The following is a 57,671-nucleotide window of genomic DNA, read 5'->3' on the forward strand; positions in this document are numbered from 1 at the left end:
TCTGGTGCACAGTTTGCGCATTTTGAATAAAAACCGTATATTTGCACGCAATAAATTTTAAACGCATAGCCCTATGTCATTTATTGCTGATAAGATTGTAATGGACGGATTGACTTACGACGACGTTTTGTTAATCCCTGCTTACTCTGAGGTACTTCCTAAAACAGTCGAACTCTCGACTAAGTTTTCACGCAACATTGAGTTAAAAATTCCGTTTGTAACAGCCGCTATGGATACTGTTACCGAAGCGAAAATGGCTATTGCCATTGCTCGTGAAGGCGGTATTGGTGTGATTCATAAGAATATGTCTATTGAAGAGCAGGCTCGTCAGGTCGCTATCGTAAAACGTGCCGAAAACGGTATGATTTATGATCCGGTGACTATCAAGAGAGGTTCTTCGGTTGCGGATGCTCTGGATTTGATGTCCGAGTATAAAATCGGTGGTATTCCGGTAGTGGATGATGAAGGATATTTGGTAGGAATTGTTACCAATCGCGACCTTCGTTTCGAGAAAGACCGTAGCAAGCGTATCGATGAGGTAATGACGAAAAAGAATATCGTTACCACCAATCAGACGACAGACTTGGAAGCTGCCGCTCAAATTTTGCAGGAATATAAGATAGAAAAACTGCCGGTAGTCGATAAAGACAATAAACTGGTAGGCTTGATTACTTATAAAGACATCACCAAGGCTAAAGATAAACCGATGGCTTGCAAGGATAGCAAGGGCCGCCTTCGCGTAGCTGCGGGTGTAGGTGTGACAGCCGATACCTTGGAACGTATGCAGGCATTGGTTGATGCCGGAGCGGACGCTATCGTAATCGATACGGCTCATGGACATTCCAAAGGGGTTATTGAAAAATTGAAAGAAGCTAAGGCGCATTTTCCTCATATCGATATTGTTGTCGGTAATATTGCTACCGGTGAAGCTGCCAAGGCATTGGTTGAGGCCGGTGCTGACGGAGTGAAAGTAGGTATAGGTCCGGGTTCCATTTGTACCACTCGTGTCGTTGCAGGTGTGGGTGTTCCCCAGTTGTCTGCCGTTTATGATGTGGCAAAGGCACTGAAGGGCACAGGTGTTCCTCTGATTGCCGATGGCGGTTTGCGCTATTCGGGTGATGTGGTGAAGGCTTTGGCGGCCGGCGGTTACTCTGTGATGATCGGTTCACTGGTTGCCGGAACGGAAGAATCTCCGGGCGATACGATTATTTTCAACGGTCGTAAATTTAAATCCTATCGGGGTATGGGCTCTTTGGAAGCTATGGAAAATGGCTCTAAAGACCGTTATTTCCAGAGCGGGACGAACGATGTGAAGAAACTCGTACCGGAAGGTATCGCGGCCCGTGTTCCTTATAAGGGAACTTTGTATGAGGTGATTTATCAGCTGACCGGCGGTTTGCGTGCAGGTATGGGATATTGCGGCGCCGCCAATATCGAAAAGCTGCATGATGCCAAATTCACTCGCATTACTAATGCCGGTGTGTTGGAAAGCCATCCGCATGATGTCGCGATTACCAGCGAGGCTCCGAATTATAGCCGTCCTGAATAAAGAATATTCATCCATGAAGATATATGCCCGGAGAGTAATTTATACTTTTCGGGCATTATTTGTTTATGAAATTGTATCTTTGTGATATTACCTGTTGTTTGGTTTTGCTTATTTTAGATAGATGATTATGATAAGAAGTTGTTTGATGATGGTTTTTCTCGGGCTGGGTTGGAGTGTTTTCTCTCAACAAGACCCGGTGTTGATGCGCATCGGCGGGAAAGATGTATTGCGTTCTGAATTCGAGTATAACTATAACAGGGATAAAGCGTCACTTGCTCCTAAGTATGCCGCGCCGGAGAAGTATGCAGAGCGGTTTGTGAACTTTAAGCTGAAAGTCGCTGCCGCCGAGGCGGCCGGGTTGGACACGGCTCTTGCTTTCCGTGAAAGAGTGGAAGATTACCGCAGCCGGTTGATAAAATCGTACCTGACCGATACGGTTGTAACCGAAAAAGCTGCCCGCAGGTTGTACGACAAAATGAAATCCGGCCATCGTGCAGGGCAAGTACGTGTAAGCCATATTTTTAAATACCTTCCTCAGAATGTATCCGGTGCCGCATTGCGTGATGCGGTTGCCCGGATGGACTCCATTTATGAGTATCTTCAAAGAAATCCGGATAGCGAGGCTTTTGATTCCTGCGTAGAGCGTTTCTCCGATGAGAAACAGGCATTCCGGGTGAGTTGGCTGCAGATGCCGGTAGAGTTTGAAGATGTGGTCTTCGGCCTGTCGGCGGGAGAAATGTCTCAGCCCTTTTTTACTCCGCAAGGTATTCATATTGTAAAAGTTCTTGAACGATTGGAGATGCCTTCTTTTGAGAGTGTGAAAGAGGAGCTGATGGCTCGCCGGGCACATCGTCACGGAGTGGATTCGGGTGCAGAGGCACAGGTGGAGAAATTAAAGAAAGAATATCGGTATACCCCCGACAAAACAGGTGTGGACGAGCTGATAAATACAGGGAGAACAAACCGTACTTTGTTTACACTGGCGGGAAAAAACTATACAGGACACGATTTTGCCCGTTTTGCGGCGGTATATCCGGCCGGTGTGCGCAGGCAGTTGGATGCTTTCATAATGAAAACCGTGCTCGATTATGAAAATACGCGTTTAGAGCAGAAACATCCGGATTTACGTTGTTTGGTACGGGACTACGGGAATCGGTTGCTGGCGGATAAGATTACGGAACAAGAAATCCGTAAACGGGCTGCGACGGATGAAGCCGGACTGCAAGCTTACTTCGAAAAGCACCGTTCCGATTATCAGTGGAAAGAGCCGCGATACAAAGGCATTGTACTGCATGGAGTGAGCAAACGTATTGCCAAACAGGCCCGTAAGTTTTTGAAGAGCCTGCCGGAGGCGGAATGGAAGGATGCGATTCGTCTGACGTTTAATGCCGGTGCGCAGCCTCAGATTTTTGCGGAACAGGGATTGTTCGCTCCCGGTGACAATGCGTATGTTGATGATTTAGTGTTCAAAGGTAAGGATGCCGCTCCGATGGTGTCATTCCCTTTTACTGCTGTGTTAGGTGAAAAGGTAAAAGGTCCGGACGACTATCGGGAGGTAAAAGACCGGTTGGTCGCGGATTATCAGAACTATTTGGATAATCAGTGGACAGCCCGTTTACGAGCCTCGGCTAAGGTTGAAATTAACCAAGAGGTTTTAAAAACCGTTAATAATCACTGATGCAACCGATTAAAGCCGTATCTTCGTACCTTAAAATATAGTAAATATCAGTTGATAATGCGAACAACCTGTCTGGGGCTTTTAATTCTTCTTTTCTGCGGATCATGCAAGGAGCGGCACGATCACGGAGGACGAACGCCGCTGGTGGAATTAGATGGCAACTTCCTTTACCATGAGGACTTGCAATCGGTGCTTCCCGCGGATTTGTCGAAGGATGACAGTCTGTTGTTTGCCGAACATTATATCCGTAACTGGGCGGAAGATGTATTGTTGTACGAGAAAGCTCAAAGCAATATTCCCAACAGCGATGAAATAGACAAGTTGGTGGAGAATTATCGGAAAGCGCTGATTATGCACACTTATCAGCAGGAATTGATAAATCAAACTCTTTCCGAAGAAATCTCGGAAGCGGAACTGACCGGTTACTATGAGAAACATCAGGAACTTTTTAAGGTGGAGCGTCCTTTGATGAAAGGATTGTTCATAAAAGTCCCTCTTACGGCTCCTCAGTTGGGCAGTGTCCGCCGTTGGTACAAGACGGAAACCCGCGAAGCTGTGGAACATCTGGAAAAATACAGTTTGCAGAATGCGGTGAAGTACGAGTATTTTTACGACAAGTGGGTGCCGATAACCGAGGTGATGGATTTGATGCCGCTGAAAGTGCCCGATGCCGGAGAATATCTGAATAAGAACCGTCACGTGGAATTGAAAGACACGGCCTTTCATTATTTCCTGAATGTGAGTGATTATCGTGCCGTGGGAGAACAGGAACCGTATGAGTTCGCCCGTACCCAAGTAAAAGATATGATGCTCAATATGAAGCAGGTGGAGTTTATGAAGCAAGTGAAAGAAGACTTGTATCGACGTGCGGAGAAAAGAGACAAAATTAAATATTATTAGTATAAGACACCAAGAATGAAGAAGTGTATGAACTTTAAGTTTGTAGTTTTATTTGCCTTGACGCTGTTAGCCGGTTCTACCGTTTATGGACAAGACAATGTGATTGACGAGGTTGTGTGGGTAGTAGGCGACGAGGCTATATTAAAGTCCGAAGTGGAAGAGGCGCGTATGAGCGCTTTGTACGAAGGGCGTAAGTTCGACCGAGACCCTTACTGTGTGATACCGGAAGAAATTGCCGTACAAAAGTTGTTTCTGCATCAGGCCGCACTCGACAGTATTGAAGTTTCCGAAGCTGAAGTTATCCAGCGTGTGGACTATATGACGAATATGTACATCACCAACATCGGTTCCCGCGAAAAAATGGAGGAGTATTTCAATAAGACCTCCAGCCAGATTCGTGAAACCTTGCGTGACAATGCGCGTGAGGGTTTGAAAGTACAGAAAATGCAGCAGAAACTGGTCGGTGAAATCAAGATAACGCCTGCCGAGGTGCGCCGTTACTTCAAAGACCTTCCGCAAGACAGTATTCCTTATATTCCGACCCAGGTAGAGGTACAGATAATCACTCAGCAGCCGAAAGTTCCTTTGGAAGAAATAGAGAACGTAAAGAAACGTTTGCGCGACTTTACCGATCGTATTACGAAGGGCGAAACCAGCTTTTCCACGTTGGCGCGTATGTATTCGGAAGACCGCGGAACGGCTATCAACGGCGGCGAAATGCCGTTTACGGGACGCGGATATCTGGACCCTGCTTTCGCAAACGTGGCGTTCAATCTGCAAGACCCCAATAAAGTATCTAAGATTGTAGAGTCTGAGTTCGGTTTCCACATTATCCAGTTGATGGAGAAGCGGGGCGACCGTATTAAAGTGCGTCATATTTTGCTGAAGCCGCATATACCCGAAGAAGCGTTAGTTTCAGGTATGGCGCGTCTGGATTCCATTGCCGATGATATCCGTAACGGAAAATTCTCTTTTGAGGAAGCGGCATCGGTACTTTCGCAAGACAAGGATACGCGCAACAATCATGGTTTGCTGCCTAATCCCAATACCAACACTTCCAAATTCGAGATGCAGGAATTGCCGCCCGAAATCGCCAAAGTGGTAGACAAAATGAAAGTAGGGGAAATCTCCGAAGCCTTCACCATGATTCCGCAGAAAACAGGTAAGGAGGAATGTGTTATCGTGAAACTGAAAAGCCGTACAAACGGTCATAAGGCAACCGTTGCCGACGATTATCAGAACTTGAAGGAAATCGTATTGGAGAAACGTCGTGATGAAATGCTGGACAAGTGGATTCGTGAAAAACAGAAACACACTTACGTTCGCATCAACGAAAATTGGAGAAACTGTACATTCAAGTATCCGGGATGGATAAAAGACTGATAATTGGTTTGATATGCCTGTTCGGCGTTTGTTTGTTGAGCGCCCAGGACAGGAAAAGTGAGCCTGACAAGAAAAAGAAACGTGTGGATTTGCTTTATGCCGATGAGGCGCAGGCGGATAAACAGTTGCGCCCCGATGTGCAGGTGTTGATTGGTTCTGTCCGGATGAAGCATGACAGTATGTACATGTTTTGCGACAGCGCTCTGATTTACGAAAAAATCAATTCCGTAGAAGCGTTCGGCAATGTCCGCATGGAGCAGGGAGACACCTTATTTATATACGGCGACTACCTGTATTATGACGGGATGTCGCAGCTTGCCATGTTGCGTGAGAATGTCCGCATGATTAATCGTAATACGGAACTGACGACGGATAGCCTGAATTACGACCGTCTTTACAATTTAGGATATTACTTTGACGGCGGTACGCTGACCGATGAGGAAAATGTCCTTACTTCCGAATGGGGAGAGTACAGTCCGGCAACCAAACTGGCGGTGTTCAACCATGAGGTGAAACTGGTAAATCCCAAATTTGTCCTTACTTCCGACACGCTGAAATACAGTACGGAGTCCAAAATAGCCACTATTCTGGGGCCTTCCGATATTGTCAGCGATAAGAATCATATCTATTCGGAGCGCGGAGAGTATAACACCGTTTCCGAGCAAGCGGAATTATTAGACCGTTCCGTATTGACTAATGAAGGCAAGAAACTTACCGGCGACAGTCTTTTTTACGATCGCAAATTGGGATATGGCGAAGCCTTCGATAATGTACAGATGAATGATACGGTAAACAAGAATATGCTTACCGGTAATTACTGTTTCTACAATGAACTGACCGGCAATGCCATCGCCACCCGGCGCGCGGTTGCCATAGACTATTCCCAGGGCGACAGCCTTTTCATGCATGGCGACACCTTGCGATTGGTAACTTACCATATGAATACCGATTCCGCTTATCGTGAAATGCGTGTTTATCATAAAGTACGTGCCTATCGGACGGATGTGCAGGCGGTGTGCGACTCTTTGGTCTACAACTCCAAAGATTCCTGCATGACAATGTACACAGACCCCATCCTGTGGCATGGTGCGCAGCAATTGCTCGGTGAGGAGATAAAGGTCTACATGAATGACAGCACCATCGATTGGGCGCATATCATCAACCAGGCATTGGCTGTCGAACAAAAAGATTCTGTCCATTATAACCAGGTGACGGGCAAGGAGATGAAAGCCTTTTTCCAAAATGGAGATATGCGCCGTGTGGATGTGAACGGTAATGTTCTGATTATCTTCTATCCGGAGGAGAAAGACAGTACGATGATCGGAATGAATTATGCCGAAGGCAGTTTCCTTCGTATCTATCTCAAAGACCGCAAAATGGAAGAAGCCGCTTTAATAGGCAAGTCCAATGGTATATTGTATCCCATGGACCAGATACCGGCGGACAAGATGAAACTGCCGTCCTTCGTGTGGTTTGATTACATCCGTCCGTTGGATAAGTATGACATCTTTGAGTGGCGAGGTAAAAAAGCGGGTGAAACATTGCAAAAAAGTGACCGGAAACCTTTAACTTCGCCAAGAGATATGCATATAAAACGAACTAAAAAATAACGCTATGGGAATGTTTACAATGCGTAAGCCGCGAGGTTTTCACCATTCATATATCTATGTGGATGAACGGAAAGAGAAGCTGGCTAAAATGGAAGAAGATGCCAAGCGCGAATTAGGCATGTTGCCGGAAAAAGAGTTTTCACCCGAAGATATCCGGGGAAAGTTCGTTGAGGGTACCACCCATCTGAAGCGTCGCAAGGAAAGCGGGCGTAAACCCGTTCATCTGGGAGTACTGCTGCTTATCATAGCCTTGCTGATATACCTATGGTACGCTATAACCAACGGTATCATCTGAATTTTTCCGTACCTTTATATTTCATACTTTATACTTACTACTTATCATGAGCGATATCATTCATTTGCTGCCCGATTCGGTTGCGAACCAGATTGCTGCCGGAGAGGTGATTCAGCGTCCGGCATCTGTCATCAAAGAATTGGTAGAAAATGCGATTGATGCGGAAGCCGGAGAAATACATGTTTTGATAACGGATGCCGGAAAAACCTGCATTCAGGTTATCGACGACGGAAAGGGAATGTCCGAAACGGATGCCCGTCTGTCCTTTGAACGCCATGCCACCTCTAAGATACGTGAAGCGTCCGATTTGTTCGCTTTGCGTACGATGGGTTTCCGCGGCGAGGCATTGGCTTCTATTGCCGCGGTGGCAGAGGTGGAACTGAAAACCCGTCCGGCTGATGAAGAGCTCGGTACGCGGCTTGTGATTGCCGGTTCCAAAGTCGAAAGCCAGGAAGCCGTATCTTGTCCTAAGGGCAGTAACTTTTCCGTAAAAAACCTGTTCTTCAATATTCCCGCCCGCCGTAAATTCCTGAAAGCGAATTCAACGGAGCTGAGCAATATCCTGACCGAGTTTGAGCGTATCGCTTTGGTGCATCCCGATGTCGCTTTCTATCTGTACAGCAATGATACGGAGCTGTTCAATCTGCCCGTCATGCCGTTGCGCCAACGTATTCTTGCCGTATTCGGTAAGAAACTGAACCAGCAACTGCTCTCGGTGGATGTAGATACAACGATGATAAAAGTTTCCGGTTTTGTGGCGAAGCCGGAGACATCCCGCAAGAAAGGCGCGCATCAGTACTTTTTCGTGAACGGACGCTACATGCGCCATCCGTATTTCCATAAAGCGGTTATGGATGCCTATGAGCAACTGATTCCCGCAGGGGAGCAAATATCCTATTTCATCTATTTCGAAGTCGACCCTGCCAACATAGATGTGAATATACATCCTACGAAGACGGAAATCAAGTTCGAGAATGAACAGGCTATTTGGCAGATACTTTCGGCCGCCGTTAAAGAATCGCTTGGCAAGTTCAACGCCGTACCGTCCATCGACTTTGACACCGAGGGTATGCCCGATATTCCGGCATTTGAGCAAAGCCGCCCTATCGAACCGCCTAAAGTGCATTATAATGCGGACTTCAATCCTTTCAAAACTTCATCTGCCTCTTCCTACGGTGGCGGAGGTAATTATTCCCGTCAGAGCGTGGAATGGGAGGGTTTGTACTCCGGCTTGGAGAAAGCGAGCAAGATGAACGAGCCTGTTATGGCGGAAGAGCCTTTTGATTTCGGGGAAACGGCTTCTGCCGTGGCAGAACCGGTTGCGGCATCTTCCCAATCGTCTTTGTTGCACTCCGGTGAGCCTTCTTCGATGGAGAAGGGAGCGCAGCATTTGCAATTCAAGGGACGCTTTATTCTTACCTCCGTAAAATCCGGTTTGATGCTGATAGACCAGCATCGTGCGCATATACGTGTGTTGTTCGACCGGTATATGAATCAGATTCGCCAGAAACAAGGGGTATCTCAGGGAGTACTGTTTCCGGAAATGATTCAATTGCCGGCTTCCGAGGCGGCGGTACTGGAAAGCCTGTCGGATGATTTGGCGGCGGTAGGCTTCGACCTCAGTCCTTTGGGCGGAGGCAGTTACGCCATCAACGGTATTCCTTCCGGTATCGAAGGACTGAATCCCGTGGAGCTGGTGCGCAATATGGTGCATACCGCTATGGAGAAAGGCAATGACGTTAAAGAAGAAGTCCGGACTATCCTTGCGCTGACACTGGCGCGTGCGGCAGCCATTGTCTACGGACAAGTGCTGAGCAATGATGAGATGTCCAATCTGGTGGACAGCCTGTTTGCTTGTTCCACTCCCAACTATACGCCTGACGGGCGTACGGTTCTTGCCACTATCAAGGAAGAGGACATTGAAAAGCTGTTCCTGAAATGACGATTTGCGTACTTTTCCCTTTATAAAGCATAGAGGGTCGGTATAAATTCCGGGCACGGATTATATGGAACTTCACAGGTGACGATAAATAAATCCCTGATTTTCCGTATAATCCGTGCCTGCCTTTTATATTATTTGTCCACAACTATTAAAAAAAATCTTTTTTTCAGAACCTTTTAGTCTTGCCGGCGTTAATTAATCAGTTTGAATGATAAAGAATTTAATTAACCAACTTAACTATTTAAGGTATATGAAAAAGATTCTAATGTTGCTGGCTTTGGCCGGCGTATCTTCTGCCGCTATGGCGCAGCAAAAACCTGTTGTTGTAGAACAGGTAGACATTATTCAGGTACAGGATAAGTACCAAGTAATCACAAATCCGTTCTGGAGCAACTGGTTCTTCTCTATCGGTGGCGGTGCATCGGTAATGTATGGAGACAACGATCAGGAGTTGGGCGACTTCGGTAAGCGTATCAGCCCTACGATGAATATCTCTGTCGGTAAATGGTTCACTCCGGGGCTCGGATTGCGTTTGCAGTATAGCGGCCTTCAGGCAAAAGGTTTCACGACAGACCCGTTAGCCGATTATGTAAAGGGTACCCAACGTGAAAACGGTTCGTACAAGCAACGCTTTGACTATATGAACTTCCACGGTGACGTAATGTTCAACCTGAATGCCCTGTTTGGCGGATACAACCAGGACCGTGTATACGAAATCATCCCGTACCTGGGAGCCGGTATTACTCATAACTATACAAAGCCTCACCGTCAGGCGCTGTCGGTAAACGCAGGTATTATCAACCGCTTCCGTATCTCGAATGCGATAGACATTAATCTGGAGCTCAGTGCGATGGGTGTTGAGGATAAATTCGACGGAACAGTTGCCGGCAAAGGTTATGACGGCGTATTCAGTGCTACGCTCGGTTTGACTTACCACTTCCCGAAACGTGGTTTCAACCGTCCGATGCCACAGTTGATTTCCGCTCTCGAATTGTCTGCCATGCAGCAACAGATGGCTGAAATGGCTGCCGCCAACCAACAGTTGGAGTCAGCTCTGACCGCAGCGCAGAACAGACCGGTAGAAGTTACCGAAACCGAAGTTGTCGTTACCGATCCGAACATCGCGCCGCGTACCGTATTCTTCAAGATAGGTTCTGCCGAATTGTCTCCGCGTGAGGTTATGAACATCTCTTACCTGGCAAAACAGATGCAAGAGTTCCCGAATGCAACTTATACGGTAAACGGTTACGCCGACTCTGCAACAGGTACTCCTGAGTTCAACAAAGAGTTGAGTTTGAAACGTGCGCAGGCCGTGGTAGATGTTTTGGTAAAGGATTACGGTATTCCTGCCAACCGCTTGAAAGTTTCCGCCGACGGTGGCGTCGACAAGTTCGGACAACCGATTCTGAACCGTGTGGTATTAGTAAAATCTGCCAACTAACAGATAAAAGGAAAAGAACAAGGGCTGTATCCGGTGACGGGTACAGCCCTTTCTTGTATGCTTTTCTTTATTCCGCGCTGAATTTCTTTACCTGTTCCGCGATAAGTTCCGCGTCATCGAAGTAGTTAATCTTCATGGCTCGACGCACGTCGTCCAATGTCGCTGCGGCTGTTTCGCGTGCCGTTTCACAGCCTTTCTTCAGCATATCGTAGATGGCCGGAATATCTTTCTCGAATTCCTTGCGGCGATTACGAATCGGTTCCAACGTTTCCTGCATGATATTGTTGAGGAAACCTTTCACTTTCATGTCACCCAAACCGCCACGTTGATAGTGCGCTTTCAGTTCTTCCAAGGAAGGATAGTCGGGCAGGTAACGCTCGAAGTGTTCGGGGCGGCAGAAGGCATCCAGGTAAGTAAATACGGTATTGCCCTCAATCTTACCCGGGTCTTGTACGCGCAGATGGTCGGGGTCGGTGTACATGCTCTTCACTTTTTTCTGAACCTCGTCGGCGGTATCGGAAAGGTAGATACAGTTGCCCAAAGACTTGCTCATCTTGGCTTTTCCGTCCGTACCCGGCAGGCGCAGACAGGCTGCATTGTCCGGCAGAAGGATTTCCGGCTCCACCAGCGTGTCGCCGTAGATGAAGTTGAAGCGGCGTACGATTTCACGGGCCTGTTCAATCATCGGTTCCTGGTCTTCGCCGACGGGAACGGTGGTGGCGCGGAACGCTGTAATGTCCGCGGCCTGGCTGATGGGGTAGGTGAAGAACCCTACCGGAATACTCGTTTCAAAGTTGCGCATCTGGATTTCCGTCTTTACCGTCGGGTTGCGTTGCAGGCGCGATACGGTGACAAGGTCCATATAATAGAAAGTCAGTTCGCACAGTTCCGGTATCTGCGACTGGATGAAGATGGTACTCTTCACCGGGTCCAGTCCGCAAGCCAGATAGTCGAGGGCTACCTCGATAACGTTTTGACGTACTTTTTCAGGATTCTCCATGTTGTCTGTCAATGCTTGCGCATCGGCGATGAACACGAATGTCTTGTCATACAGTCCGGAGTTCTGCAACTCCACTCTGCGTCTCAACGAGCCTACATAATGTCCGATGTGCAGGCGTCCTGTGGGGCGGTCGCCCGTGAGGATGATTTTTTCTTTTGCCATATCTGTATTTATTATTTTTTTCTTATAAGTAAATACGTATGATTTCGTTTATACCGTCTGAATGACAGATACTCTTGGTATAAACCGAATTTCAACATATACTTAACATCTTGTCTGTTATAACGGAATGCAAAGATACCATTATTTTCGTCGAATACAGTGCATCGCTTTAAAAATTAAACGGTGAAAGCTCCGCCCTGTCCTTATTCCTTTATATATATGCGGTGGCTGCCATAGCCGCTGATGCCGATTCCGCTTTCGGGCGTATGCGCCCATTTACGCAATTCCGTGGTAGCGGAACTTTTCAGTAATCCGGTCAGCCGGCAATAGATGCGTACGGTGAGGTACGGATTCTCTTCCAGGTATTTCCGGGCTATGTCCAAACGTTGTTCCGGAACGTATTTTTGCGAAGAACGGCGCGGACGCCAATGAGCACGCTCCAAACGACATTTCCGGCGGGTTTCTCCGACCAGTCTTTTATCGGCCCGGAAGTTGATGTTGCCCACAACGATGCTTTGGGCGTTGCGGTGTACCGCATTTTCATCGGTCTTTTCGCGTTCTTTGTCCTCACGCAGGGCAAGCGCGGGTGAGAATACGCCTATCCCTTCTATCTTAACCGAGCGTCCCATGGCCATTTCATGCGCCAATGCTTCTCCAAGCTCCAGTATAACCCCTTCGGTGACCCCTTTGGCAAAAGCGCACTTCGCGGATATGTATTCCGCCAGTTCGCGAGTTCCCGTTTGCCCCGTCATAACCATTTGCGGATAGGTGATTTCCTCGCCCGTTCCATGAATATCGGGCATTTTCTTCATTATATACTGTGCAGACATGATTTCCTTGTATTATAAAGTGGATATTGTTGCAACGCAATCTCAGAATTAAACTTCTGTTCTTAAGAATTAAATCTTAGTTTTTATAAACGATATTTTAGTTCCTATAAATCAAAGTTTAATTCTAAGATTGCGTTGCAACAAAAGTAACTATTCTTTTCGGATAAGAAATTTATTCTTTTGATTAATTTGCTCAAATCGTAAATAAGTCGTTACTTTGCAAAAATTTTAGAGATAACTATGCAACCGCAGGAAAAGAGAAGTACATACAACCTACGTTCGAATGAATTTCATTCGCTGGCTGTCGGTTTCTCTTTTTTCGAAAACGATATTTTTAGTTCTTTGGTAATGCGTTAATCCTTATTCGGGTAACGCATTTTTTTTGTGCCGGAACGTGAAGAATGAACTTAATAGACAACAAGAGAATATGGAAAAGAATTTGAAGAAAGTGCTTGTCTTGGGCTCAGGTGCGCTCAAGATCGGTCAGGCCGGGGAGTTTGACTATTCCGGCTCGCAGGCTTTGAAGGCTTTGCGCGAAGAAGGTGTGGGTTCGGTATTGGTTAACCCGAATATTGCTACAATCCAGACGTCGGAAGGTATTGCCGATAAAGTTTACTTCTTGCCGGTAACTCCTTATTTCGTAGAAGAAATCATTAAGAAAGAGCAGCCGGACGGTATCCTGTTGGCTTTCGGCGGACAGACTGCACTGAACTGCGGTACGGAACTTTACCTGAACGGTACTTTGCAAAAATACGGCGTACGTGTATTGGGTACTTCGGTAGAGGCTATCATGTATACGGAAGACCGCGACCTCTTTGTGAAGAAGCTGGATGAGATTCCTATGAAAACTCCGAAGAGCCACGCCGTGGAAAGCATGGAAGACGCCCTGAAGGCTGCCCGCGAAATCGGCTATCCGGTAATGGTGCGTTCGGCATACGCTTTGGGCGGCTTAGGCAGCGGTATCTGTCCGGACGAGGAAGCGTTTGTCAAGCTGGCTGAAAGTTCTTTCACGTTCTCCAAGCAAATTCTGGTGGAAGAATCCCTGAAAGGCTGGAAGGAAATCGAATTCGAGGTAATCCGCGACGCCAACGACCACTGCTTCACCGTGGCAAGCATGGAAAACTTCGACCCGCTGGGCATTCATACCGGTGAGTCTATCGTGGTTGCTCCAACCTGCTCTCTTACCGACGAACAGGTGAAGATGTTGCAGGAGCTCTCTACCAAATGTATCCGTCACCTCGGCATCGTGGGCGAATGTAACATCCAGTATGCGTTCAACGCCGAGACCAACGACTATCGCGTAATCGAGGTGAACGCCCGTCTGTCCCGTTCCTCCGCATTGGCGTCCAAAGCCACCGGTTATCCGCTCGCTTTCGTTGCCGCCAAGATTGCATTGGGCTATACGCTCGACCAAATCGGCGAAATGGGTACTCCTAATTCCGCTTACGAGGCTCCGCAGTTGGATTACCTGATTTGTAAAATTCCCCGTTGGGACTTGACTAAGTTTGCGGGTGTGTCTCGCGAAATCGGTTCGAGCATGAAGTCGGTGGGCGAAATCATGTCTATCGGCCGCTCTTTCGAGGAAATTATCCAGAAAGGTCTGCGTATGATAGGCCAGGGCATGCATGGCTTTGTAGGCAATGACGATGTGGAATTCGATGATTTGGATCACGAATTGTCTCATCCCACCGACCTGCGTGTGTTCGCTATCGCCCAGGCTTTGGAAAAAGGCTATACAATCGACCGTATCTTCGAACTGACGAAAATTGATCCCTGGTTCCTCGGCAAGCTGAAGAACATTGTGGACTATAAGAATAAACTCTCGCAATATGATAAAGTGGAAGACATTCCGGCCGACGTGCTGCGCGAAGCGAAAGTGCTCGGTTTCTCTGACTTCCAGATTGCACGCTTCGTGCTGAGCCCGGAAGGCAATATGGAGAAGGAAAACCTCATGGTGCGCGCCCGTCGTAAGGAGCTGGGTATTCTTCCGGCTGTGAAACGCATCAATACCATCGCTTCCGAACATCCGGAGCTGACGAACTACCTCTATATGACGTATGCCGTACAGGGGTATGATGTGAACTATTATAAGAATGAGAAATCGGTGGTTGTATTGGGTTCGGGCGCTTACCGCATCGGTTCTTCCGTAGAGTTCGACTGGTGTTCGGTGAACGCCATCCAGACTGCGCGCAAGCTGGGTTACAAATCCATCATGATTAACTATAACCCCGAAACAGTGTCTACCGACTATGATATGTGCGACCGCCTGTACTTCGATGAGCTGTCTTTCGAACGTGTGCTCGATGTTATCGACCTCGAACAACCGCGCGGCGTAATCGTGTCCGTGGGCGGACAGATTCCCAACAATCTGGCTATGAAGCTTCATCGCCAGTCTGTTCCTGTGCTGGGTACTTCTCCTATCTCTATCGACCGTGCGGAGAACCGTAACAAGTTCTCAGCCATGCTCGACCAGCTCGGTATCGACCAGCCGGCTTGGCAGGAACTTACCAGTCTGGAAGACGTGAAGGGCTTCGTTGAGAAAGTGGGTTATCCGGTATTGGTGCGTCCGTCGTATGTGCTTTCCGGCGCTGCGATGAACGTGTGCTACGATGAAGAAGAATTGGAGAACTTCCTGAAAATGGCTGCCGAGGTTTCCAAGGAATATCCGGTAGTGGTTTCCCAGTTCCTGCAGAATACGAAAGAAATTGAGTTTGACGCTGTTGCTCAAAACGGCGAGGTGGTGGAATATGCCATCTCCGAGCATGTTGAGTTTGCCGGTGTACACTCCGGTGACGCTACACTGGTATTCCCGGCGCAGAAGATTTACTTCGCTACGGCGCGCCGTATCAAGAAAATCAGCCGCCAGATTGCAAAAGAGCTCAATATCTCCGGTCCTTTCAACATCCAGTTCCTGGCACGCAACAACGAGGTGAAAGTTATCGAATGTAACCTGCGTGCTTCACGTAGTTTCCCGTTTGTGTCTAAAGTGCTGAAACGCAACTTTATCGAAACTGCCACGAAGATTATGCTGGATGCTCCTTATTCCCGTCCGGACAAGTCGGCGTTCGACATCGACTGGATCGGCGTGAAGGCTTCCCAGTTCTCATTCTCCCGCCTGCACAACGCAGACCCTGTATTGGGTGTGGATATGTCCTCTACGGGTGAGGTGGGCTGTATCGGTGATGACTTCTCCGAAGCGTTGCTGAACTCCATGATTGCTACCGGCTTCAAGATTCCGCGTCCTGAAAAGGGTGTGATGTTCTCTTCCGGCGCGATGAAATCGAAAGTGGATTTGCTGGATGCCAGCCGCATGCTTTTTGCGAAGGGGTATAAGATTTACGCTACGGCAGGTACCGCCGCATTCCTCAATGCGCATGGCGTAAGCACCGAAGCCGTGTTCTGGCCGGATGAACGTGCCGATGCGGAAAATAATGTAATGACAATGATTGCCGAGCATAAGTTCGACCTGATTGTAAATATTCCGAAGAATCATTCCAAACGCGAGCTGACTAACGGTTACAAGATTCGCCGCGGCGCTATCGACCACAATATTCCGTTGATTACGAATGCCCGTCTGGCAGGCGCTTTCATTGAAGCTTTCTGTGAGATGAAAATGGAAGATATCCAAATCAAGAGCTGGCAGGAATATAAATAAGCCGGTTGGTATGTTATTGTAATAAAGAGGTTGTACCAAACTCGAATCCCACTATCATTCTGTCGTGCAGAGCGTAGCTGATGACAGAATGATATGTTTATCAGAGTTTTGTACAGCCTCTTTTCCTTAAATAGGCATTGGCGTATGATAAAGAATCTATTATTTGATATGGGCGGTGTGATATTCCGCCAGAATTCGGAAGAGGCTTATCGCCGTTTTCGGGCGATGGGAGTGAATACGGATGATTACATGGGTGAATATGGCCAGAAAGGTTTTTTCCTGGATGTGGAAACGGGAAAAATCGACGCCGGCGAGTTTTGCCGGAGAATGGCTGAGGCTGCCGGACGCGAGTCTGTCAGTTGGGATGAAGCGCAGTATTGCTGGTTGGGCTTTATACGTGATGTTCCGGTGGACAGGCTTCATAACTTGTTGAAGTTGAGGACTGAATACCACGTCTGCCTGCTTAGTAATACCAACCCGTTTATTATGGCTTTTACCCGTAGCGATAAGTTCAGTGACGAACACAGACCGATAAGCGATTACTTCGACACACTGTTTTGCAGTTATGAAATGCGGGCTTACAAGCCTGAACCTGATATTTTTCTTAAAGCGTTGGCCGCTGACGGTATGAAAGCCGAAGAAACGATATTCGTAGATGACAGCTTAAAGAATATCAGGGCTGCGGAAGCGCTTGGCATACGCGGGTTACATGTAGCTCCCGATGAAGATTGGATGGAAAGGCTGACAGCGTTGTTGCATACATGTAATGGTTTGTAGTATATTTGCAATGAAAAGCAATTAGGATAAGAATATGAGTGAGGTAGATAAAATGAGAAGCTCGCAATTGGCGAATACTGCTTCTCCGGAAATTCAGGAGCGTTTTAAACGTGCGAAAAAACTGTTGCTGAGACTGAATGCCACGAGCGGTTATGATGAAGAATGCCGGAGCGTATTGGAAGAATTGATACCCGGTATTCCCGCTTCCGCAACTATTTGGCCGCCTTTCTGTTGCGACCATGGTGACGGTATCCGTCTTGGGGAACATGTCTTTATCAATTCCAATTGTACTTTCCTGGACGGTGGTTACATCACTATCGGAGCGTATACGCTGATAGGACCTTGTGTGCAGATTTACACCCCTCAGCATCCGTTTGATTATCTGGAACGGCGTGTGGAGCAGGAACACGCCTATCCGGTGACGATAGGTGAAGATTGCTGGATTGGCGGCGGCACTGTTATTTGTCCCGGGGTAACCATTGGCGACCGTTGTATTATAGGTGCGGGGAGTGTAGTGACAAAAGATATTCCGTCCGATTGTGTAGCCGTTGGGAATCCGGCAAGGGTAATCCGAAAAAATGAAGTAAAAAAGTGATGAGGCTAATTGCTTGAATTTCAATAACAGTCGGTATTGTGTGAAAAAAAACTTGCAAAATAGATGGCGAAAGTTTTGGTAGTTTCAAAATAAGCTGTACCTTTGCATCGCTTTTGAAACGGAAGTGTACGGGCGTTTAGCTCAGCTGGTTCAGAGCATCTGCCTTACAAGCAGAGGGTCGGCCCAAACACTTCCGTACATCAAAAGGGCGTTTAGCTCAGCTGGTTCAGAGCATCTGCCTTACAAGCAGAGGGTCGGCGGTTCGAATCCGTCAACGCCCACAGTGTAGTTTTTATTGAAAATAGCTTTGCGTATATCATGCAAGGCTATTTTTTTGTCCTGCGACTTCATTTTTGTAATTTATTTCTTCTTTATACCTTATTACTCGGAAAAAAGCCGTAATTTTGCAGCCCGATAATTATCATAAATACGACGTATGGAACTTGATTTACTTACCGCAATCTCTCCGATTGACGGTCGATACAGGGGCAAGACGGATGCTTTGGCCGCCTATTTCTCAGAATTCGCACTGATAAAATACCGTGTACAGGTTGAAGTGGAATATTTTATAACCTTGTGTGAACTGCCTTTACCCCAGTTGAAAGGGGTGGATAAGGGTGTGTTCGAAACATTGAGAAACATTTACCGCAATTTTTCAGAAGCCGATGCCGGACGTATCAAGGATATTGAAAGCGTGACTAACCATGACGTAAAGGCTGTTGAATATTTTTTGAAAGAAGAATTTGATAAGCTGGGCGGAATGGACGACTATAAAGAGTTTATCCACTTCGGACTGACTTCACAGGATATCAACAATACTTCTATTCCTTTGTCTGTCAAAGAGGCATTGGAGCAGGTGTATTACCCTCAGATAGAGGAACTGATAGCGCAACTCCGTGCTTATGCGGAAGAGTGGGCGAACATTCCTATGCTTGCCAAGACACACGGACAGCCGGCTTCTCCTACTCGTTTGGGAAAAGAGGTAATGGTGTTTGTATACCGTTTGGAACGCCAGCTGGCTGCACTGAAGGCTTGCCCGGTTACCGCCAAGTTTGGCGGTGCTACGGGAAATTACAATGCGCATCATGTGGCTTATCCGGAATATGACTGGAAGGCTTTCGGTAATAAGTTTGTTGCGGAGAAGCTGGGATTGGAGCGTGAGGAGTATACGACCCAGATTTCCAATTATGATAATCTGTCCGCTGTCTTCGATGCGATGAAGCGCATTAATACGGTGATGATTGATATGAACCGTGACTTCTGGCAGTATATCTCCATGGAATACTTCAAGCAGAAGATTAAGGCGGGCGAGGTCGGTTCGAGCGCAATGCCGCATAAGGTAAATCCGATTGACTTTGAGAATGCCGAAGGTAATCTGGGGATAGCGAACGCTATTCTGGAGCATCTGGCCGTGAAGTTGCCGGTGTCACGTCTGCAGCGCGACTTGACGGACTCTACCGTATTGCGTAACGTGGGTGTTCCGTTCGGGCATATCGTAATTGCCATTCAGAGTTCATTGAAAGGATTGCGTAAGCTGCTGTTGAACGAAACGGCTATCTACCGCGATTTGGATAACTGCTGGAGTGTCGTGGCCGAGGCCATCCAGACAATCCTGCGCCGTGAGGCCTATCCGCATCCTTACGAGGCGCTGAAAGCGTTGACGCGTACCAATCAGGCTATCACTGAGAATTCTATTAAAGAATTCATCGAAGAATTGAATGTAAGCGAAGAGATAAAGAAAGAATTACGTGCAATTACTCCCCATACATATACGGGGCTTTAAGAAGCGACAAGAGAGTCCGGAATATTCAACTTTTTAATCCGGAATTTGTTTATAAGCTAAAATAAAAGAAAAGGTAATCAGAGATAAAGAAAGAATGGCCGTGAGGCCAGTAGGTTTAATTTTATTCGAATAAAAAAACAATGAGTACAGAAAATGAAACTTGGCGTGATGCTTCTTCCTCAGAGGAGAACTCAGGCGCCGGCCGTGATGGTAACCAATTTAACAGAGAGGGAAGCTATAGCCGCCCGTCTTATAACCGTGAAAATGGGGACCGCCCTTATCGTCCGAAATTTAATGGTGAAAACGGCGATCGTCCGCAACGTTCTTACGGCAGTGACCGCCCTTACCGTCCGCGTTTTAATCCGAATGCGGAGAATGGCGACCGCCCTCAGCGTTCTTATAATACCGATCGTCCTTACCGTCCCCGCTATAACAGTGAAGGCGGCGACCGCCCCCAACGCTCTTACGGTAATAATGCCGGCGGTGACCGTCCTTACCGTCCCCGCTATAACAGCGAAGGCGGCGACCGTCCCCAACGTCCTTACGGCAATAATGCCGGTGGTGACCGTCCTTACCGTCCCCGCTATAACAGCGAAGGTAGTGACCGTCCTCAGCGTCCTTACGGCAACAATGCCGGTGGTGACCGTCCTTACCGTCCCCGTTATAACAGCGAAGGCGGCGACCGTCCTCAGCGTCCTTACGGTAACAATGCCGGTGGCGACCGTCCTTTCCGTCCGCGCTATAACTCGAATGGCGACCGTCCTCAACGCCCTTATGGCAACAGGGATAGTTACAGCCGCCCGATTCGCCGTACGGGGGATTACGATCCCAATGCCAAGTACAGCAAGAAGAAACAGATAGAGTATAAGGAACAGTTTGTCGACCCGAACGAACCGATTCGTCTGAATAAGTTCCTGGCTAATGCCGGTGTGTGCTCGCGTCGTGAAGCGGATGAGTTTATTACAGCCGGTGTAGTGTCTGTAAACGGAGAGGTGGTTACGGAATTGGGTACTAAGATTAAGCGTGGCGATGAAGTGAAGTTCCACGATCAGACGGTCAGCATCGAACGTAAGATATATGTTCTGTTGAACAAACCGAAAGATACGGTGACAACTTCCGATGATCCGCAGGCGCGTCGTACTGTAATGGATTTGGTGAAAGGCGCTTGCGACGAACGTATCTATCCGGTAGGTCGTCTGGACCGTAATACTACGGGAGTATTGTTGCTGACGAACGACGGTGACCTGGCTTCCAAGCTGACTCATCCCAAGTATCTGAAAAAGAAAATATATCATGTGCACTTGGATAAGAATCTGACTAAAGCCGATATGGAGCAGATTGCGGCCGGTATTCAGTTGGATGACGGTGAAATCCAGGCGGATGCTATCAGTTACACTGATGAATTCAAAAAAGATGAGGTGGGCATAGAAATCCACTCCGGTAAGAACCGTATCGTGCGTCGTATTTTCGAATCGCTGGGATATAAGGTTGTGAAACTGGACCGTGTATTCTTTGCCGGCTTAACCAAGAAAGGCTTGCGTCGCGGCGAGTGGCGTTACCTCACTGAACCGGAGGTAAACTTCCTGCGTATGGGCTCTTTCGAATAATATATATAATAAGGTATAATAACTGTTTTATGGAAAAAATTAGTAGAACAAAGATTGTTGACCTGTTGAAGCGCGAGGATTTTGGCGCTATGGTCAACGTGAAAGGCTGGGTTCGTACCCGCAGAGGTAGTAAGCAAGTTAATTTTATCGCGCTGAACGACGGTTCTACAATAAATAATGTGCAGATTGTGGTGGATTTGGCGAACTTCGATGAGGAGATGCTGAAAGATATTACCACAGGCGCTTGTTTGAGCGTGAACGGCGTGCTGACGGAATCGGTAGGCTCCGGTCAGAAAGCCGAAATCCAGGCTCGTGAAATCGAAGTGTTGGGAACTTGCGACAATACATATCCTTTGCAGAAAAAGGGACACTCTATGGAGTTCCTTCGTGAGATAGCCCATCTGCGTCCGCGTACGAATACGTTCGGCGCTGTGTTCCGCATTCGTCACAATATGGCTATCGCCATTCATGAGTTCTTCCATAAGAAAGGGTTCTTCTATTTCCATACGCCTATCATTACGGGTTCTGACTGTGAAGGCGCCGGACAGATGTTCCAGGTTACTACGATGAACCTGTATGATTTGAAGAAAGATGAAAACGGTTCCATTATCTACGATGACGATTTCTTCGGCAAACAGGCCAGCCTGACGGTTTCCGGCCAGTTGGAAGGTGAGCTCGCCGCTACGGCATTGGGCGCTATCTATACGTTCGGACCTACGTTCCGCGCCGAAAACTCCAATACTCCCCGTCACTTGGCGGAGTTCTGGATGGTTGAGCCGGAAGTCGCGTTCAACGACATTGCCGATAACATGGACTTGGCGGAAGAATTCATCAAGTTCTGCGTACAGTGGGCTTTGGATAACTGCGCCGATGACGTGAAGTTCTTGAACGATATGTTTGACAAGGGCTTGGTAGAACGTCTGCAGGGTGTTCTGAAAGAAAGCTTCGTTCGTCTGCCTTATACGGAAGGTATCAAGATTCTGGAAGAAGCCGTAGCGAAGGGACATAAGTTCGAGTTCCCCGTATACTGGGGCGTCGACCTGGCTTCCGAACACGAGCGTTATTTGGTGGAAGAGCACTTCAAGCGTCCGGTTATCCTGACGGATTATCCGAAAGAAATCAAGGCGTTCTATATGAAACAGAACGACGACGGTAAAACGGTACGTGCCATGGACGTACTCTTCCCGAAGATTGGCGAGATTATCGGAGGTTCCGAGCGTGAGTCCGACTACGCTAAACTGATGAACCGTATCGAGGAGCTTCATATCCCGATGAAAGATATGTGGTGGTATCTTGATACCCGTAAGTTCGGTACGTGTCCGCACTCAGGTTTCGGATTAGGCTTTGAGCGTCTGTTGCTGTTCGTAACCGGTATGACTAATATTCGTGACGTGATACCGTTCCCGCGTACTCCGCGCAATGCGGAGTTCTAATCGATGGAGAACGGAATAGAATATCTTTAACGGATAAGCCCGCATAAACTTTGGTTTATGCGGGCTTTTTTATGCGATAAACTGTTATTTTCTCAAAATAAATCTTTATATTTGTGTCAACAGGAATGACATAGCGTTAACCAATATCATACGAATATGAAAAAGAGTTATTTCTTTACCATGCTGGCGGCGGTGCTGCTTGCGGTAACAGGAGTCCGGGCGCAGGATAAGGCTGTTTTCGAGCCGGCGCATCTGGAAGGTATTTGGCAGTTGTGTCATTATGTGTCCGAAAATCCGGATATTCCCGGAATATTGAAGCCGAGCAATACATTTAAGGTGCTGAGCGATGACGGCCGTATTGTTAATTTCACGATACGACCCGGTGCGGACGCCATTATTACGGGGTATGGCACCTATCGGCAAATATCGGGCACGGCCTATAAGGAAAGCATCGAGAAGAACATCCATCTGCCTATGTTGGATAATAAGGATAATATCCTTGAATTTGAAATGGGTGAGGGCGGTGTGATGTATCTGAAATATTTTATCGCAAAAGATTTAAACGGAAATGAACTGAATACATGGTTTCATGAAACCTGGAAACGGGTGAATATGCCATCCGCATTTCCGGAGGACATTGTCCGGTAACAGAAAACAAATGCCATTTCATACCCCTTGCGCAAATCCGGGAATGTCCTGTTTACAGGTGTTTGCATGCGCGGGCGGGAACTTTTGAAATTATCTTCCGGGGATATTTTTATTTCTTCGGAAGATAATTTCTTTTTGTTGTATATCAGCCAAGTGCAATTTAAAAAAAAGAAGAAAACGTTTGCCAGTTATAAGAAAATCCGTACCTTTGCAAGCCGATTATTATCTCATAAGGATAAGCATTTAATTCATAGCGAGTTAATCTCCCTTTGTCCGAGGCGGTTAATTCGTGGTGAAGCAAAACATTTAGTAGTAACATTTAAAAAAACAATTAAGAGTGGATACTTTAAGTTACAAGACCATTTCTGCAAACAAAGCTACAGTGACTAAAGAATGGGTCATTGTTGACGCTACGGATCAAGTATTGGGTCGTCTGGGCGCGAAAGTTGCGAAACTGTTGAGAGGAAAGTATAAACCAAACTTTACTCCTCACGTAGATTGTGGCGATAATGTAATCATTATCAACGCCGACAAAGTAAAATTAACCGGTAACAAATGGAATGACAAGGTATATCTGTCATATACAGGCTATCCCGGCGGTCAGAGAGAAATCACTCCTGCTCGTTTGCAGGCAAAACCGAACGGTGATGACAAGTTGCTGAGAAAAGTAGTAAAGGGTATGTTGCCTAAGAATAAACTGGGTGCTCAATTGCTGGGCAATATGTACGTTTATGCAGGCAGCGAGCACAAACATGAAGCTCAGAGCCCGAAAATGATTGATATTAACGCACTTAAATAAGAGATAATGGAAGTAGTAAATGCATTAGGCAGACGTAAAAGTGCAATTGCACGTATTTTCGTAAGCGAAGGTACTGGAAAGATTACTATGCGAAGGTACTGGAAAGATTACTATTAACAAGAGAGACCTCGCAGAGTACTTTCCATCAAGCATTCTTCAGTATGTAGTGAAACAACCGTTGAACAAACTGGGTGTTGCTGAAAAGTACGACATCAAAGTAAACCTCTGCGGTGGCGGTTTTACCGGTCAGTCTCAGGCATTGCGTCTTGCAATCGCTCGCGCGCTGGTGAAAATCAATGCTGAAGACAAGGCTGCTCTCCGCGCTGAAGGCTTCATGACCCGCGATCCCCGTTCTGTTGAACGTAAGAAACCGGGACAGCCGAAAGCTCGTCGTAGATTCCAGTTCAGTAAACGTTAAGAGTTGGAGAACGGTTGGGGCGGACAAGTTGCTTAATTCTCGACTTTCACCTCTCAACTCTCAACTGAAGGGGCGGACAAGTTGCTTAATTCTCGACTTTCACCTCTCAACTCTCAACTGAAAAAGCGTTTAGTATCTAAACTACCGGGACTCTTCATCTGGATAGGCTACCCGGCGGTTGGTTTAGAAAAAACAAAAAAGAAAGTAAACGATTTAAAGATTAAAACAAAATGTCAAGAACAAATTTTGATACATTATTGGAAGCCGGTTGTCACTTCGGTCACTTGAAAAGAAAGTGGAACCCTGCAATGGCTCCTTATATCTTCATGGAGCGCAATGGTATTCATATCATTGACCTCAACAAGACGGTTGCTAAAATTGACGAAGCTGCTGAAGCTTTGAAGCAAATCGCTAAATCAGGAAAGAAAGTCCTGTTTGTTGCTACTGGTTGCCGACAAGGCTGCATCTGTAAATATGCCTTATGTAATCGAGCGCTGGCCGGGTGGTATGTTGACTAACTTCCCGACAATCCGTAAGGCTGTGAAGAAGATGGCTACTATCGATAAGTTGACTAACGATGGTACTTATTCTAACCTCTCTAAGAGAGAAATTCTGCAAATCTCCCGTCAACGCGCTAAGTTGGACAAGACTTTGGGCTCTATCGCCGACCTGACTCGTCTGCCGTCCGCTTTGTTCGTTATCGACGTAATGAAAGAGAATATTGCAGTTCGCGAAGCTAACCGTTTGGGTATTCCGGTATTCGGTATCGTTGATACCAACTCCGATCCTACAAACATCGATTTCGTTATTCCGGCAAATGATGACGCTACCAAGTCGGTAGAAGTTATCTTGGATGCTTGCTGCGCCGCTATGCAGGAAGGTTTGGAAGAACGTAAGGCTGAAAAGGTAGATATGGAAGCCGCCGGCGAAGCTCCTGCCAACAAAGGCAAGAAGAAAGCTACAAAAGCAAGACTCGACAAGTCTGACGAGGAAGCAATCAACGCAGCCAAAGCTGCCGCTTTCATCAAGGAAGACGAAGAGGCTTAAATCATAGAACCGAGAGTTGAGAATTGAAAGTTGAGAGTTACTTTACGGCAATTCTCAATTCTCTATTCTCAGCTCTTTTTCGCTTTTTAGAACGATATTTATTAACTAAAATATAAAGGAAAGATATTATGGCTGTAAGTATGGCTGATATAACCAAGCTCCGTAAAATGACCGGTGCTGGTATGATGGATTGCAAGAATGCATTGAATGATGCTGAAGGCGATTTCGACAAGGCAATGGAAATTATCCGTAAGAAGGGACAGGCTGTTGCCGCTAAGCGTTCAGACCGTGAAGCTTCTGAAGGTTGCGTTTTGGCTAAGACTACCGGTGACTTTGCGGTTATCATCGCTTTGAAGTGCGAAACCGACTTCGTTGCTCAGAATGCTGACTTCGTGAAACTGACTCAGGATATCCTTGATCTCGCTGTCGCCAACAAGTGCAAGACTTTGGATGAAGTGAAAGCGTTGCCGATGGGTAACGGTACCGTACAGGATGCTGTAACAGACCGTAGCGGTATTACAGGCGAGAAAATGGAACTCGACGGTTATCTGACCGTAGAGGGTACAACCACTGTTGTGTACAACCACATGAACAGAAACGGTCTTTGTACAATCGTTGCTTTCAACAAGGAAGTAAACGAGCAGTTGGCTAAGCAAGTAGCTATGCAGATTGCCGCTATGAATCCGTTGGCTATCGATGAAGACGGCGTATCTGAGGAAGTTAAGCAGAAAGAAATCGATGTTGCCATCGAGAAGACAAAAGCTGAACAAGTACAGAAGGCTGTTGAGGCTGCTTTGAAGAAAGCGAATATCAACCCGGCTCACGTAGACAGCGAAGACCACATGGAAAGCAACATGGCTAAGGGCTGGATTACAGCTGAAGACGTGGCAAAAGCTAAAGAAATCATCGCTACCGTTTCCGCTGAAAAGGCTGCTAACTTGCCCGAACAGATGATTCAGAACATCGCTAAGGGTCGTCTGGGTAAATTCTTGAAAGAAGTTTGCTTGCTGAACCAGGAAGACATCATGGATGCTAAGAAGACAGTAAGAGAAGTGCTGAAAGAAGCTGATCCTGAACTGAAGATCGTCGACTTCAAGCGTTTCACTTTGCGTGCTGAATAATTCTGTACGAATAGAAATAAATAGAAACGGTCGCATGGAAATATTCATAGCGGCCGTTTTTATTTATTTATTATGTTTTTAAAGCGGAAGCAGGTTACCCCACCGGTTTGGTTTGTGTATATCCCTCTTTCTTCAGTAATTCCAGCACTTTTTGTTTAAAGTCTCCTTGTACAATGACTTCTCCGTCTTTGGCGCTTCCGCCCACGCCGCATTTACTTTTAAGGAACTTGCCCAATTCTTTCAAATCATCTTCCGTACCGACAAATCCGGTAATGAGAGTTACGACTTTACCACCCCGGTTCTTGCGGTCCAATTGTACGCGCAGACGCTGTTGGGAAGGTTGGAGAGTGGCTTGCTCTTCTTCATCGTCCATTTCGTAATTGAAGTCGGGGTTGGTGGAGTACACCACGTTCAGTCTGTCTTTCCAGTCGTTGTCTTTTGGATTCTTAGCCATATATATCTATTTTAATTGTCTGTGAAAAGGAGTTCAAAAATACGGTTTTATAGGGAAGTTTGCAATCATAGGTAGAAATAATGTTAACCTTTTGTCATAGATATGTTATAGATTAGAAAAAAAGCACTACTTTTGTCAGTCATAATATTGAGAACTTAAAGGGAAGACTATGAACAATCAGTTACAAAAGAAAGACTCCATGAAGGTGCCGGAACCTACCTTGCGCCGGCTTCCGTGGTACCTTTCCAATGTAAAGTTGCTTAGAAAGAAAGGTGAACGCTTTGTTTCCTCTACTCAAATCTCCAAAGAAATCAATATTGATGCTTCCCAGATAGCAAAGGATTTGTCGTATGTCAATATCTCCGGCCGTACTCGTGTGGGGTATGAGATAGATACGTTGATTGCTGTATTGGAAGATTTTCTGGGATTTACCAATATACATAAAGCTTTTCTTTTCGGCGTAGGAAGCCTGGGAGGCGCGTTGTTGCGCGACTCCGGTTTGAATCATTTCGGGTTGGAGATTGTAGCGGCGTTCGATGTAAACCCGGATTTGGTGGGTACGACCTTGAATGGCATTCCTATTTATCACTCCAATGACTTTGAGAAGAAAATGCGCGAATATGATGTCAATATCGGTGTGTTGACAGTACCTATCGAGATTGCGCAGACCATTACGGATACTATGGTGGCCGGCGGCATTAAGGCCGTATGGAACTTTACTCCGTTCCGTATCCGCGTGCCGGAAGATATAGTAGTTCAGAACACCTCGTTGTATGCACATCTGGCTGTTATGTTTAACCGTTTGAACTTTAATGAAATAAAGTAATGAAGATTATTGCGGTAGGGATGAACTATGCACGGCATAATAAGGAGCTGGGGCATACTCAAATAAATCAGGAACCTGTTATCTTCATGAAACCCGATTCGGCCATCCTGAAAGACGGTAAGCCGTTTTTTGTTCCCGACTTTTCCAATGAGGTGCATTATGAGACGGAAGTTGTAGTGCGTATTTGCAGGCTGGGCAAGAATATCGCTCCGCGCTTTGCTCATCGTTACTATGATGCGGTGACGGTAGGTATTGATTTTACTGCCCGTGACTTGCAGAGGAAATTCCGTGAGGCCGGCAATCCGTGGGAGTTGTGTAAAGGGTTTGATAACTCGGCGGCTATCGGTACGTTCATTTCTCCGGAACAAGCCGGCGGTGACTTACAGAAGCTGGATTTTCATCTTGATATAGACGGTAAGGAAGTGCAGCGCGGTAATACGGCAGATATGCTTTTCAAGATAGATGATATAATAGCCTACGTCAGTCGCTTCATGACTTTGAAGATTGGCGACTTATTGTTTACGGGTACGCCGGCCGGTGTAGGACCTGTCGGTATCGGGCAGCATTTGCAAGGTTATCTGGGAGAAGAAAAACTGCTCGATTTCTATATTCGCTGATTTCGGTTGCTTATTGTGTCAAAACAAAAGAATCAAAAAGATATGAAGATACGTGTTGGCTTTGGCTTTGATGTTCACCAATTGGTGGCAGGCAGAGAACTTTGGTTGGGTGGCGTGCGTTTGGAACATGAGAAAGGTCTGTTGGGACATTCGGATGCCGACGTATTGATACACGCCATTTGTGATGCATTGCTGGGGGCGGCGAATATGCGTGATATAGGTTATCACTTTCCAGATACGGCAGGTGAGTTCAAAAACATAGATAGCAAGATTCTGTTGAAGAAAACGGTAGAGCTGATAGGTGACAGAGGTTATTCTGTCGGTAATATCGATGCGACAATTTGTGCCGAACGTCCTAAACTGAAAGCGAATATACCTGCCATGCAGCAAACTCTTTCCGCTGTAATGGGGATTGATGAAGATGATATTTCCATAAAGGCCACTACCACGGAAAAACTGGGCTTTACCGGACGGGAGGAAGGTATATCCGCTTATGCAACCGTGTTGATAATGAAAGAATAGTCTGATTTAATCAGGGAGCGGTTACCGCCTTTCCGTTAACCGTCACGTTATCCAATGTCAGATTTACCACATTTTCCATTTGGATGGCTTTCGGGGCTTTCTTTACGGTTATATTTCTCAAGGTGATGTCGTACAGCTTGGCTTCGGGCAGTCCGTTAGCCATGAGAGCCACGCTGTCCACACGGTTGCAGGTTACATCTTCAATGCAGATGTTACGGAACAATGTAGGATGATTGCCGCCCCGGTATCCGTGATAGTTTGTACGGAAATTGATGACACCCCATAGACAGACATCCGCTTCAATGCGGCGCATATTCAAATTCTCAAAATAACCCCCTCTGTCTAAGTTGGACTTGAAGTATATGCCATTGCGGCAACTGTCTATCTTGCAGTCTTCGATATAGATATTTCGTACTCCGCCGGACATCTCGCTTCCGATAGTGATGGCCCAACGTGCGAAGTGGCAGTTGCGGATGATGACATTTTCCGTAGCCTGTCCGATGCGCCAGCCGTCCTGGTCGCGTCCGGATTTGATGGCGATGCCGTCGTCGCCTACATTGAAGTCCATTCCCTCTATCAGTACGTTGGTGCTGGATTCCGGGTCGCAGCCGTCATTGTTGTAGTTATTACTGTCGATATATACGTTTCGTACGGTTACGTTGTCACAGAATACGGGGTGGATAATCCAGAAAGGAGAATCGTATATCTTCAAGTCTTCCACCAATACGTTTTTGCAACCGTAAAATTGTATCATACAAGGACGTAGATAATGTCCTTCGCCGAATACGCGTTCGTAGACCGGAACGGAATCGATGCCCATTTGGCGCAGACGGTCTACGGCAGGGCCTTGTATGGCATGCCAGTCGTTGAAGGTCACCGAACCGTTTCCGTCGATAGTACCTTTGCCGGTTACTGCGACATTTGTGCACTGGTATGCGTAGATAAAGGGAGAGTAGTTGAAGCATTCCGTTCCTTCCCATTTAGTCAGTACCATAGGAAGGTAGTCGGCGGCTTCGGTAGAGAATTCCAGACGTGCACCCTCGGCGATGTGCAGGTTGATGTTACTTTTCAGCGTAATGGCTCCTTTGATGAAATAGTTTCCCGCGGGAATCAGTACGGTACCGCCGCCATCGGTGTTACATTGATTGATGGCTTTCAGGATGGCGGGACGGCTGTCGAAAGCTGTATCGTCTTTTGCTCCGTATTCGGTCACATCATAAATCGTATCGGCAAATGCAGGCGGTACGATATTTTTTAGTATTCCGGGTACTTTTGCCCATTCTCCGGTTTCTTTCCGGGGGGATGTGGCAGTGCATGCTACTATCGTCAATAAGAGAAGTAAGCACCAGAGTGCAGATTGTTTTTTCATGGTATTACAGTATCTAAATATGTACAAGGCAAAAATACGGGTTTCTTTCCGGGGAAAGGTGGATGAATTGATGTTTGAAATGGAATTTTTGATTGGATTTGTGCTATTGCCGGATTTTTACATAATTAAGTCGCGTCCATTTGTTTTTTCCAATGGTATAGGTGTTGGCAATACGTGCCGAGGCTATATGGACTGTTTCGTCTATCCGGTAAGCATGCTCCATGGCCGGCAGTTGGCATGAATGCCTGCTTGCCGTACGAGAGCTGATGCGGAAAGTTACAAGATTTCCGGAGGCGTCTTTCAGTTTCAGTATTTGTCGGACATAGAAGTAAGGGGTCGTACCTTTGACCTGCGTCTTATAGGGATCGTCTTCCAGACGGACACTGAAAATGGTTAGAACCAGATTCTCTACTTTTTCTCCCTCTTTGCCGAGATAGCGTCCGATAGACGGTTGTTGGGCTTTTCGTTGCAGGATGTCGATATATACGGAATGATATATCCGGGCGATTTGAGCGAAACGTTCTTGCTTGGGTATTCGGGGGGTGAACTTAAAAGCTATCCAAGTGAGATAGCCGGGATCCACTTGCAGAATCTCGTGCAGGTAATGTCCGTGGTATTTACCGAAAGAGATAATGTCGTCGCCTCTGTTCTGCATTCGTTTGGCGTTATATTCCACTAAAAACAGAGGGCGTGAAGAGTAATAACATAAAGTACTGGATATACGTAAGGCTTCGTGTACGTCTTCGTCCAGGTCGAATATGTAAAATATGGATTGCTTTTCGGGTAAGGGGGAGTAAATCCAAAGTGAATAGCGGGGATGGTCCGTTCTCGGCAGTACCACAAGATAAGCGCCAACTTCTTTGAAGGAGGTCTTTTGCCGGTTGTATGCATTGAGCTTTTGATACAACAAGTCTTGTTCTGTGGCGGTGATGCCTGGAATAAGCGGATTTGCCATACATCAATTTGCTTATTCCAAATATACGGAATTTTATTTAGAATCGTATCATCAGTTCCAGTACGATTTTGTCTTGTTCAGATTCTTTTGCAATACTGTTGCGGGCATAGAAATACTTTTCGTAATTCAGACGCAGGTCTGTGCGGAACGCTTTACTGAGACTGAAAGTGATACCGCCTGTCAGTCGCTGGCGTTTGTAGTCGGTGGTGATTAATGAACCGGTTTCCTCGTCGGTTGTTTTGGCGTCACTTTGATCTGTCATCATGTCGTAGCGTAGCAGGAAAGACATTTTATTGAATACTTTCCGCAGGGGAAGGTCGTAATTGATAAATGTGTTTACGGCCTGTACATCTCCGAAGGCGTTGTCGGAGTATTGCTTGTATAGATATTCACCTTCGATATGGAAGCGGTGGAACTCATAGTAAGCGCCGATATCGTATGATTGTACGCGTATCTCTTCCGGCTGTATGCTTTGTACGCTCAGTGTCAGGTTCAGCCCTTTGGTGAAAAGGAATTGGGCTTTGGCGGAATAATTTATTTCTTTATGCCATTCCTTTTGATTGGTCAGTCCCGAACCGTTGTACAGTCCGCCTTCTATCGTGATGGGTAGTTCGGTAGGCAGGGTATATCCCAGTGTGACACCCACATCACGTACGTTACCTACTTGTTTGGCGATGAATGAACGGTTGGCAAAATATTGTTGGTGTGGTGAACGGTGTGCGTCGATGGTAAAGGGTACACGCATCTGTCCGGCGGTTACTGTCAGCCCTTTTGCCGGAAACAGGCGTGCATAGGCATCGAGCATTTTGATGCTTCCTTCGTCCGACAGGTCGATTTCGGCTTTATAGGCCACAATCGGTAAGACATTACCGGTGACACTGACACGTGCGTTTCGTACTTCAAAGCGTCCGGCGCCCATAGTGGTCTGGTATTCGTATTTGGAGCGGATGGTTCCATGAATTTCGGGCAGATAGTCTTTTGTTTCCAGTTTTTCCTTGTTTATCTTCTTTCCGTCCTCGTTGTTGTAGGCACTTTGGGCTTTCGCCGTAAAGGGCAGCAGGATGATGAGCAGCATCAATGCGCTTTTTTTCATAATTTGTTGTTGTCGATTTGTTTACGGCGGCAAAGATACGGTCATATATGTTGTGTTTTTATGTCATATACGTTTCGTTTTTGTTACAAAATCAGAGAGAAAACTATATGTATCTATGTGAAGTCTTGCTAAAAAGGCGGGGCTTTTCTCTGTCTTCTACTCGAAAACCCGTATTTTTGCAGGCTAAAACGATGAATATCCGAGAAATGAACAAGATAGAAAAGCGAGTGCTGGTTGGTATGAGCGGTGGTATTGACAGTACCGCTACATGTTTGATGCTGCAAGAACAGGGCCACGAGATAATCGGCCTTACGATGTGGGTGTGGGGAGACGAACCGTTAGAGGCCCGTCAACTGGCTCGGAGTATGGGCATTGAACATCATGTGGCTGACGAACGTGAGGCCTTTCGCAATGTGATTGTTCGGAATTTTATAGATGAATACCGACAGGGGCGGACACCCAATCCTTGTGTGATGTGCAACCCTCTGTTTAAGTTCCGTATTCTTACGGAGTGGGCGGATAAATTGAATTGCCGGTATATTGCTACAGGGCACTATACCCGTTTGGAAGAACTGAATGGGAAAATATACATAGTCGCCGGGGACGATGAGAAGAAAGATCAGTCTTATTTTCTTTGGAGACTGGGGCAGGATGTTTTGAGACGTTGCCTTTTTCCATTAGGAGCATATACAAAATTGCAAGTACGTGATTACCTGCGGGATAAAGGTTATACGCTGAAGGCCGAAGAAGGGGAAAGCATGGAAGTCTGTTTCATAAAGGGAGATTATCGGGATTTTCTGCGCGAACATTCTCCGGAGATAGACGATGAAGTAGGACCGGGCTGGTTTGTCAATTCGGAAGGGGTGAAGTTGGGAGAACATAAGGGCTTTCCTTACTATACCATCGGACAACGGAAAGGACTTGAAATCGCATTGGGAAAACCCGCTTATGTGTTGAAAATCAATCCGCAGAAGAATACCGTAATGCTGGGAGATGCAGAGCAACTCAAAGCGGAATATATGCTTGCGGAACAGGATAATCTGATTGATGAGGGAGAGGTTCTCGGAAGCAGTGGACTGACGGTTCGCATCCGCTATCGCAGTAAGCCGGTTCCTTGTTCGGTAAAACGCCTGGAAGACGGACGGTTACTGATACATTTTGAGGCGGAAGCATCTGCCATTGCACCGGGACAATCTGCTGTATTCTACATCGGAAAACGGGTGGCAGGCGGTTCGTTTATCGCTTCGCAACGGGGTATCGGTATGTATATTTAGAGAATTAAGAACGAAAATTTGAAAATAAAAAGAGATTGATGAGGAAGAGATTAATTATTCTTTCAGTTTTAGCGTTGTTTGTGGCAGGTGCATCGGCACAGCAAGATACGTTGAAATATCGTATTAGTTTAAGAGACAAGGCAGCTACCGTTTATTCATTGGAACGTCCGGAACAGTTTCTTTCGGAGAAAGCCATTGCAAGACGCCAAAAACAGAATCTAGCGATTGACTCCACCGATCTGCCGGTTTGCCGTAAGTATATCGATGAGATACGCAGACAAGGAGTGAATATCGTGGTTGCGGGAAAATGGGAAAACTTTGTTACGGTTTCCTGCAATGATTCTACTTTGATTAACCGTATTGCCGCATTGCCGTTTGTACGTACTGCGGAAAAGGTATGGACTGCTCCGAAAATGAATGAAGGGACGAGGGTCGCAACACGTGATTCTGTAATTAATGAGCCGAAGATATACACTGATAGTATTTACGGACCTGCTATCACCCAAATTCAGTTGAGCAATGGAGATAAATTGCATGATGCCGGATTTAAGGGGAAGGGAATGACGATTGCTGTCATTGATGCCGGATTTCATAATTTGGATAAGATAACGGCAATGCGGAATATCCGTGTCTTAGGTGTTAAAGATTTTGTCAATCCTCAGGCGGATTTATTTGCTGAGAGCAGTCACGGACTGAGTGTGCTTTCTTGTATCGGAATGAACCGGCCGGATATTATGACGGGTACCGCACCTGAGGCTTCTTTTTGGCTGCTTCGCAGTGAGGATGAATATTCCGAGCATTTGGTAGAGCAGGACTATTGGGCTGCCGCCGTAGAATTTGCCGATAGTGTGGGTGTGGACGTGCTTAATACCTCTTTGGGATATTATGCTTTCGATGATAAATCGAAAAATTATAAATACCGTGATTTGGATGGACGCCATGCTTTGATGTCCCGTCAGGCCTCACATATAGCTGATAAGGGTATGGTGTTGGTGTGCAGTGCCGGTAATTCGGGAATGGGGGCTTGGAAAAAGATAACTCCTCCGGGAGATGCTGAGAATGTATTGACGGTAGGCGCTATAAACAAACAAGCGGTACTGGCTCCGTTCTCTTCTATCGGCAATACGGCCGATAACCGGATTAAGCCGGATGTTGTAGCTGTGGGTGAAGGAGCGGATGTGATTCGTACGGACGGAAATCAAGGCAAAGCAAACGGGACTTCTTTTTCTTCGCCCATCATGTGTGGAATGGTGGCTTGTTTATGGCAGGCATGTCCCCGGCTGACCGCGAAGGAACTGATTGAATTGGTTCGTACTTCCGGTGACCGTGCCGACTATCCGGATAATATCTATGGTTATGGTGTGCCGGATATGTGGAAAGCTTATAATAGTTATAAGCAAAAGAAGTAGAAAAACAGAAACCTTCAAACCTATACTTTATATTTAAAAACGTGGATGCATTATCACTATACGACTTGAATGCTCTGGTACGCCGAAGCTTGGAACAATGTCTGCCTGATACCTATTGGATACAGGCGGAATTAAGCGATGTACGTACCAACAGCACCGGACATTGTTATCTGGAGTTCGTACAGAAGGATGCCCGTAGTAATAGTTTGATAGCCAAGGCAAGAGGAACAATCTGGTTGAATGTATTTCGTCTGTTGAAACCTTATTTTGAGGAAGCCACAGGACAGGCATTTGTTTCGGGTATCAAAGTGTTGGTGCAAGTTACCGTCAGCTTCCATGAGCTGTATGGATACAGTCTTACGGTACAGGATATAGACCCCACCTATACTTTGGGTGATATGGCTCGTCGTCGTAAGGAAATTCTGAAACAATTGGAAGAAGAAGGGGTACTCACTTTAAATAAAGAATTGAAAATACCTCGCTTGCCGCAGCGTATCGCGGTTATTTCTTCCCCAACCGCTGCCGGATACGGTGACTTTTGCCACCAGTTACAAAATAATCCGGGAGGTTTTTACTTCCATACGGAGCTTTTTCCGGCATTGATGCAAGGTGAGCGTGTTGAAGAATCTGTTTTGGCTGCTTTGGACAAGATAAACTCCCGCTTGGATAATTTCGATGTGGTGGTCATTATTCGTGGAGGTGGAGCAACCTCCGACCTTTCCGGGTTTGATACTTATTTGCTCGCGGCGGCCTGTGCGCAGTTTCCTTTACCTGTTATTACAGGTATCGGGCATGAGCGTGACGATACGGTGATTGATTCTGTAGCCCACACCCGTGTCAAGACTCCTACTGCTGCTGCGGAATTCCTGATAGACTGTATGAATGACGCTGCCGATGAGTTGGATTTGTTGGCTGCCCGTTTATACGATGGTGCCCGGAATTTGCTGATGCAAGAACATCAGAGGTTAGTATCCTGTAAGAATCGTATTCCTTCCGCTGCTTATAGTTGTATATCGGATGCGAAATTAACTTTACTTACCGTTCGAAAAGATATTGTACAAGCTGTAACGTCTTCTTTGTTTCGTCAACATCATCGGTTGGAACTACTTCAACAGCGGTTGATGGATGCTTCCCCGGAAAAACAATTGGCCCGTGGTTACAGTATTACATTGAAAAACGGTAAAGCTGTAAAGAATACTTCTCTCCTAAACGAGGGTGATGAAATCATCACTCGATTGTATCACGGAGAAGTGATTTCAGTAGTAACGAATAAATCGTCAAAAAATAAATAATCCTATGCCTACACCCAAGAAAAAAGAGACGTATTCCCAAGCAATGGAACGGCTGGAGAAAATTGTCAGTCAGATAGACAACAATGAGTTGGAAATAGATGCACTTGCCGAAAAGATAAAAGAAGCGAATGAAATCATTGCATTTTGTAGTGATAAATTAACCAAGGCAGATTGTGAGGTCAAAAAACTTTTATCGGATAAACAGCAAGATTAAACAACCTGGAACGGCTTTTTGTTAGCTCGATTTTCAATGTATTAATATTATATAACTCTTTTAGAGGCTGAAAGAGAAGATTCTGCTTTTTCTTTATTATTATAATAATTAATTTCGCTGGCGAATTTGTTTAAGATAAATAATAAATTGTAAAAGGTGGAGGACTTTGCTGACTTTGATTTCTTTTTTAAAGAATATTATGTCCCTCTTTATTCCTATGCACATTCTCTCATTAACAATTGGGAAGTAAGCCGTGATATAGCGAGTGATGCTTTTGAATATATATGGAAGAATTTTGATAGGATAGAGAAGGCCACGGCTAAGTCGTATCTCTTTATATATGTACGCAATCGTTCTATCGACTATCTGAGACACCAAGACATACATTACGCTTATGCTGAATTCTCTCAGAAATTGTATGAAAATTATACTGAAGTGGAATTTAAGGAACAAGACGAACGTATGGTGAAGATTCAGAAAGTATTGGACGGAATGACACCGCATACGAGACACATCCTGGAAGAGTGCTATCTACATGAGAAGAAGTATAAAGAAGTAGCCGCAGAATTGAATATAAGCATAAGTGCGGTTAGAAAACATATTGTTAAAGCCTTGAAAGCAATTCGGGAAGAATTTGCTAAATAAACCTAAAAAATAGGCTAAACGGTTCAAAATAAGTTTTATAAACGCAATTATAATAGAGTATTAACTAATTAGCGGATTTATGAGTAATCAAGATAGTACATCTGAATTTGAGAAAGCATTGGATTTAATGGAGAGCTCATCCGATATTTCTGATAAGAAATGGGAAGATTTGGAAGATGCGGAGACATTAGATGCCTGTAAGGATTTGATGGATGTCAGATTTCTTTTACATAAGCACCAAGCTTCCGGTATGGTCGACGTTGAGGCTGAGTTAGCCCGCTTGAAAGGCAGACGCAATAGGAAAAAATATCTTAAGATGTTTTGGATATGGAGCGGTTCGGTGGCAGCTATCTTGGTAGGAGCTTTTTTCTCATTGAATTATCTATTTAATGTACCGGTTACTTCGCCTAAATCAGTCACGGTGTTTGCTGCAGATCCGAATGAGCAGCGTATTGTTCTGGAATTAAATGACGGCAAGCAGTTCTTTTTGGACGATGAGCCTAAAAAAGAAAACAAACAGGTGGAAAAACGGCGAACTCTTGATTATACCAATCTGGCAAAGACTTCCGTTCCGGTAGTAAAAAAAATGTTGCAGACTCATTCTATTGTAATTCCCAGAGGCGAGACATTCAAATTGATTCTTTGTGATGGTACGGAGGTTTGGCTGAATGCCAATAGTAAATTGGTTTATCCTACCGCTTTTATAGAAAAGGAACGTACGGTTTTTCTTGAAGGAGAAGCGTACTTTAAAGTTACAAAAGACGCAAAGCCTTTTATCGTAAAGACAGATTATTTGCAGACTAAGGTTCTAGGAACAGAATTTAATGTGAAAAGTTATACGGCTGAAGACAGCCATGTAACACTGATTAGCGGTAAAGTACAGGTTCGCAGTCATGAAAATGCACGTTTTGTGGATTTGGAACCGGGTAAAGACGCCATGCTTCTTTCCGATGGATTGTTTGAGGTGAAAGAAGTAAACAGTGAAGCCTATACTTATTGGAAAGACGGATATTTCTATTTTGACGAACTGCCGTTGGCGGATATCATGAAGTCTATCGGACGTTGGTATAATGTGAACGTTACATTTAGAAATAAAGAAGCCATGGCATATCGCATACATTTTATGTCCAATCGCCAAAGTGGCATCGAAGAAACTATTCGTTTAATGAATCGTTTAAAAAAGGTAACGTTAACACTTTGTGAGAATACAGTCTATGTTGACTAAATGAATGCATATTTTGTGTAAATTCTTCCATATTGTAGATGCTTTTTAGAGAAAAAGTTTCATGAATCGAAAAAAATAAGGAAAAGAGGTGTCTTGTTATTCAAGTCGTACGCACTATTAATAAATGAAGCTTCGCTAATATTATTAAAAATAAACGTATGATGAGAAGAAAGAGGTACTTATTATTTCCGCTTTTCTTTTTCCTATTTTGGCTTCCGTTCTGTGCGGAAGCTCAAGTGAGTGAGAAGAAACTTACGGTAGAGTTTAAAAATGAAGAGCTATCTTCCGTATTTAAACAGTTAAGCAAAATTTCGGGTTATAAAATCCTTTTTACGTATGATGATGTGAAGCCATATACGTATAGCGGTGTTATCAAGGATAAAAATATCCGGGAGGCTTTGGATATTGTCCTGTCGGGTAAGAAACTTGAGTACAATATCGATAAGGAATTTATTACCATTACAACGAAAGGCCCGTCCAAACAGGCTAAAGTATATACGGTAAACGGTGTTGTGTTGTCGGCTGATGATGGTGAACCGCTTATCGGAGCTACCGTTATGGTGAAAGGTACTTCTACCGGTGTGCTAACGGATATGGACGGTAAATTTACATTACCTAATGTGTCCAGTCGTTCCAAGTTGGAATTTTCCTATGTAGGTATGCTGCCGCAGTCGCTTTCTCCCTCACCGACAATGAAAGTGTCTCTGCAATCGGATGTACAGACACTGTCGGAGGTTGTTGTGACGGGTATGCAGCGTATGGATAAACGTATGTTTACCGGCGCTACCGATCAGTTAAAGGCAGAAAATATAAAAATGGATGGTATGGCGGATATCAGCCGCGGTCTGGAAGGACGTTCGGCCGGTGTCTCCGTACAAAACGTATCCGGAACTTTCGGTACGGCGCCCAAAATTCGCGTACGTGGCGCAACTTCCATTTATGGTAGTTCCAAGCCTTTGTGGGTTGTTGATGGAGTTATCATGGAAGATGCTATCGAGGTGGGAGCAGACGATCTTTCTTCCGGTGATGCCGAAACATTGATCAGTTCCGCTATCGCAGGTTTAAATCCGGATGATATCGAAAGTTTTCAAATCCTGAAAGACGGTTCGGCAACGTCTATTTATGGTGCACGTGCTATGGCGGGTGTAATTGTCGTGACTACTAAAAAAGGTTCGGCCGGAGTACATAAAATCAGTTATACAGGCGAGTTTACTACCCGTATGATTCCCAGTTATAAAGAGTTCAATATTATGAATTCTCAGGAACAAATGGGTATTTATAAGGAACTGGAGCAGAAAGGCTGGTTGAATAATAGCGATACTTACCGTGCCAAGAACAGCGGTGTATATGGTAAAATGTACCAGTTGATAAATCAGTATAATGAGACTACCGGACAATTCGGTCTCGCGAACACGACAGCAGCGCGTAACTCTTATTTGCGTCAGGCGGAGATGAGAAATACGGATTGGTTTGACGCTTTATTCTCTAATAACATTATTCAGAACCATTCGGTCAGTATTACTTCCGGTTCAGAAAAAGCATCTTATTATGCTTCATTGAGTGCCATGTCCGATCCGGGTTGGTACAAGCAGAGTGAAGTCAGACGCTACACCGCTAATCTGAATACTACTTACAATATGTATAAGAATCTGTCTGTGAACATGATTGCCAATGCTTCTTATCGTAAACAGAAAGCACCGGGCACATTGAGTTCGGAGATTAATGCGGCGAGCGGAGAGGTCAGTCGTCAGTTTGATATCAATCCATATTCTTACGCGTTGAATACCTCGCGTGCGTTGGACCCTTCGGTTGACTATACAACAAACTATGCTCCATTCAATATATTGCATGAATTGGATAATAACTACATTGATTTAAACGTTGTTGATGTAAAGTTCCAGGGTGAAATGCGTTGGAAAGTAATTCCGGGATTGGAAATCAGCGCTTTGGGTTCGGTAAAATATCAGGCTTCCTCGCAGGAGCATAATATCAAGGATGATTCCAATCAGGCAACGGCCTATCGTACCGGTATGGATGATGCGACGATACGTGATGCGAATAATCTGCTTTATACCAATCCGGATAATCCGTATGCATTGCCTATCACTGTTTTGCCGGAAGGCGGTATCTATCAACGGAAAGATTATCGTATGCTTGGAATTGACTTTCGTGGTACTTTGTCATGGAACCACATGTTTAAAGAAAAGCACATGACTAACTTGTTTGCCGGTCTTGAAGTGAATAATCTGGAGCGTTCGCAGAATTATTTTCAGGGTTGGGGTATGCAATATACTATGGGGGAGATACCTTATTACGTATATGAGTATTTCAAGAAAGGTATTGAAGCCGGAGAACCTTACTATGGTTTAAGCCATTCAACCACCCGTAGCGTGGCCGGATTTACTAATTTGGCTTATTCTTATGACGGTCGTTATACATTAAACGGAACTTTCCGTTATGAAGGAACAAACCGTATGGGACGGAGCCGTTCTGCCCGTTGGTTGCCTACTTGGAATATTTCAGGTGCGTGGAATGTGCATGAAGAGGATTTCTTTGATAAAGCTTTTGCGCCTGCCTTGTCACACTTGACGTTGAAAGCGTCTTATTCATTGACAGCCGACCGTGGTCCGGAGTATGTAACCAATTCACAGGCAATTATCATGAGTTATTCTCCTTATCGTCCTTTTACGGACGGACAGGAAACCGGACTTTATGTTTCTGACCCGGAGAACAGTGAACTGACTTATGAGAAAAAGCACGAGTTGAACATCGGTGCGGATATGGGTTTCTTAAACAACCGCATCAATTTTGCAGTGGACTGGTACAAGCGTAATAACTACGATTTGATAGGTATCATCGCTACGCAAGGCGTAGGCGGTACTATCTATAAATATGCCAATATCGCTTCCATGAAGTCGCATGGTGTTGAGTTCACGCTTTCTACCAAAAATGTAAAGTCGCAGTCGTTCTCATGGAATACGGACTTCATCTTCTCTTACGCGAAAAATGAAGTAACCGATTTGAAGTCACGTGCCAGCATGATGGAACTTGTATCAGGAAACGGTTTTGCCATGCAAGGATATCCTGTACGCGGCTTATTCTCCATTCCATTTGCAGGATTGGATAAGAACGGTATTCCTCAATATTTGATTAATGGAGAAGTTACCAGTACGAATATTGACTTCCAGACACGCGAAAATTTGGATTATTTGAAGTACGAAGGTCCTACCGATCCGACTATAACGGGTAGTTTAGGTAATATCTTTACCTATAAAGGGTTTAAGCTGAATGTCTTTATGACATATTCATTCGGTAATGTAGTCCGCATGAATCCTTGTTTCAGCTACCAGTATTCGGATTTGTCTTCTATGCCTCGTGAGTTTAAGAACCGCTGGACAGTACCGGGTGATGAGGCTCGTACAAATATTCCGGCTATCATCTCCAAACGGCAGTATTATGAAAACCAGAATTTGGTGTATGCTTACAATGCTTACAATTATTCAACAGAGCGTATCGCCAAAGGTGATTTCATTCGTATGAAGGAGATTTCTCTTGCCTATGAATTCCCAAAAGCCTGGATAGAACCGGCCAAGATATCCAACCTGTCACTGAAGTTGCAGGCTACCAACCTTTTCCTCATTTATGCGGATAAGAAGTTGAACGGACAGGACCCGGAATTCTTTAATACCGGTGGTGTTGCCGCTCCGGTACCTCGCCAATTTACATTGACGCTTAGAGTAGGTTTTTAATTCATAATAAAAACAGAAAAGATGAAACATAAACATTTATATATAACAGCATTCTTTGCAACAGCTCTATTTGCTTCCTGTTCCGATTATCTGGATGAATTGCCGGATAATCGGACAGAACTGACTACCGAGGAAAGCGTAACCAGAATACTGGTTTCTGCCTATCCTACAACTACAAGTTGCGAAATTGGTGAGTTGCATAGTGATAATATTGATGAAAACAGTAATTTATACACCTACCTTTTCCGCTTGAACGAACACATGTATCATTGGCGGCAAACCACTGAAGAAGATCAGGATTCACCGCATGCTTTGTGGATTGACTGCTATAATTCTATAGCATCGGCGAACCAGGCGTTAAAGGCTATTGAGCGTATGGATAATCCGGAAAGTCTGCAACCGCAAAAAGGGGAAGCGTTGCTTTGCCGTGCATACAATCATTTTCTGCTCGCGACGATTTTCTGTAAGGCATATACCTCTACTCATGCAGAACAGGATTTAGGTATTCCGTATATGGATGAGTTAGAAACTACGGTAAATCCGAGTTACGATAGAGGCACACTTGCCACAACCTATCAACGGATTGCCGCAGATATTGAAGAAGGATTGCCACTGATAGACGATAATATTTACAGCAAGGCGAAATACCATTTCAACAAGAAGGCGGCGTACGCTTTTGCAGCTCGTTTTTATCTTTATTATATGCAATCGGACTTTTCTAATTGCCGGAAAGTGATAGAATATGCCGACCGTGTATTAGGTAGTAATGCGGCTGAAAGCTTGCGTAATTGGAAAGCGCTTGGAATGCTTTCTTCCAATCGTTCAGTACAGCCTAATGAGTATGTAAATGCTGATAATCAAGCTAATTTATTGTTGATTTCCGCTGATTCATATTGGCCGCTGGTTGCTGATCCGGGATATGCTCCATGCGAAAAATATTGTAGTAATGATATTACGGCTGCCGAGACTTGTAAGTCTACCGGACCATGGGGCTCACAAACTAATTACTGGCAAGAACCTTTTGCACCGGGTGGCTCTATTAAGAATGGTTTCCGCCGATTGGCTTTGTATCAGGAATATTCAACGTCGGGTGATAGTTATACGGGGCATATGGTATTGCCGGCATTTACAACTGACGAAACTTTACTTTGCCGGGCGGAAGCATACACTTTACTGAAACAGTATGACAAAGCGGCCGCAGATATTGATGCATGGCAGAAAGCTTTTACAAAAAATACGACCACCCTTACAAAAGAATCGATTAATAGCTTCTATGCGGCATTAAGTTATTATACCCCGGAGAATACGGCTAATCCTTCTGTCAAAAAAGAACTCCATCCGGCTTTTACGTTGGAACAAGGAATGCAAGAGAATTTGATTCATTGTATTCTGCATGCGCGCCGTATTCTGACATTGGAGGAAGGATTGCGTTGGCAGGATATAAAACGTTATGGCATTGTTATTTATCGTCGTTATTTTGAAGGAAGTACATTGGTACGTATCACTGATACAATGGGAGTAGACGATCCTCGTCGGGCTGTTCAATTGCCTTCCAATGTCATAACGGCAGGAATGGAACCTAATCCAAGAAATGATTAAAAACAAAAAGAGAGATATGAAAAGATATATTGTATATAGTTTATTGGTACTGACTGTATCCCTGCTGTTTGCTTCCTGTAATCAAGATACGGATATTGATTATAATAATAGCATCTTTACGGAAGAAAACGAACCGGAAGAAAGTGCTTTTGACAAATGGGTGATAAGTAATTACACGAATCCGTATAACATTTTGCTGAAGTATCGCATGGAGGATAAAGAGAGCGATATGACTCACGTATTGGTTCCGGCTACTTATGAAAAATCAGTGGTGTTAGCCAAGATTGTTAAACATGTTTGGTTGGAGGCTTATGATGAAACCACCGGTAATCCGAACTTTCTACGGCATTATGTCCCTAAAATCTTACATTTTATTGGTTCTCCGGCTTATGAAGATAATGGAACAATGGTAGTTGGTACGGCAGAAGGCGGTATGAAGATTACCTTATATAATGTAAACGATATCGATCCGGAAAATATCGATGTTAATATGCTGAATGAATACTATTTCCAAACTATGCATCATGAGTTTGCGCATATTTTGCATCAAACCAAGAACTTCGATCCTTCCTTTGAACGAATTACGGAGAATAGCTATGTTGGCTCCGACTGGTATATCAAGACAGACCCGGTAACAGGGGTTAGCACTTCACGTAGTGATTCGGATGCTTGGAAAGAAGGGTTTGTTACAGCTTACGCGATGAGCGAACCTCGCGAAGATTTTGTAGAAAATATTGCAATGTATGTAGTCAATACGGAGGCATATTGGAATAATATGCTTGCTAATGCAGGTGATACGGGAAGGGCGCTGATTGAACGTAAGTTCGACATTGTCTACGATTATATGCTGCAGACTTGGGGTATTGATTTGGATCGTTTACGTCAGGTTGTGCTTCGCCGTCAGGGTGAAATTGCTAATGGTGAACTTGATTTAAGTGTAATCAAATAAAAAGAATGAGATATGAAGAATAAGATTACTAAATATATATTGTTAGCTTTTACCTGCTTGGGCTTGCAAGCATGCCTTTTCCAAGAAGACGATATCTTTGAGAAGTCTTCTGCCAACCGGGCTTCTGAAAATGTAGCCGAATTGCAAGAGCTGCTGGTAAATGTTCCTAATGGTTGGAAAATGGAGTATTATCCGGGTACGGACTATTCTATGGGTGGAATTACTTTATTATGCCGTTTTGATGGCAATAATGTAACGGTAATGTCCGAAGTCGGTTCTGCCAAAACAGCATCAGGGAAGGAGGCTTCTTCACTTTATAAAATCACCTCTGAAGAAAGTACAGTCTTGACTTTCGATAGTTTCAATGAATTCGTTCATTGTTTCTCGGAGCCGGTAATGGGCATGAATACTAATTTGGAAGGTGATTATGAATTTGTCTATATGGGGCAAGAAGACAATAAAGTCTTTTTGCAAGGCCGTCGATATCATAATACTATGGTAATGACCCCACTTACTCAAGGAATCAGTTGGAAAGATTATATTAATCAGTTGAATCTGATAGAGAGAGAGGCATTCTTAAAAACTTATTCCCTTATGGTTGGGGGGCAGAAAATAGGAAATGCGGTTCGTACATCCCATCTTTTTTCTTTAACCGTCGATGGGCAGACCAGTAATGTTGCTCCTTTCATCTATACTCCGGAAGGAATTCGTTTTAAAGATGCGATAAGCCTTCAAGGGAAAAACGCGCAGAACTTTGTATGGAACAAAGCGGATATGACATTTACTTGTTCGGACGAAGGAGCTACAGATGTTGTTTTGAAGGCATTTTATCCTCAGAATTATACATCTTATGAAGACTATTTGGGTTTCTATTATATGTTTTATAAAGAATATGACCAATATAACGAAGCAGAAGATAAAGTTGATTTTAAACCGGGATATACGGTTGTTGAGCTGCGGCAAAAAGTGGAAGGTGAGAGCTTTATGCTGGTAAGCAGTAAGTTGGAAGCAGAAGCGGCCGATATTGTTGTAACTTATGACAAGGCTACAGGCCGACTGATAATAAAACCTCAGGATGTAACGGTTATGGGTTATCCGGGGGCTTTGGTCATAGGGTTTGAACAAGGTTTTCTACCTGCTCATTACGGACTTGATCTTGGAAATTTAGCGCCTCTTACAGAAATGGAGATGGGGTTGGTAGGTATTCCTGAAGGCTCTGGGGATGACTTGACACTTTCTTTTGTGGAGTATGGTAATGTATTCTCTTCAATGACTGGTGAAACTGCTACTTCTTTGATATTCACAGCTTACGACAATGAGAATTTCTCTACCAATAGTTATTTGGGCTTAATTGAATGGTACGATTCGATACAATTGCAAAAGTATTAATGTGAAGAATAGTCTGATTATGAAAAAAGTAATAAACATAATTTTGATAGTATGCTGTGTCTTGATAGCAGGATGTAGCGATGATGATAATGCGTCATCTACTTTAAAGATAGTAAAAGCGGATGTTAATATAAAAGCTGCCGGTGGAGATGCGACTATTGAATTGCAATCGGTGCTTCCGGTAGAGGTTACTGTTGATGCAGAATGGTGTAAAATAGCTGAACAGACGACAAGCCTGGTGAAATTTTCGGTAGAAGCTAACACTGATTTTCCGGGACGTTCTGCTCTAATTACGATTTCTGATGGTATGGAAAAGCAGACATTGACACTTGTGCAAGAAGGTGCCGTATTTATTTATAATGAGTCGGAGCAAGTACAACGTGTCGATAATGAAGGAGCTTCATTACCTGTTGAAGTGTATGGCTCTTTCCCTTGTGAAGTAACTATATCGGAGGCTGACAGGAGCTGGCTGTCCTATGTACCGGCAGAAGATGGTAAGGGGGGCTCTTTTGTTGTTGCAAAAAATACAACGGGAGCTATGCGTGGTAGTATTGTTGAAGTGACTTGTGGAGAACGTACTTATAGTTATGCTATTATGCAATATGATGTAGTCGATTTGTTGGGAATTTATCAGGGACAATACATCTCTTTATTAGACCAACAGACTTATGGCCTGTCCAATGTTGTGATTTCAGGACCGGATGCTTCCGGTGTTTATACTATCGATGGATTGCTTGAAGGTGAAACCGGTTGTGCAATAAAAGCGACTTATGAAAATAATATGTTTTCTATCAGTGCGGGGCAAAAACTGAAAGCATACGATGAGGTTCCCACATTTGATATTCATTTCGGTTTAATGAATCTGAGCGCCCGTTCTTATTGGAGTTCTGAATATACGGTAGGACTGGTTCCTGTATTTGTAGAGGGTGCCGGTATCGGGCTTTCATTTGAAGATAACGGTGGTATGCCGAATACATTTGCAGGTTTGTCTTTCTCTCTATTTAGGGGTGAGACGTATTACGATGATTATGAGATACTGCTAAGATGCTTACTGTATAGACCGAATTAGTAATAACCACAATAAAATTGTTATGAGTATGAAAAAGAGTTTATTCTTATGCGGTGCACTATTTGCGCTGACAGCATTTGTCGGTTGTAGTGATGACGATGACCCTAAAGTAGAGGCGCCGACTTTAAAATTGTCGACTAATGTGGTAACTGTTTCTGCGGATGGAACAGGAGCTGTAGTTGAGGTAACGACTAATCAGACATCTTGGAAAGCTTCACGTCCGGAAGCGGATGTATGGTGTGTCTTGAAGCAAGAAGATAATAAATTGTCAGTCAGTGCTACTGCCAATGAAACACTTACGGCGCGTACTACCAAAGTAACAGTCATTGCAGGTACAGGTTCTGATGCTAAGACTGAAGAAATAACAGTTACCCAGTCTGCTGCTAATGCCTATTTGACTGTCGAAGGTTTGGAAGCCGATGTCCCTGTCAGATTGGATGCTGCAGGTACGGTAATTGAATTTACTATTAACACAAATGCTGCGACATGGAGTGCTACTCGTCCTGAAACAGATATATGGTGTACTTTGACTCAGGACGGTAATAAACTTAAAATTCAAGCTGAGGCTTATACGGAAGATGCGGAACGCACTACGAAAATTACAATTAGTGGAGGAGCGGAGCCGGTATCCTTTGATGTAGTTCAGAAAGGTGAAGTTCCTGCTGCACCGATATACGCTATAACTATACCTACTGACTTTAGTAAGAGTTATGTTCAGAAAGTGATGGTGAATGGGGTGAAGGTAGCAGAAATCTGTAAAGAATATATTCGTACAGCTGATGAATCAGTTGATGCGCAAATGATAATTGCTTATCCTGTCATAAACGGACAAACAGATTTAACTAAAGGTTTAGTTATAGAGAATGGTGGGAATGTAGTTTGGAATTTGGATGACAATACATGTGCTTATATAGCCGGTGAAGCAACAGAAGCTTTGACTACAGTGTATTTAGAAGAGGGAAATTGGCTGACTACGGTTGAAAATACTACTGTTGAAACGGCGATAGAAGCAGAATTATTAGTTGATACTCGTCCTGGTGACACAAAATGGAGTTATAAGATAACAAAGATAGGTACACAATATTGGATGGCTGAAAATTTAAAAGCAAGAAGTTATTTGGATGGGACGGCTATTCCAAGATTGGGTGACAGCGAATGGATGAGTACAGAAAGTGGTGCCTATCGTTATCCATATTCTAATGAAGAGATTTTCCTTACTAATGGTGCTTTTTATAATGGATATACTATGTATGAAAAGAAAGGATTGGCACCGGAAGGTTGGATTGTACCATCTGACGTTGAATGGGAAAAGTTGGTTACATATGTAGGACCGACAAATACGAGTGGTAAGAAATTTAGGTCATCAGCAAATGGTGCTTGGAACACAGGAGATCATACAAATGTGACGGGCTTTAGTGCTATTGGGGCAGGATATTATGGCGGTACAGCTACGGGTGATGCGGATGATGGTAAAAGAACTTATTGGTGGAGTACTACTAAAGGAACAGATCCTATGGTTGATAGAGGAAAAGAGTCTCCCAAGGCATATCCACTTGCAACAGGAGGACCGGGGTTGATGAATGATCCATTTGATATGCAAACATGGGTGAAAAGCTATGAATTTGGATTTTCAATTCGTTGTGTTAAGCAAGGTGTTTCTATTGTAAAATAGAGAAAATAAGTTTTCTGTCAGAGGTATTATTCTCTGACAGAGAATACCATTTGATAATAAAACTGACAAATCATAACAATAATATATATAATACCCATGAAGAAATATTTGTGGATTTTAATACCGGTTTTCCTATTGTTTGTTTCAGGATGCTCTGATGAAGAAACACAACAAATCAGTTGTGCTATTCAAGTACCATCCGATGGAGAAACAATCCAGGTAAGAGCCGGTGAAAAGTTATTTATTAGGGGATATGGAAAGGCCGATCATGGTCAAATTGTATCTGCAGAACTGAAAGTAGCGGGTTCGGTGATACCGGATGTTACTACAGTACCTTTTTATTATGGTTATTCGTTGCCGGAAGACCAAGCTGCAGGTGAATTGAAAGTAGAATTGACTGTACAAGGAGAGACTGGAGTAACTGCCTCTACTTCGTCTACTGTTATATTAGCTATTGACCTCGGACCTCAACCACCTAAAGTTGGCACAATGACGGATAGTCGTGATGGTATCGTTTATAAGACGGTACAATTAGGAAATCAGCTTTGGATGGCTGAAAATCTTCGGTATCTGCCGCAACAAGATTATGATGTATCATCCACCGATCCTAAATATTATGTAATGTTGGATTATGATGCAACAACAGAATTAGGACAAGGATTTTTGGATGCTTACGGTGCTTATTATAATGTACCTGCTGCTTTACAAGGTCATGCTTTACAAAGCATGGAGTCTACACAGAAGATACAAGGTGTGTGTCCGGAGGGATGGCATATACCTTCAATAACAGAATGGCGTAATTTAGCTCAATATGTCGTAGATGCAAAAATGGCGGCTTCAATTAATGGTGTTGTCGATGAGACAGCTGTGGGTAAAGCTTTAGCTTCTACAACAATGTGGAAACTGCCTTTTGATACGGAAGATGCACCTTTGCCTACTTGGATTGGAGAAGCTATGGAAGAAAATAATGCAACACAGTTCAATGGAATACCTACAGGCTTTAGAGCGTGTGCAGGAGAAGAAGCATGGATGGATTTGACATATAGTGCAGGCTGGTGGAGTTCAACGGCAGGAGTTGCTATGTCTGATTTTGCTATGCCGGTTCGAATGTGGGCTACCGATGGTGTATTGGGTACATCTTCTGAATTTAATCCGGGAGTGGGGCTTCCTGTCCGTTGTTTGAAAGATTGATAGTAGATTATTTATTATTCATAAAAAAGTTAGCAACATGAAAAAGTATGCATTTTTATTAGTAGCCCTTTTTACTTTATGGGCTTGTAGCGACGACGACACTACACCGCAACAAGAAGTAACTTGTTCGATTACAGCTCCGGCTGAAGGTACTATTATTGATTTAGCAACAGTCACCTCAATGACTATTAAGGGCGAAGGCGCTGTTAATGTAGGGGAAATAGAGAGCGTAACTCTGAAAGTAAACGGTAAATCGGTTTCTGAGGTGACAAAAGTGCCGTTTTCTTATGATTATACTTTTGCAGCTGATCAAGCCATCGGTGATATGAAGATTGAACTGACCGTTAAAGGAGATGCGGGTAAAGAAAAGACGGCGACAGCAAATGTTACATTGAAGAAAACAGAATCTGGTACTGATCCTGAACCGGAGCCAGATCCTGAACCGGAACAAGAAGTTACTTGTGAAATTACTACTCCAACCTCAGGTGAGACATTTGATTTAGCTACTGTTACGGAATTAAATATAACAGGAAAAGCAGCTGTAAATGTAGGCACTGTGGAAACTTTTATTCTAAAAGTAGGTGGGGTGGAAATTGCTCCTGCTCCTACTCTGGCTGAGGATGGTACATTTTCTCATACTTATGCACTGACAGACCAGCTTACCGGTGAACTGTCAATCGAATTGGCGGTTAAAGGTGATAAAACTGCAACTGTAAAAATAGCATCAGTAGCCGTTACATTAACGAGAACAGTAGCTCCACCGATAGCAGAAACATTTACAGATGAACGTGATGGACATGTTTATAAATATGTTACAATTGGAACACAAAGTTGGATGGCAGAGAATCTTGCTTATTTGCCTGTAATCAATGTTCCTAAAACAGCAGTGCCTATTTGTGATGAAGATCCATTATATTTTGTATTGAATTATGAAGGTACTGATCTAGCTGCTGCCAAACAAACAGAAGAATATAATAAATATGGTGTTTTATATAATTGGTATGCTGCAATGGGGCAGAAATCTGCTACAGGTGCAAGTGCAGATGCTATCCCAAGTGGTGTACGAGGCGCATGTCCGGCGGGATGGCATTTACCTAGTAAAGCAGAATGGAAAGTTTTGGAAGAATTTGTTGCAGCAGAATTACCAGGAGTTGATGGAAATGGTTGGTATGATGAGTTTGATACTTTTTCATGGATTTATGAATCTGGCTTGAAAAATGTTTGGGGAGCATTGGCTGGTAAAGAAGGCTGGGGTGTAACATCTATGGGAGATGAAAATCCGGATTTAAAGAAAGGGCCGCAAGATACTTATGGACTGAATCTTATACCTTCTGGTTCTTCTTCTAGAATGGAAGATCTCTATGGAAATTGGTGGAATATTACTACTTCAAGTACTAGTTTTTGGACAACAGATGTACAAAGCTCTGGAAATGGGTATGTACAATATGATAATATGAGTTATAGACCTACATACTCTAAATTTGGTACTAATCCTGTAATAGGTTACTCAGTTCGTTGTGTAAAAGATTAAAATAAAAAAGTATATATCATCTGTAAGTTTGTGAAAACGAATATTTGATATTTTAATTCTCTCTAACAAGTATAAGACCGTTACTAAGTATTTTCTAGTAGCGGTCTTTTTATGTTATCCCATAATCATAAGGGATAGTATTCCTCTCTGTTTATTCATCTGTCTGAAACAAGCTTAATGTGTTAGTTCTCAGTGTGGAACTTTTTGTTTCAGCGGTAAAAACAAAAAGTTCCAAGCGGGGAAACGAAAAGTTTCATGCCGGTAAACGATTAGTTCCAACGGTTGAAACTTTCTGTTCCATTGAGGAAAACTTTTAGTTTCAACCTGTGAATAACCTTATCGTTTATTCCTTTATCTTAGCAAGTATGTACAGAAAAGCCCGTATCAGCACGCTTGTGTCGGAAAAAATAACACTTCTTTAGGAAATATGAAGAATAACCATTACTTTTGTTGCAAATAGTTAGTCTTGAATAATTAATAAGAGCGAATAATTAATACGAGCGAGATATGAAAGAACTGGATTGGGCTAATCTGCCGTTCGGCTATATGAAGACAGATTACAATGTGAGAATTTACTATCGTAACGAACAGTGGGGCGCATTGGAAGTATGTAGCGAGGAAACTATTCCTATGCACATGGCTGCTACTTGTCTGCACTATGGTCAGGAAGCATTTGAAGGCTTGAAAGCATTCCGTGGCAAAGACGGTAAAGTGCGTATTTTCCGTTTGGAAGAAAATGCGGCGCGTTTGCAGTCTACATGTCGTGGTATCTTGATGCCTGAGTTGCCGACAGAACGTTTTAAAGAAGCTATTCTTAAAGTCGTGAAGCTGAATGAACGCTTTATTCCGCCTTACGAATCGGGAGCTTCCCTGTATATCCGTCCGTTACTGATTGGTACGGGAGCGCAGGTTGGCGTGCATCCGGCAAATGAATATCTGTTTGTTGTATTCGTAACACCGGTAGGGCCTTATTTCAAGGGCGGGTTCTCAACCAATCCGTACGTTATTATCCGTGAGTTCGACCGTGCTGCGCCTCTGGGCACAGGTATCTATAAGGTAGGCGGTAATTACGCGGCCAGCTTGCGTGCCAATAAGAAAGCGCACGATTTAGGCTATGCTTGCGAGTTCTATCTGGACGCCAAAGAAAAGAAATACATCGACGAATGCGGTGCGGCCAATTTCTTTGGTATCAAAGACAATACATATATCACTCCGAAGTCCACTTCTATCCTTCCGTCCATCACCAACAAGAGCTTGATGCAGTTGGCTGAGGATATGGGTATGAAAGTAGAACGTCGTCCGGTTCCGGAAGAAGAACTGCTGACTTTCGAGGAAGCGGGCGCTTGCGGTACGGCTGCGGTTATCAGTCCGATTGAACGCATTGACGATGTAGAAAACGGTAAGTCGTACGTGATTGCCAAAGATGGAAAACCAGGACCTGTGTGTACGAAGTTGTACAATAAGTTGCGTGCTATTCAATACGGTGACGAGCCCGATACACATGGTTGGGTAACTATCGTAGAATAACGCATGAGTATAAAGATTACAACCCTTGTCGAGAATTCGGTTTACGGCAAAGGATTACAGGGAGAGCATGGGCTTTCCCTGCTTGTTGATACGGGTGGGCATCGTCTGCTGTTTGATACCGGGGCATCCGACCTTTTTATACGTAATGCCCGGATGCTCGGGATTGATTTGAAGGATGTGGATTTCTTGGTACTGTCGCATGGACATCGTGACCATACAGGCGGTCTGCATCACTTTCTTCAGGTGAATCAAAAGGCTGAAGTAGTCTGTAAGAAAGAGCTTTTTATTCCGAAGTTCAAGGAAGAGCGTGAAAACGGCGTGATGCATCCTGACGCTTTGGATAGCACCCGTTTCCGTTTTGTGGATGAAGTCACCGAATTGTGTCCCGGCGTATTTGTTTTTCCCCGGTTGGCTATTGCGGATGAAGAAGATACGCATTTTGAACACTTCTTCACTTTGGCGGGAGGGAACAAACAGGCTGATACTTTTACGGATGAATTGGCATTGGTACTGAAACAAGGTGATGAAGTGTCTGTTTTGAGTGCCTGCTCGCATCGGGGAATTACGAATATCATCCGCGTAGTGCAGGAACATTTTCCGCAGACCTCGTTGAAACTGGTATTGGGTGGTTTTCATATCCGCAATACTGCAAAAGAGAAATTTGATGTGATAGCCCGTTTCTTTGAAAACCATTTGCCTCAAAGGCTGGGAGTTTGTCATTGTACGGGCATTGATAAATACGCATTGTTTCATCAATGCTTTGGCGACCGGGCTTTTTATAACTATACCGGTCGGGTAGAAATACTTTAATACATACGAATGGGAAAGAATAAGTTAGAGAAGTTTGCCGATATGGCGAGTTATCCGCATGTTTTTGAATATCCGTACTCGGCAGTGGACAACGTTCCGTTTGACATGAAGGGAAACTGGCACCGACAGTTTTTCAAAAACGACAATCCGATTGTACTGGAACTGGGTTGCGGTCGTGGAGAATACACAGTAGGACTGGGACGTATGTTCCCCGACAAAAATTTCATCGGCGTGGATATAAAAGGGGCGCGTATGTGGACGGGAGCTACCGAATCTTTGGAATCGGGTATGAAGAACGTCGCCTTCCTGCGTACCAACATTGAAATCATAGACCGCTTCTTCGCACCGGGTGAAGTGAGCGAGATATGGCTTACATTCTCAGACCCGCAGATGAAAAAAGCGACCAAGCGCCTTACATCCACTTATTTTATGGAACGCTACCGTAAGTTTCTGAAAGACGGCGGCACTATCCATGTCAAGACCGACAGCAACTTCATGTTCACCTATACCAAATATATGATAGAGAAGAACGGACTTCCTGTTGAGTTTGTCACCGACGACCTCTATCATTCCGGTTTGGTGGATGATATTCTCGGCATTCGCACCTATTATGAACAACAGTGGCTCGACCGCGGTTTAACCATAAAATACGTCAAGTTCAGGCTTCCCCGATGTGGCGGACTGCAAGAACCCGATGTCGAAATAGAGTTGGACGAGTACCGCAGCTACAATCGCAGCAAACGCAGCGGTCTCCAAACCGGTAAATAAACAGTGGCTATCAAATAGTAAACAGTAAATAGTAAAATAGTAAATAACATGACTCTTTATCCTAAATTGATTTTGGATGCACTGGCAACGGTGCGTTATCCCGGCAACAAGAAGAATCTCGTTGAGGCCGAAATGGTTGCCGACAATTTGCGTATTGATGGGATGAAAGTTAGTTTCTCACTGATTTTTGAGAAACCGACCGATCCTTTTATGAAGTCAATGGTAAAGGCTGCCGAAACAGCAATACATACCTATGTCTCACCGGAAGTGGAAGTGACGATTACCACGGAAAGCCGTCAGGCTGCACGGCCGGAAGTTGGTAAATTGCTGCCGCAGGTAAAAAATATAATCGGTGTGTCTTCCGGTAAGGGCGGTGTAGGCAAGTCGACCGTATCGGCCAACCTGGCGGTTTCTTTGGCTAAGCTGGGCTATAAAGTAGGTTTGTTGGATGCCGATATCTTCGGACCGTCCATGCCCAAGATGTTCCAGGTGGAAGATGCCCGTCCGTATGCGGAGAATATCGGCGGACGTGACTTGATTGTGCCTATTGAAAAATACGGTATCAAACTGCTGTCCATCGGTTTCTTTGTAGATCCCGACCAGGCTACTCTGTGGCGTGGCGGTATGGCAAGCAATGCTTTGAAACAGTTGATTGCCGATGCCGACTGGGGCGAATTGGATTATTTCCTGATAGACCTTCCGCCCGGAACCAGTGATATTCACCTTACCGTAGTGCAGACGCTTGCCATGACCGGGGCTGTTGTTGTCAGCACGCCGCAAGCCGTGGCTTTGGCAGATGCCCGTAAGGGTATCAATATGTTTACGAATGATAAGGTGAACGTGCCTATCCTCGGTTTGGTAGAAAATATGGCTTGGTTTACTCCTGCCGAACTTCCGGAGAATAAGTATTACATTTTCGGCAAAGAGGGAGCCAAGAGTCTCGCAGAGGAAATGAATGTTCCTTTATTGGGGCAGATTCCTATCGTGCAAAGCATCTGTGAGAGTGGTGACAAGGGAACTCCTGTCGCTTTGGATGAAAATACGGTGACAGGACGCGCTTTCTTGCAACTGGCTGCCGCTGTGGTACGTCAGGTAGACCGCCGGAATATGGAAATGGCGCCCACCAAGATTGTAGAGACACATAAATAGAAAGATACCCGTATTATTTACTTTAAATTTGAGAAGCATGAAAAGTTTAAAGGTATTATTGTTGGGCATGTGCGTCGCATTGTGCGCATGTTCATCGCAGACATCCACTGTGCAGACAAACGACAAGGGAACTCAATGGCAATGGGAAAACGGAACGATTATTGTTGAAACTCCCCAACGTCCGGCAGACCAGAAAAGCGTGATAGGATTGGCGCTTCCTAAAATGGAAGTGGTGCGTGTGGGATTTGTAGGTCTGGGAATGCGTGGTCCCGGGGCGGTAGAGCGTTTTACCCATATTCCCGGAACGCAAGTAGTGGCGCTTTGCGATTACGAACAGGAGCGTGCGGAGAAGTGCCAGAAATATTTAGAGCAGGCTTCTATGCCGAAAGCTGCCGTATATTCCGGCGAAAAGGGATACGAGGAACTTTGCAAGCGCGATGATATCGATTTGGTTTATATCGCTACCGACTGGTTGCATCATTTTCCCGTAGCCATGTGTGCTATGGAGAACGGGAAGAATGTGGCTATCGAAGTTCCTTCCGCAATGAATCTGAAAGAGTGCTGGGACTTGATTGACATGAGCGAAAAGACTCGCAAGCACTGTATGATTTTGGAGAACTGCTGTTACGACTGGTTTGAAATGAATACGCTGAACATGGCGCAGCACGGGGTGTTCGGTGAAGTGATTCGTGCGCAAGGCGCTTATATCCACAACCTGAGTCCGTTTTGGAACCATTATTGGAAAAATGGCGAGGGTGATAAGTTGGGCTGGCGTCTGGATTATAATATGAGGCATCGCGGTGACGTGTATGCCACTCATGGTCTTGGCCCTGTTGCACAGGCTCTTGATATCCACCGCGGTGATCGTATGCAAACGTTAGTCGCCATGGATACTAAATCGGTAGTAGGAAAGTCTTTGGTTGAGGCAAGAACCGACTCCGCTTGCAATAATTTCCGTAATGGCGATCACACCACGACACTGATTCGTACCGCTAACGGTAAAGTGATTGAAATACAGCATAATGTAATGACTCCCCAGCCATACAACCGTCTGTATCAACTGACCGGTTCAAAGGGATTTGCCAATAAATATCCCGTAGAAGGATATGCGCTTGATGCCGACCAACTGACCGCTTCGGGGGTAGAACCTAAAGTAGACGACTTGAATTCGCATGGTTTCTTACCGGAGGCGGAGATGGAAGCGCTTGTCGCTAAATACCAACATCCTATTTTAAAGAAATACGGTGACATGGCAAAAGAAGTTGGTGGTCATGGTGGCATGGATTTTATCATGGATAGCCGTCTGGTTTATTGCCTGCAAAACGGTCTGCCTTTGGATATGGATGTATACGATTTGGCGGAGTGGTGCTGTCTGGCGGAATTAGGTGAGCTTTCTATGGATAATAATTGTGCTCCGGTGGCGTTCCCCGACTTTACCCGTGGCGAGTGGAATGTTGTGAAAGGGTATAAGCACGCTTATGCAAGTCCTGAAGATGAAGCTGCCGCTATGGAAAAGGCAAAAGCGTTTACTGCCAAACTGAAAGAGCAGGGGGCTAAAGAATGGGCGCAGGCTGAGAAGAAATAATACTTTTCACTGGTAACAGGTGGTCTTTGGAACCCGGCCTGTCAGATGATAAAGAGGTGTATTACAAAACGAATGTTCCGATTAAGGTTGTTTTGTTTTGTAATACACCTCTTTA

Annotated in this window: 45 protein-coding genes, 1 tRNA gene and 2 pseudogenes; 42 read left to right on the top strand and 6 right to left on the bottom strand. The window is 44.8% G+C overall.

Features of this window, described 5'->3' with window-relative positions; translation table 11 throughout:
- Positions 1–73 precede the first annotated feature (73 nt).
- From guaB to BHV73_RS01220, 8 genes are all read left to right on the top strand, one after another.
- On the top strand, positions 74–1,549 hold the full coding sequence (gene guaB / locus BHV73_RS01185) for an IMP dehydrogenase (RefSeq protein ID WP_009122813.1): 1,476 nt from the start codon (positions 74–76) through the stop codon (positions 1,547–1,549).
- Positions 1,550–1,694: 145 nt separating this feature from the next.
- Positions 1,695–3,227, top strand: coding sequence for a peptidylprolyl isomerase (locus BHV73_RS01190; RefSeq protein ID WP_437439159.1), 1,533 nt, complete (start codon positions 1,695–1,697; stop codon positions 3,225–3,227).
- A 57-nt stretch (positions 3,228–3,284) separates the two neighbouring features.
- Positions 3,285–4,127, top strand: a complete 843-nt coding sequence (locus BHV73_RS01195) for a peptidylprolyl isomerase (protein WP_087426950.1) — start codon at positions 3,285–3,287, stop codon at positions 4,125–4,127.
- A gap of 15 nt (positions 4,128–4,142) precedes the next feature.
- Entirely contained in the window at positions 4,143–5,510 is a 1,368-nt protein-coding gene (locus BHV73_RS01200) for a peptidylprolyl isomerase (RefSeq protein WP_009122809.1), read from the top strand.
- On the top strand, positions 5,495–7,120 hold the full coding sequence (locus tag BHV73_RS01205; RefSeq protein ID WP_009122808.1) for an OstA-like protein: 1,626 nt from the start codon (positions 5,495–5,497) through the stop codon (positions 7,118–7,120). The genes BHV73_RS01200 and BHV73_RS01205 overlap by 16 nt, the downstream gene beginning before the upstream one ends.
- A gap of 4 nt (positions 7,121–7,124) precedes the next feature.
- Entirely contained in the window at positions 7,125–7,415 is a 291-nt protein-coding gene (locus BHV73_RS01210; protein ID WP_022219432.1) for a hypothetical protein, read from the top strand.
- A gap of 46 nt (positions 7,416–7,461) precedes the next feature.
- Positions 7,462–9,357 (top strand): DNA mismatch repair endonuclease MutL, encoded by a 1,896-nt coding sequence (gene mutL, locus BHV73_RS01215; protein WP_087412874.1) that lies wholly within the window; start codon positions 7,462–7,464, stop codon positions 9,355–9,357.
- A gap of 250 nt (positions 9,358–9,607) precedes the next feature.
- Positions 9,608–10,798, top strand: coding sequence for an OmpA family protein (locus tag BHV73_RS01220; RefSeq protein ID WP_087426948.1), 1,191 nt, complete (start codon positions 9,608–9,610; stop codon positions 10,796–10,798).
- Positions 10,799–10,865: 67 nt separating this feature from the next.
- Here BHV73_RS01220 and trpS read toward each other — a convergent pair whose 3' ends face one another.
- Positions 10,866–11,960 (bottom strand): tryptophan--tRNA ligase, encoded by a 1,095-nt coding sequence (gene trpS, locus BHV73_RS01225; RefSeq protein WP_286736054.1) that lies wholly within the window; start codon positions 11,958–11,960, stop codon positions 10,866–10,868.
- Between the two features lie 203 nt (positions 11,961–12,163).
- Positions 12,164–12,790 carry an HU family DNA-binding protein gene (locus BHV73_RS01230; protein WP_009122803.1) on the bottom strand — a complete coding sequence of 209 codons (627 nt, stop codon included), beginning with the start codon at positions 12,788–12,790 and terminating at the stop codon, positions 12,164–12,166.
- Between the two features lie 427 nt (positions 12,791–13,217).
- Between BHV73_RS01230 and carB the strand changes: the two genes are divergently transcribed.
- The 12 genes and pseudogenes from carB (at position 13,218) to tsf (ending at position 26,673) form a co-directional block, all read left to right on the top strand.
- Positions 13,218–16,445: a carbamoyl-phosphate synthase (glutamine-hydrolyzing) large subunit gene (carB, locus tag BHV73_RS01235; RefSeq protein ID WP_039951031.1), complete on the top strand. Its 3,228-nt coding sequence runs from the start codon at positions 13,218–13,220 to the stop codon at positions 16,443–16,445.
- Positions 16,446–16,589: 144 nt separating this feature from the next.
- Positions 16,590–17,222: an HAD family hydrolase gene (locus tag BHV73_RS01240; RefSeq protein ID WP_281960473.1), complete on the top strand. Its 633-nt coding sequence runs from the start codon at positions 16,590–16,592 to the stop codon at positions 17,220–17,222.
- A gap of 34 nt (positions 17,223–17,256) precedes the next feature.
- Positions 17,257–17,817 (top strand): sugar O-acetyltransferase, encoded by a 561-nt coding sequence (locus BHV73_RS01245; RefSeq protein ID WP_022219439.1) that lies wholly within the window; start codon positions 17,257–17,259, stop codon positions 17,815–17,817.
- Positions 17,818–18,023: 206 nt separating this feature from the next.
- Positions 18,024–18,098: transfer RNA gene (locus tag BHV73_RS01250), tRNA-Val, on the top strand.
- 155 nt (positions 18,099–18,253) lie between these two features.
- The gene (gene purB / locus BHV73_RS01255; RefSeq protein ID WP_009122799.1) at positions 18,254–19,600 is read left to right on the top strand and encodes an adenylosuccinate lyase; all 1,347 of its coding nucleotides are present in this window, start codon (positions 18,254–18,256) and stop codon (positions 19,598–19,600) included.
- A 140-nt stretch (positions 19,601–19,740) separates the two neighbouring features.
- The gene (locus tag BHV73_RS01260; RefSeq protein WP_039950981.1) at positions 19,741–21,207 is read left to right on the top strand and encodes a pseudouridine synthase; all 1,467 of its coding nucleotides are present in this window, start codon (positions 19,741–19,743) and stop codon (positions 21,205–21,207) included.
- A gap of 29 nt (positions 21,208–21,236) precedes the next feature.
- Positions 21,237–22,640, top strand: a complete 1,404-nt coding sequence (asnS, locus tag BHV73_RS01265; protein ID WP_009122796.1) for an asparagine--tRNA ligase — start codon at positions 21,237–21,239, stop codon at positions 22,638–22,640.
- A 156-nt stretch (positions 22,641–22,796) separates the two neighbouring features.
- Positions 22,797–23,288, top strand: a complete 492-nt coding sequence (locus tag BHV73_RS01270) for a DUF4488 domain-containing protein (RefSeq protein WP_009122795.1) — start codon at positions 22,797–22,799, stop codon at positions 23,286–23,288.
- Between the two features lie 337 nt (positions 23,289–23,625).
- Positions 23,626–24,087 carry a 50S ribosomal protein L13 gene (rplM, locus tag BHV73_RS01275; protein ID WP_004288303.1) on the top strand — a complete coding sequence of 154 codons (462 nt, stop codon included), beginning with the start codon at positions 23,626–23,628 and terminating at the stop codon, positions 24,085–24,087.
- Positions 24,088–24,093: 6 nt separating this feature from the next.
- Positions 24,094–24,505 (top strand): annotated as a pseudogene (gene rpsI, locus BHV73_RS01280) (30S ribosomal protein S9).
- 230 nt (positions 24,506–24,735) lie between these two features.
- Positions 24,736–25,552 (top strand): annotated as a pseudogene (gene rpsB / locus BHV73_RS01285) (30S ribosomal protein S2).
- A 128-nt stretch (positions 25,553–25,680) separates the two neighbouring features.
- Positions 25,681–26,673 carry a translation elongation factor Ts gene (gene tsf, locus BHV73_RS01290; RefSeq protein ID WP_009122792.1) on the top strand — a complete coding sequence of 331 codons (993 nt, stop codon included), beginning with the start codon at positions 25,681–25,683 and terminating at the stop codon, positions 26,671–26,673.
- Between the two features lie 94 nt (positions 26,674–26,767).
- Here the strand turns inward: tsf and BHV73_RS01295 are convergent, their stop codons facing one another.
- Complete coding sequence (locus BHV73_RS01295) at positions 26,768–27,127, bottom strand: translation initiation factor (RefSeq protein WP_087412878.1); 360 nt, start codon at positions 27,125–27,127, stop codon at positions 26,768–26,770.
- A gap of 169 nt (positions 27,128–27,296) precedes the next feature.
- On the opposite strand from BHV73_RS01295, the gene BHV73_RS01300 reads away from it, so the two are divergent.
- The 3 genes from BHV73_RS01300 to ispF are packed head-to-tail and all read left to right on the top strand — an operon-like array spanning position 27,297 to position 29,092.
- Positions 27,297–27,953: a redox-sensing transcriptional repressor Rex gene (locus BHV73_RS01300; protein WP_009122790.1), complete on the top strand. Its 657-nt coding sequence runs from the start codon at positions 27,297–27,299 to the stop codon at positions 27,951–27,953.
- Positions 27,953–28,570: a fumarylacetoacetate hydrolase family protein gene (locus BHV73_RS01305; protein ID WP_087426945.1), complete on the top strand. Its 618-nt coding sequence runs from the start codon at positions 27,953–27,955 to the stop codon at positions 28,568–28,570. Before BHV73_RS01300 ends, BHV73_RS01305 begins: the two co-directional genes overlap by 1 nt.
- Before the next feature lie 42 nt (positions 28,571–28,612).
- Positions 28,613–29,092 carry a 2-C-methyl-D-erythritol 2,4-cyclodiphosphate synthase gene (gene ispF, locus BHV73_RS01310; RefSeq protein ID WP_087412963.1) on the top strand — a complete coding sequence of 160 codons (480 nt, stop codon included), beginning with the start codon at positions 28,613–28,615 and terminating at the stop codon, positions 29,090–29,092.
- Between the two features lie 10 nt (positions 29,093–29,102).
- Here the strand turns inward: ispF and BHV73_RS01315 are convergent, their stop codons facing one another.
- The 3 genes from BHV73_RS01315 to BHV73_RS01325 form a co-directional block, all read right to left on the bottom strand.
- Positions 29,103–30,461 carry a glycoside hydrolase family 28 protein gene (locus BHV73_RS01315; RefSeq protein WP_009122787.1) on the bottom strand — a complete coding sequence of 453 codons (1,359 nt, stop codon included), beginning with the start codon at positions 30,459–30,461 and terminating at the stop codon, positions 29,103–29,105.
- Between the two features lie 103 nt (positions 30,462–30,564).
- Entirely contained in the window at positions 30,565–31,416 is an 852-nt protein-coding gene (locus tag BHV73_RS01320) for an exodeoxyribonuclease X C-terminal domain-containing protein (protein WP_087412880.1), read from the bottom strand.
- A gap of 37 nt (positions 31,417–31,453) precedes the next feature.
- On the bottom strand, positions 31,454–32,509 hold the full coding sequence (locus BHV73_RS01325) for a porin (protein WP_087412881.1): 1,056 nt from the start codon (positions 32,507–32,509) through the stop codon (positions 31,454–31,456).
- Between the two features lie 191 nt (positions 32,510–32,700).
- Here BHV73_RS01325 and mnmA point away from each other — a divergent pair, with 191 nt between their 5' ends.
- The 19 genes from mnmA (at position 32,701) to BHV73_RS01420 (ending at position 57,556) form a co-directional block, all read left to right on the top strand.
- Complete coding sequence (gene mnmA, locus BHV73_RS01330) at positions 32,701–33,783, top strand: tRNA 2-thiouridine(34) synthase MnmA (RefSeq protein WP_206422516.1); 1,083 nt, start codon at positions 32,701–32,703, stop codon at positions 33,781–33,783.
- Between the two features lie 38 nt (positions 33,784–33,821).
- On the top strand, positions 33,822–35,192 hold the full coding sequence (locus BHV73_RS01335; RefSeq protein WP_087412882.1) for a S8 family peptidase: 1,371 nt from the start codon (positions 33,822–33,824) through the stop codon (positions 35,190–35,192).
- A 41-nt stretch (positions 35,193–35,233) separates the two neighbouring features.
- A complete protein-coding gene (gene xseA / locus BHV73_RS01340) occupies positions 35,234–36,484 on the top strand; it encodes an exodeoxyribonuclease VII large subunit (protein ID WP_087412883.1) in 1,251 nt (416 codons plus the stop codon).
- Positions 36,485–36,488: 4 nt separating this feature from the next.
- Positions 36,489–36,698 (top strand): exodeoxyribonuclease VII small subunit, encoded by a 210-nt coding sequence (xseB, locus tag BHV73_RS01345; protein WP_009122781.1) that lies wholly within the window; start codon positions 36,489–36,491, stop codon positions 36,696–36,698.
- Between the two features lie 156 nt (positions 36,699–36,854).
- Positions 36,855–37,343, top strand: coding sequence for an RNA polymerase sigma-70 factor (locus BHV73_RS01350; protein ID WP_009122780.1), 489 nt, complete (start codon positions 36,855–36,857; stop codon positions 37,341–37,343).
- Between the two features lie 79 nt (positions 37,344–37,422).
- Positions 37,423–38,568: a FecR family protein gene (locus tag BHV73_RS01355; RefSeq protein WP_087412884.1), complete on the top strand. Its 1,146-nt coding sequence runs from the start codon at positions 37,423–37,425 to the stop codon at positions 38,566–38,568.
- Positions 38,569–38,729: 161 nt separating this feature from the next.
- A complete protein-coding gene (locus BHV73_RS01360; RefSeq protein ID WP_162609573.1) occupies positions 38,730–42,317 on the top strand; it encodes a SusC/RagA family TonB-linked outer membrane protein in 3,588 nt (1,195 codons plus the stop codon).
- A gap of 21 nt (positions 42,318–42,338) precedes the next feature.
- Positions 42,339–43,916, top strand: a complete 1,578-nt coding sequence (locus tag BHV73_RS01365; protein ID WP_022219266.1) for a RagB/SusD family nutrient uptake outer membrane protein — start codon at positions 42,339–42,341, stop codon at positions 43,914–43,916.
- A 16-nt stretch (positions 43,917–43,932) separates the two neighbouring features.
- Positions 43,933–44,865 carry a zinc-binding metallopeptidase gene (locus tag BHV73_RS01370; RefSeq protein WP_022219265.1) on the top strand — a complete coding sequence of 311 codons (933 nt, stop codon included), beginning with the start codon at positions 43,933–43,935 and terminating at the stop codon, positions 44,863–44,865.
- Between the two features lie 12 nt (positions 44,866–44,877).
- Positions 44,878–46,254 (top strand): DUF4302 domain-containing protein, encoded by a 1,377-nt coding sequence (locus tag BHV73_RS01375; protein WP_087412885.1) that lies wholly within the window; start codon positions 44,878–44,880, stop codon positions 46,252–46,254.
- A gap of 19 nt (positions 46,255–46,273) precedes the next feature.
- A complete protein-coding gene (locus tag BHV73_RS01380; RefSeq protein WP_087412886.1) occupies positions 46,274–47,323 on the top strand; it encodes a BACON domain-containing protein in 1,050 nt (349 codons plus the stop codon).
- A gap of 28 nt (positions 47,324–47,351) precedes the next feature.
- Positions 47,352–48,995: an FISUMP domain-containing protein gene (locus BHV73_RS01385; protein ID WP_162609571.1), complete on the top strand. Its 1,644-nt coding sequence runs from the start codon at positions 47,352–47,354 to the stop codon at positions 48,993–48,995.
- Positions 48,996–49,091: 96 nt separating this feature from the next.
- Positions 49,092–50,186, top strand: coding sequence for a fibrobacter succinogenes major paralogous domain-containing protein (locus BHV73_RS01390; RefSeq protein ID WP_087412888.1), 1,095 nt, complete (start codon positions 49,092–49,094; stop codon positions 50,184–50,186).
- Positions 50,187–50,223: 37 nt separating this feature from the next.
- Positions 50,224–51,717, top strand: a complete 1,494-nt coding sequence (locus BHV73_RS01395; RefSeq protein WP_286736074.1) for an FISUMP domain-containing protein — start codon at positions 50,224–50,226, stop codon at positions 51,715–51,717.
- Positions 51,718–52,224: 507 nt separating this feature from the next.
- Positions 52,225–53,244: a branched-chain amino acid aminotransferase gene (locus tag BHV73_RS01400; protein ID WP_009122770.1), complete on the top strand. Its 1,020-nt coding sequence runs from the start codon at positions 52,225–52,227 to the stop codon at positions 53,242–53,244.
- Between the two features lie 3 nt (positions 53,245–53,247).
- On the top strand, positions 53,248–54,054 hold the full coding sequence (locus tag BHV73_RS01405) for an MBL fold metallo-hydrolase (RefSeq protein WP_022219764.1): 807 nt from the start codon (positions 53,248–53,250) through the stop codon (positions 54,052–54,054).
- A gap of 9 nt (positions 54,055–54,063) precedes the next feature.
- Positions 54,064–54,822 (top strand): tRNA (guanosine(46)-N7)-methyltransferase TrmB, encoded by a 759-nt coding sequence (trmB, locus tag BHV73_RS01410; protein WP_022219765.1) that lies wholly within the window; start codon positions 54,064–54,066, stop codon positions 54,820–54,822.
- 48 nt (positions 54,823–54,870) lie between these two features.
- On the top strand, positions 54,871–55,971 hold the full coding sequence (locus BHV73_RS01415; RefSeq protein WP_009122767.1) for an Mrp/NBP35 family ATP-binding protein: 1,101 nt from the start codon (positions 54,871–54,873) through the stop codon (positions 55,969–55,971).
- A gap of 37 nt (positions 55,972–56,008) precedes the next feature.
- Positions 56,009–57,556 carry a Gfo/Idh/MocA family protein gene (locus tag BHV73_RS01420; protein ID WP_022219766.1) on the top strand — a complete coding sequence of 516 codons (1,548 nt, stop codon included), beginning with the start codon at positions 56,009–56,011 and terminating at the stop codon, positions 57,554–57,556.
- Positions 57,557–57,671 lie beyond the last annotated feature (115 nt).

The organism is Bacteroides sp. 44_46, assembly GCF_001915465.1.
Lineage (GTDB): Bacteria > Bacteroidota > Bacteroidia > Bacteroidales > Bacteroidaceae > Bacteroides > Bacteroides clarus.

What these genes read in the sequence shown, in the direction of transcription:
- guaB (WP_009122813.1), top strand. Translation starts at nt 74, where the DNA reads ATGTCATTTATTGCTGATAAGATTGTAATGGACGGATTGACTTACGAC.
- BHV73_RS01190 (WP_437439159.1), top strand. Translation starts at nt 1,695, where the DNA reads ATGATGGTTTTTCTCGGGCTGGGTTGGAGTGTTTTCTCTCAACAAGAC.
- BHV73_RS01195 (WP_087426950.1), top strand. Translation starts at nt 3,285, where the DNA reads ATGCGAACAACCTGTCTGGGGCTTTTAATTCTTCTTTTCTGCGGATCA.
- BHV73_RS01200 (WP_009122809.1), top strand. Translation starts at nt 4,143, where the DNA reads ATGAAGAAGTGTATGAACTTTAAGTTTGTAGTTTTATTTGCCTTGACG.
- BHV73_RS01205 (WP_009122808.1), top strand. Translation starts at nt 5,495, where the DNA reads ATGGATAAAAGACTGATAATTGGTTTGATATGCCTGTTCGGCGTTTGT.
- BHV73_RS01210 (WP_022219432.1), top strand. Translation starts at nt 7,125, where the DNA reads ATGGGAATGTTTACAATGCGTAAGCCGCGAGGTTTTCACCATTCATAT.
- mutL (WP_087412874.1), top strand. Translation starts at nt 7,462, where the DNA reads ATGAGCGATATCATTCATTTGCTGCCCGATTCGGTTGCGAACCAGATT.
- BHV73_RS01220 (WP_087426948.1), top strand. Translation starts at nt 9,608, where the DNA reads ATGAAAAAGATTCTAATGTTGCTGGCTTTGGCCGGCGTATCTTCTGCC.
- trpS (WP_286736054.1), bottom strand. Translation starts at nt 11,960, where the DNA reads ATGGCAAAAGAAAAAATCATCCTCACGGGCGACCGCCCCACAGGACGC.
- BHV73_RS01230 (WP_009122803.1), bottom strand. Translation starts at nt 12,790, where the DNA reads ATGTCTGCACAGTATATAATGAAGAAAATGCCCGATATTCATGGAACG.
- carB (WP_039951031.1), top strand. Translation starts at nt 13,218, where the DNA reads ATGGAAAAGAATTTGAAGAAAGTGCTTGTCTTGGGCTCAGGTGCGCTC.
- BHV73_RS01240 (WP_281960473.1), top strand. Translation starts at nt 16,590, where the DNA reads ATGATAAAGAATCTATTATTTGATATGGGCGGTGTGATATTCCGCCAG.
- BHV73_RS01245 (WP_022219439.1), top strand. Translation starts at nt 17,257, where the DNA reads ATGAGTGAGGTAGATAAAATGAGAAGCTCGCAATTGGCGAATACTGCT.
- purB (WP_009122799.1), top strand. Translation starts at nt 18,254, where the DNA reads ATGGAACTTGATTTACTTACCGCAATCTCTCCGATTGACGGTCGATAC.
- BHV73_RS01260 (WP_039950981.1), top strand. Translation starts at nt 19,741, where the DNA reads ATGAGTACAGAAAATGAAACTTGGCGTGATGCTTCTTCCTCAGAGGAG.
- asnS (WP_009122796.1), top strand. Translation starts at nt 21,237, where the DNA reads ATGGAAAAAATTAGTAGAACAAAGATTGTTGACCTGTTGAAGCGCGAG.
- BHV73_RS01270 (WP_009122795.1), top strand. Translation starts at nt 22,797, where the DNA reads ATGAAAAAGAGTTATTTCTTTACCATGCTGGCGGCGGTGCTGCTTGCG.
- tsf (WP_009122792.1), top strand. Translation starts at nt 25,681, where the DNA reads ATGGCTGTAAGTATGGCTGATATAACCAAGCTCCGTAAAATGACCGGT.
- BHV73_RS01295 (WP_087412878.1), bottom strand. Translation starts at nt 27,127, where the DNA reads ATGGCTAAGAATCCAAAAGACAACGACTGGAAAGACAGACTGAACGTG.
- BHV73_RS01300 (WP_009122790.1), top strand. Translation starts at nt 27,297, where the DNA reads ATGAACAATCAGTTACAAAAGAAAGACTCCATGAAGGTGCCGGAACCT.
- BHV73_RS01305 (WP_087426945.1), top strand. Translation starts at nt 27,953, where the DNA reads ATGAAGATTATTGCGGTAGGGATGAACTATGCACGGCATAATAAGGAG.
- ispF (WP_087412963.1), top strand. Translation starts at nt 28,613, where the DNA reads ATGAAGATACGTGTTGGCTTTGGCTTTGATGTTCACCAATTGGTGGCA.
- BHV73_RS01315 (WP_009122787.1), bottom strand. Translation starts at nt 30,461, where the DNA reads ATGAAAAAACAATCTGCACTCTGGTGCTTACTTCTCTTATTGACGATA.
- BHV73_RS01320 (WP_087412880.1), bottom strand. Translation starts at nt 31,416, where the DNA reads ATGGCAAATCCGCTTATTCCAGGCATCACCGCCACAGAACAAGACTTG.
- BHV73_RS01325 (WP_087412881.1), bottom strand. Translation starts at nt 32,509, where the DNA reads ATGAAAAAAAGCGCATTGATGCTGCTCATCATCCTGCTGCCCTTTACG.
- mnmA (WP_206422516.1), top strand. Translation starts at nt 32,701, where the DNA reads ATGAATATCCGAGAAATGAACAAGATAGAAAAGCGAGTGCTGGTTGGT.
- BHV73_RS01335 (WP_087412882.1), top strand. Translation starts at nt 33,822, where the DNA reads ATGAGGAAGAGATTAATTATTCTTTCAGTTTTAGCGTTGTTTGTGGCA.
- xseB (WP_009122781.1), top strand. Translation starts at nt 36,489, where the DNA reads ATGCCTACACCCAAGAAAAAAGAGACGTATTCCCAAGCAATGGAACGG.
- BHV73_RS01355 (WP_087412884.1), top strand. Translation starts at nt 37,423, where the DNA reads ATGAGTAATCAAGATAGTACATCTGAATTTGAGAAAGCATTGGATTTA.
- BHV73_RS01360 (WP_162609573.1), top strand. Translation starts at nt 38,730, where the DNA reads ATGAGAAGAAAGAGGTACTTATTATTTCCGCTTTTCTTTTTCCTATTT.
- BHV73_RS01365 (WP_022219266.1), top strand. Translation starts at nt 42,339, where the DNA reads ATGAAACATAAACATTTATATATAACAGCATTCTTTGCAACAGCTCTA.
- BHV73_RS01370 (WP_022219265.1), top strand. Translation starts at nt 43,933, where the DNA reads ATGAAAAGATATATTGTATATAGTTTATTGGTACTGACTGTATCCCTG.
- BHV73_RS01375 (WP_087412885.1), top strand. Translation starts at nt 44,878, where the DNA reads ATGAAGAATAAGATTACTAAATATATATTGTTAGCTTTTACCTGCTTG.
- BHV73_RS01380 (WP_087412886.1), top strand. Translation starts at nt 46,274, where the DNA reads ATGAAAAAAGTAATAAACATAATTTTGATAGTATGCTGTGTCTTGATA.
- BHV73_RS01385 (WP_162609571.1), top strand. Translation starts at nt 47,352, where the DNA reads ATGAAAAAGAGTTTATTCTTATGCGGTGCACTATTTGCGCTGACAGCA.
- BHV73_RS01390 (WP_087412888.1), top strand. Translation starts at nt 49,092, where the DNA reads ATGAAGAAATATTTGTGGATTTTAATACCGGTTTTCCTATTGTTTGTT.
- BHV73_RS01395 (WP_286736074.1), top strand. Translation starts at nt 50,224, where the DNA reads ATGAAAAAGTATGCATTTTTATTAGTAGCCCTTTTTACTTTATGGGCT.
- BHV73_RS01400 (WP_009122770.1), top strand. Translation starts at nt 52,225, where the DNA reads ATGAAAGAACTGGATTGGGCTAATCTGCCGTTCGGCTATATGAAGACA.
- BHV73_RS01405 (WP_022219764.1), top strand. Translation starts at nt 53,248, where the DNA reads ATGAGTATAAAGATTACAACCCTTGTCGAGAATTCGGTTTACGGCAAA.
- trmB (WP_022219765.1), top strand. Translation starts at nt 54,064, where the DNA reads ATGGGAAAGAATAAGTTAGAGAAGTTTGCCGATATGGCGAGTTATCCG.
- BHV73_RS01415 (WP_009122767.1), top strand. Translation starts at nt 54,871, where the DNA reads ATGACTCTTTATCCTAAATTGATTTTGGATGCACTGGCAACGGTGCGT.
- BHV73_RS01420 (WP_022219766.1), top strand. Translation starts at nt 56,009, where the DNA reads ATGAAAAGTTTAAAGGTATTATTGTTGGGCATGTGCGTCGCATTGTGC.